The sequence below is a fragment of the Janibacter massiliensis genome, from assembly GCF_900289115.1.
In the GTDB taxonomy this organism is placed as follows: domain Bacteria; phylum Actinomycetota; class Actinomycetes; order Actinomycetales; family Dermatophilaceae; genus Janibacter_A; species Janibacter_A massiliensis.
Map to the genome: position 1 here is coordinate 396,450 of NZ_LT985196.1, position 56,345 is coordinate 452,794.

General features: G+C 72.8%; 54 protein-coding genes, 3 tRNA genes and 1 other RNA gene (1 of these 58 only partly in view). 23 read left to right on the top strand and 35 right to left on the bottom strand.

Annotated features, from left to right (window positions below; genetic code table 11):
* Positions 1-225 precede the first annotated feature (225 nt).
* Positions 226-564 (top strand): DUF485 domain-containing protein, encoded by a 339-nt coding sequence (locus DAA34_RS01975; protein WP_106817390.1) that lies wholly within the window; start codon positions 226-228, stop codon positions 562-564.
* Positions 564-2,228, top strand: a complete 1,665-nt coding sequence (locus tag DAA34_RS01980; RefSeq protein WP_106817391.1) for a solute symporter family protein — start codon at positions 564-566, stop codon at positions 2,226-2,228. Before DAA34_RS01975 ends, DAA34_RS01980 begins: the two co-directional genes overlap by 1 nt.
* Before the next feature lie 70 nt (positions 2,229-2,298).
* Here the strand turns inward: DAA34_RS01980 and DAA34_RS01985 are convergent, their stop codons facing one another.
* The 6 genes from DAA34_RS01985 to DAA34_RS02010 form a co-directional block, all read right to left on the bottom strand.
* On the bottom strand, positions 2,299-2,847 hold the full coding sequence (locus DAA34_RS01985; protein WP_158707555.1) for a hypothetical protein: 549 nt from the start codon (positions 2,845-2,847) through the stop codon (positions 2,299-2,301).
* A 70-nt stretch (positions 2,848-2,917) separates the two neighbouring features.
* A complete protein-coding gene (locus tag DAA34_RS01990) occupies positions 2,918-4,225 on the bottom strand; it encodes an ATP-grasp domain-containing protein (RefSeq protein ID WP_106817393.1) in 1,308 nt (435 codons plus the stop codon).
* Positions 4,226-4,332: 107 nt separating this feature from the next.
* The gene (locus DAA34_RS01995) at positions 4,333-4,959 is read right to left on the bottom strand and encodes a hypothetical protein (protein ID WP_106817394.1); all 627 of its coding nucleotides are present in this window, start codon (positions 4,957-4,959) and stop codon (positions 4,333-4,335) included.
* Positions 4,956-6,611 (bottom strand): substrate-binding and VWA domain-containing protein, encoded by a 1,656-nt coding sequence (locus DAA34_RS02000; RefSeq protein WP_106817395.1) that lies wholly within the window; start codon positions 6,609-6,611, stop codon positions 4,956-4,958. The genes DAA34_RS01995 and DAA34_RS02000 overlap by 4 nt, the downstream gene beginning before the upstream one ends.
* A complete protein-coding gene (locus DAA34_RS02005; RefSeq protein ID WP_106817396.1) occupies positions 6,604-7,923 on the bottom strand; it encodes a toxic anion resistance protein in 1,320 nt (439 codons plus the stop codon). The genes DAA34_RS02000 and DAA34_RS02005 overlap by 8 nt, the downstream gene beginning before the upstream one ends.
* 28 nt (positions 7,924-7,951) lie before the next feature.
* Positions 7,952-9,109 carry a hypothetical protein gene (locus tag DAA34_RS02010; protein ID WP_199847398.1) on the bottom strand — a complete coding sequence of 386 codons (1,158 nt, stop codon included), beginning with the start codon at positions 9,107-9,109 and terminating at the stop codon, positions 7,952-7,954.
* Positions 9,110-9,233: 124 nt separating this feature from the next.
* Between DAA34_RS02010 and DAA34_RS02015 the strand changes: the two genes are divergently transcribed.
* The 3 genes from DAA34_RS02015 (at position 9,234) to acs (ending at position 13,055) form a co-directional block, all read left to right on the top strand.
* Positions 9,234-10,364, top strand: coding sequence for a sensor histidine kinase (locus tag DAA34_RS02015; RefSeq protein ID WP_158707556.1), 1,131 nt, complete (start codon positions 9,234-9,236; stop codon positions 10,362-10,364).
* Positions 10,361-10,966: a response regulator transcription factor gene (locus DAA34_RS02020; protein WP_106817398.1), complete on the top strand. Its 606-nt coding sequence runs from the start codon at positions 10,361-10,363 to the stop codon at positions 10,964-10,966. Before DAA34_RS02015 ends, DAA34_RS02020 begins: the two co-directional genes overlap by 4 nt.
* A 136-nt stretch (positions 10,967-11,102) precedes the next feature.
* Positions 11,103-13,055, top strand: a complete 1,953-nt coding sequence (acs, locus tag DAA34_RS02025; protein WP_106817399.1) for an acetate--CoA ligase — start codon at positions 11,103-11,105, stop codon at positions 13,053-13,055.
* A gap of 19 nt (positions 13,056-13,074) precedes the next feature.
* Here the strand turns inward: acs and DAA34_RS02030 are convergent, their stop codons facing one another.
* Positions 13,075-13,866 carry a glycerophosphodiester phosphodiesterase family protein gene (locus DAA34_RS02030; protein ID WP_106817400.1) on the bottom strand — a complete coding sequence of 264 codons (792 nt, stop codon included), beginning with the start codon at positions 13,864-13,866 and terminating at the stop codon, positions 13,075-13,077.
* Positions 13,867-14,111: 245 nt separating this feature from the next.
* Between DAA34_RS02030 and nhaA the strand changes: the two genes are divergently transcribed.
* Both nhaA and DAA34_RS02040 read left to right on the top strand, forming a co-directional pair.
* A complete protein-coding gene (gene nhaA / locus DAA34_RS02035) occupies positions 14,112-15,485 on the top strand; it encodes a Na+/H+ antiporter NhaA (RefSeq protein ID WP_106817401.1) in 1,374 nt (457 codons plus the stop codon).
* A gap of 44 nt (positions 15,486-15,529) precedes the next feature.
* Positions 15,530-15,985: a phage holin family protein gene (locus DAA34_RS02040; protein ID WP_106817402.1), complete on the top strand. Its 456-nt coding sequence runs from the start codon at positions 15,530-15,532 to the stop codon at positions 15,983-15,985.
* 18 nt (positions 15,986-16,003) lie between these two features.
* On the opposite strand, the gene DAA34_RS02045 is transcribed toward DAA34_RS02040, so the two are convergent.
* From DAA34_RS02045 to nth, 3 genes are read right to left on the bottom strand one after another with little or no spacing between them, the layout of a single operon-like run.
* Positions 16,004-17,242, bottom strand: a complete 1,239-nt coding sequence (locus DAA34_RS02045) for a MarP family serine protease (protein WP_106817403.1) — start codon at positions 17,240-17,242, stop codon at positions 16,004-16,006.
* Between the two features lie 4 nt (positions 17,243-17,246).
* A complete protein-coding gene (locus DAA34_RS02050; protein WP_106817404.1) occupies positions 17,247-17,945 on the bottom strand; it encodes an NUDIX hydrolase in 699 nt (232 codons plus the stop codon).
* Positions 17,942-18,604 carry an endonuclease III gene (gene nth / locus DAA34_RS02055; RefSeq protein WP_234354241.1) on the bottom strand — a complete coding sequence of 221 codons (663 nt, stop codon included), beginning with the start codon at positions 18,602-18,604 and terminating at the stop codon, positions 17,942-17,944. Before nth ends, DAA34_RS02050 begins: the two co-directional genes overlap by 4 nt.
* Positions 18,605-18,788: 184 nt before the next feature.
* Here nth and DAA34_RS02060 point away from each other — a divergent pair, with 184 nt between their 5' ends.
* Positions 18,789-19,466 (top strand): Crp/Fnr family transcriptional regulator, encoded by a 678-nt coding sequence (locus DAA34_RS02060; RefSeq protein WP_106817405.1) that lies wholly within the window; start codon positions 18,789-18,791, stop codon positions 19,464-19,466.
* Positions 19,467-19,497: 31 nt separating this feature from the next.
* Here DAA34_RS02060 and DAA34_RS02065 read toward each other — a convergent pair whose 3' ends face one another.
* Genes DAA34_RS02065 through DAA34_RS02080 form a run of 4 tightly spaced genes read right to left on the bottom strand, consistent with a single transcriptional unit; the run spans position 19,498 to position 21,595 of the window.
* Positions 19,498-20,310 (bottom strand): MBL fold metallo-hydrolase, encoded by an 813-nt coding sequence (locus tag DAA34_RS02065; RefSeq protein WP_234354068.1) that lies wholly within the window; start codon positions 20,308-20,310, stop codon positions 19,498-19,500.
* Positions 20,307-20,978, bottom strand: coding sequence for an NUDIX hydrolase (locus tag DAA34_RS02070; protein WP_199847399.1), 672 nt, complete (start codon positions 20,976-20,978; stop codon positions 20,307-20,309). Before DAA34_RS02070 ends, DAA34_RS02065 begins: the two co-directional genes overlap by 4 nt.
* A gap of 4 nt (positions 20,979-20,982) precedes the next feature.
* The gene (locus DAA34_RS02075; RefSeq protein ID WP_106817406.1) at positions 20,983-21,441 is read right to left on the bottom strand and encodes a RidA family protein; all 459 of its coding nucleotides are present in this window, start codon (positions 21,439-21,441) and stop codon (positions 20,983-20,985) included.
* 1 nt (position 21,442) lies between these two features.
* Complete coding sequence (locus DAA34_RS02080; protein WP_106817407.1) at positions 21,443-21,595, bottom strand: DUF4177 domain-containing protein; 153 nt, start codon at positions 21,593-21,595, stop codon at positions 21,443-21,445.
* Between the two features lie 44 nt (positions 21,596-21,639).
* On the opposite strand from DAA34_RS02080, the gene DAA34_RS02085 reads away from it, so the two are divergent.
* Both DAA34_RS02085 and DAA34_RS02090 read left to right on the top strand, forming a co-directional pair.
* Positions 21,640-22,677: an ArsA-related P-loop ATPase gene (locus tag DAA34_RS02085; RefSeq protein ID WP_106817408.1), complete on the top strand. Its 1,038-nt coding sequence runs from the start codon at positions 21,640-21,642 to the stop codon at positions 22,675-22,677.
* The gene (locus DAA34_RS02090) at positions 22,674-23,867 is read left to right on the top strand and encodes an ArsA family ATPase (protein WP_106817409.1); all 1,194 of its coding nucleotides are present in this window, start codon (positions 22,674-22,676) and stop codon (positions 23,865-23,867) included. The genes DAA34_RS02085 and DAA34_RS02090 overlap by 4 nt, the downstream gene beginning before the upstream one ends.
* A 25-nt stretch (positions 23,868-23,892) precedes the next feature.
* Here the strand turns inward: DAA34_RS02090 and DAA34_RS02095 are convergent, their stop codons facing one another.
* Entirely contained in the window at positions 23,893-24,204 is a 312-nt protein-coding gene (locus DAA34_RS02095) for a WhiB family transcriptional regulator (RefSeq protein ID WP_106817410.1), read from the bottom strand.
* Positions 24,205-24,419: 215 nt separating this feature from the next.
* Between DAA34_RS02095 and DAA34_RS02100 the strand changes: the two genes are divergently transcribed.
* Positions 24,420-26,765 (top strand): transglycosylase domain-containing protein, encoded by a 2,346-nt coding sequence (locus tag DAA34_RS02100; RefSeq protein ID WP_158707557.1) that lies wholly within the window; start codon positions 24,420-24,422, stop codon positions 26,763-26,765.
* 66 nt (positions 26,766-26,831) lie between these two features.
* Here the strand turns inward: DAA34_RS02100 and DAA34_RS02105 are convergent, their stop codons facing one another.
* Both DAA34_RS02105 and DAA34_RS02110 read right to left on the bottom strand, forming a co-directional pair.
* On the bottom strand, positions 26,832-28,412 hold the full coding sequence (locus DAA34_RS02105; protein ID WP_234354069.1) for an acyl-CoA synthetase: 1,581 nt from the start codon (positions 28,410-28,412) through the stop codon (positions 26,832-26,834).
* A complete protein-coding gene (locus DAA34_RS02110) occupies positions 28,409-28,870 on the bottom strand; it encodes a GatB/YqeY domain-containing protein (RefSeq protein WP_106817412.1) in 462 nt (153 codons plus the stop codon). Before DAA34_RS02110 ends, DAA34_RS02105 begins: the two co-directional genes overlap by 4 nt.
* A gap of 82 nt (positions 28,871-28,952) precedes the next feature.
* Here DAA34_RS02110 and DAA34_RS02115 point away from each other — a divergent pair, with 82 nt between their 5' ends.
* The 3 genes from DAA34_RS02115 (at position 28,953) to DAA34_RS02125 (ending at position 31,567) form a co-directional block, all read left to right on the top strand.
* Positions 28,953-29,888: a metallophosphoesterase gene (locus DAA34_RS02115; RefSeq protein ID WP_407656994.1), complete on the top strand. Its 936-nt coding sequence runs from the start codon at positions 28,953-28,955 to the stop codon at positions 29,886-29,888.
* A 152-nt stretch (positions 29,889-30,040) separates the two neighbouring features.
* Entirely contained in the window at positions 30,041-31,408 is a 1,368-nt protein-coding gene (locus tag DAA34_RS12630; protein WP_106817414.1) for a lytic murein transglycosylase, read from the top strand.
* A gap of 82 nt (positions 31,409-31,490) precedes the next feature.
* Positions 31,491-31,567 (top strand) — tRNA-Pro (locus tag DAA34_RS02125).
* A 187-nt stretch (positions 31,568-31,754) separates the two neighbouring features.
* Here the strand turns inward: DAA34_RS02125 and DAA34_RS02130 are convergent.
* A complete protein-coding gene (locus DAA34_RS02130) occupies positions 31,755-32,522 on the bottom strand; it encodes a thioesterase family protein (protein ID WP_106817415.1) in 768 nt (255 codons plus the stop codon).
* A 74-nt stretch (positions 32,523-32,596) separates the two neighbouring features.
* Positions 32,597-32,824: a phosphorylase family protein gene (locus DAA34_RS02135; protein WP_106817416.1), complete on the bottom strand. Its 228-nt coding sequence runs from the start codon at positions 32,822-32,824 to the stop codon at positions 32,597-32,599.
* Positions 32,825-32,901: 77 nt separating this feature from the next.
* Between DAA34_RS02135 and DAA34_RS02140 the strand changes: the two genes are divergently transcribed.
* On the top strand, positions 32,902-33,669 hold the full coding sequence (locus DAA34_RS02140; protein WP_106817417.1) for an ABC transporter permease: 768 nt from the start codon (positions 32,902-32,904) through the stop codon (positions 33,667-33,669).
* 23 nt (positions 33,670-33,692) lie between these two features.
* Here the strand turns inward: DAA34_RS02140 and DAA34_RS02145 are convergent, their stop codons facing one another.
* The 8 genes from DAA34_RS02145 to DAA34_RS02180 all read right to left on the bottom strand — a co-directional run bounded on the left by DAA34_RS02145 (position 33,693) and on the right by DAA34_RS02180 (position 42,480).
* Positions 33,693-34,892, bottom strand: a complete 1,200-nt coding sequence (locus DAA34_RS02145) for a pyrophosphate--fructose-6-phosphate 1-phosphotransferase (protein WP_106819695.1) — start codon at positions 34,890-34,892, stop codon at positions 33,693-33,695.
* Positions 34,889-35,803: a LytR C-terminal domain-containing protein gene (locus tag DAA34_RS02150; RefSeq protein ID WP_106817418.1), complete on the bottom strand. Its 915-nt coding sequence runs from the start codon at positions 35,801-35,803 to the stop codon at positions 34,889-34,891. Before DAA34_RS02150 ends, DAA34_RS02145 begins: the two co-directional genes overlap by 4 nt.
* Positions 35,804-36,030: 227 nt before the next feature.
* A complete protein-coding gene (locus tag DAA34_RS02155) occupies positions 36,031-37,080 on the bottom strand; it encodes an aspartate-semialdehyde dehydrogenase (RefSeq protein ID WP_106817419.1) in 1,050 nt (349 codons plus the stop codon).
* Between the two features lie 6 nt (positions 37,081-37,086).
* On the bottom strand, positions 37,087-38,385 hold the full coding sequence (locus DAA34_RS02160; RefSeq protein WP_106817420.1) for an aspartate kinase: 1,299 nt from the start codon (positions 38,383-38,385) through the stop codon (positions 37,087-37,089).
* Between the two features lie 101 nt (positions 38,386-38,486).
* The gene (locus DAA34_RS02165) at positions 38,487-39,065 is read right to left on the bottom strand and encodes a DUF5063 domain-containing protein (protein WP_106817421.1); all 579 of its coding nucleotides are present in this window, start codon (positions 39,063-39,065) and stop codon (positions 38,487-38,489) included.
* Positions 39,055-39,657 carry a recombination mediator RecR gene (gene recR, locus DAA34_RS02170; protein ID WP_106817422.1) on the bottom strand — a complete coding sequence of 201 codons (603 nt, stop codon included), beginning with the start codon at positions 39,655-39,657 and terminating at the stop codon, positions 39,055-39,057. The genes DAA34_RS02165 and recR overlap by 11 nt, the downstream gene beginning before the upstream one ends.
* A 10-nt stretch (positions 39,658-39,667) precedes the next feature.
* Positions 39,668-41,839 (bottom strand): DNA polymerase III subunit gamma and tau, encoded by a 2,172-nt coding sequence (locus DAA34_RS02175; RefSeq protein ID WP_106817423.1) that lies wholly within the window; start codon positions 41,837-41,839, stop codon positions 39,668-39,670.
* Between the two features lie 62 nt (positions 41,840-41,901).
* Entirely contained in the window at positions 41,902-42,480 is a 579-nt protein-coding gene (locus DAA34_RS02180) for an NADPH-dependent FMN reductase (protein ID WP_106819698.1), read from the bottom strand.
* 67 nt (positions 42,481-42,547) lie between these two features.
* On the opposite strand from DAA34_RS02180, the gene DAA34_RS02185 reads away from it, so the two are divergent.
* A complete protein-coding gene (locus tag DAA34_RS02185; protein WP_158707558.1) occupies positions 42,548-43,120 on the top strand; it encodes a DsbA family oxidoreductase in 573 nt (190 codons plus the stop codon).
* Positions 43,121-43,429: 309 nt separating this feature from the next.
* Here the strand turns inward: DAA34_RS02185 and ffs are convergent.
* An RNA gene (gene ffs / locus DAA34_RS02190) (signal recognition particle sRNA small type) lies at positions 43,430-43,526 on the bottom strand.
* A gap of 24 nt (positions 43,527-43,550) precedes the next feature.
* Between ffs and DAA34_RS02195 the strand changes: the two genes are divergently transcribed.
* Positions 43,551-44,021: a DUF3817 domain-containing protein gene (locus DAA34_RS02195; protein WP_106817424.1), complete on the top strand. Its 471-nt coding sequence runs from the start codon at positions 43,551-43,553 to the stop codon at positions 44,019-44,021.
* A gap of 68 nt (positions 44,022-44,089) precedes the next feature.
* On the opposite strand, the gene DAA34_RS02200 is transcribed toward DAA34_RS02195, so the two are convergent.
* A tRNA-Ser gene (locus tag DAA34_RS02200) sits at positions 44,090-44,176 on the bottom strand.
* Positions 44,177-44,313: 137 nt separating this feature from the next.
* Here DAA34_RS02200 and DAA34_RS02205 point away from each other — a divergent pair.
* From DAA34_RS02205 to DAA34_RS02220, 4 genes are all read left to right on the top strand, one after another.
* Positions 44,314-46,197 carry a propionyl-CoA synthetase gene (locus DAA34_RS02205; protein WP_106817425.1) on the top strand — a complete coding sequence of 628 codons (1,884 nt, stop codon included), beginning with the start codon at positions 44,314-44,316 and terminating at the stop codon, positions 46,195-46,197.
* 66 nt (positions 46,198-46,263) lie between these two features.
* Entirely contained in the window at positions 46,264-47,202 is a 939-nt protein-coding gene (locus DAA34_RS02210) for an AEC family transporter (protein WP_106817426.1), read from the top strand.
* A gap of 165 nt (positions 47,203-47,367) precedes the next feature.
* Positions 47,368-48,273, top strand: coding sequence for a MerR family transcriptional regulator (locus DAA34_RS12585; RefSeq protein ID WP_158707559.1), 906 nt, complete (start codon positions 47,368-47,370; stop codon positions 48,271-48,273).
* 45 nt (positions 48,274-48,318) lie between these two features.
* Positions 48,319-49,554 (top strand): acetyl-CoA hydrolase/transferase family protein, encoded by a 1,236-nt coding sequence (locus DAA34_RS02220; protein ID WP_106817428.1) that lies wholly within the window; start codon positions 48,319-48,321, stop codon positions 49,552-49,554.
* Between the two features lie 3 nt (positions 49,555-49,557).
* Here DAA34_RS02220 and DAA34_RS02225 read toward each other — a convergent pair whose 3' ends face one another.
* The 4 genes from DAA34_RS02225 to DAA34_RS02245 all read right to left on the bottom strand — a co-directional run bounded on the left by DAA34_RS02225 (position 49,558) and on the right by DAA34_RS02245 (position 54,997).
* Positions 49,558-51,831 (bottom strand): hypothetical protein, encoded by a 2,274-nt coding sequence (locus DAA34_RS02225; RefSeq protein WP_106817429.1) that lies wholly within the window; start codon positions 51,829-51,831, stop codon positions 49,558-49,560.
* Positions 51,828-52,487 carry an ABC transporter ATP-binding protein gene (locus DAA34_RS02230; protein WP_106817430.1) on the bottom strand — a complete coding sequence of 220 codons (660 nt, stop codon included), beginning with the start codon at positions 52,485-52,487 and terminating at the stop codon, positions 51,828-51,830. Before DAA34_RS02230 ends, DAA34_RS02225 begins: the two co-directional genes overlap by 4 nt.
* 67 nt (positions 52,488-52,554) lie before the next feature.
* The gene (locus DAA34_RS02235) at positions 52,555-52,887 is read right to left on the bottom strand and encodes a hypothetical protein (RefSeq protein WP_199847400.1); all 333 of its coding nucleotides are present in this window, start codon (positions 52,885-52,887) and stop codon (positions 52,555-52,557) included.
* A gap of 541 nt (positions 52,888-53,428) precedes the next feature.
* The gene (locus tag DAA34_RS02245; protein ID WP_106817431.1) at positions 53,429-54,997 is read right to left on the bottom strand and encodes a helicase HerA-like domain-containing protein; all 1,569 of its coding nucleotides are present in this window, start codon (positions 54,995-54,997) and stop codon (positions 53,429-53,431) included.
* Between the two features lie 114 nt (positions 54,998-55,111).
* Here DAA34_RS02245 and DAA34_RS02250 point away from each other — a divergent pair, with 114 nt between their 5' ends.
* Positions 55,112-55,408: a type II toxin-antitoxin system VapB family antitoxin gene (locus DAA34_RS02250; RefSeq protein ID WP_106817432.1), complete on the top strand. Its 297-nt coding sequence runs from the start codon at positions 55,112-55,114 to the stop codon at positions 55,406-55,408.
* Positions 55,409-55,412: 4 nt separating this feature from the next.
* Positions 55,413-56,024: a LytR C-terminal domain-containing protein gene (locus DAA34_RS02255; RefSeq protein WP_158707560.1), complete on the top strand. Its 612-nt coding sequence runs from the start codon at positions 55,413-55,415 to the stop codon at positions 56,022-56,024.
* Positions 56,025-56,119: 95 nt separating this feature from the next.
* On the opposite strand, the gene DAA34_RS02260 is transcribed toward DAA34_RS02255, so the two are convergent.
* Both DAA34_RS02260 and DAA34_RS02265 read right to left on the bottom strand, forming a co-directional pair.
* Positions 56,120-56,209 (bottom strand) — tRNA-Ser (locus DAA34_RS02260).
* A 10-nt stretch (positions 56,210-56,219) separates the two neighbouring features.
* A protein-coding gene (locus DAA34_RS02265; RefSeq protein WP_106817434.1) for a nucleoside deaminase crosses the window boundary here: on the bottom strand, positions 56,220-56,345 show its end. 366 nt of this gene lie beyond the right edge of the window; the window shows 126 of its 492 coding nt (coding positions 367-492); the start codon falls outside the window, past its right edge; the stop codon is at positions 56,220-56,222.

Genomic DNA, 56,345 nt, shown 5'->3' on the forward strand with positions numbered 1-56,345 from the left:
TTCACTCATCCCGTCACCTGTACACCAGCTCCTCTTACCCACTTCATCCTGCCTTCGTTGTGTGCTAGCTGCGCGGTCTCTCATGTGTCACGCGTCTTCTTCTTTCGTGTTCGTTTTTAAGGAGACAGAGGTGTAATATAAGACTCTCTATTCGTCGGCAGCGTCAGATGTGTATAAGAGACAGGCCCTATAAAGAGACAGGCCCGATCCGGAGGTGAACCCCCAGTGAGCAACGGCGCCCACCCGACGACGAGCGAGACCTATCTCGCCGTCCAACGCTCGGAGGAGTTCGCCGACCTGCGGCGGCGCTTCCGCGGCTTCGTCTTCCCCACCACGGCCTTCTTCCTCGCGTGGTACTTCCTCTACGTCCTGCTGTCGATCTTCGCCCCCTCGCTCATGGGGACGAAGGTCGCCGGGAGCATCACCATCGGTCTCCTCATGGGCCTGGGCCAGTTCGTGACGACCTTCGCGATCACGTTCCTCTACGCCCGCTGGGCCGGCCGTGAGTTCGACCCGCGCGCCGACGCCATCGGTGCCCGCCTCGACGGCGGGGGGAGCCACTGATGACCGCGCTCGCCACCGCCAGCGGTGCCGGGGTCGGCAACCCGCTGCTGAACATCGGCATCTTCGCCGCCTTCGTCCTCGTCACGCTCGGCATCGTCATCAAGGTCGCCTCCGGCCAGAAGACCGCCGGCCAGATGTACACCGGCGGCGCCGCCTTCTCCGGCAAGCAGAACGGCGTCGCCATCGCCGGTGACTACCTCTCGGCTGCGAGCTTCCTCGGCATCGCCGGCGCCATCGCGCTCCAGGGCTACGACGGCTTCCTCTACTCGATCGGCTTCCTCGTCGCCTGGCTCGTCGCGCTCCTGCTCGTGGCCGAGCTCATGCGCAACACCGGCCGCTTCACGATGGCCGACGTCCTCTCGTACCGGCTCAAGCAGCGGCCGGTCCGCATGGCCGCGGCGACCTCGGCGTTGTCGGTGAGCTTCTTCTACCTGTTGGCGCAGATGGCCGGCGCCGGGGCGCTCGTCTCGCTCCTGCTCGGCGTCACCGGTGCGACGGCCCAGAACGTCGTCATCGCGGTCGTCGGGGCCGTCATGGTCGCCTACGTGATGATCGGCGGGATGAAGGGCACCACCTGGGTGCAGATCATCAAGGCCGTAATCCTCATCGCAGCGACGGCGATCATGACCATCTGGGTGCTCGCCCTCTTCAAGTTCAACCTGTCCGGGGTGTTCACCGAGGCCGTCACCATGACCAAGGGCTCGGCCGACCCGAAGACGGCGGCGGCGGCCGACAAGCTGCTCACGCCCGGCCTGAAGTACGGCAAGACGACGACGACGAAGATCGATTTCATCTCGCTGGCGATGGCGCTCGTCCTCGGCACCGCCGGCCTGCCGCACGTCCTCCAGCGGTTCTACACCGTCCCGACGAGCAAGGCCGCCCGCAAGTCGGTCGAGTGGGCGATCTGGCTCATCGGCGGGTTCTACCTGCTGACGCTCGTCATCGGCTTCGGCGCGGCCGCCCTCGTCGGCCCGGACGCGATCGCCAAGGCCCCGGGCAAGGCGAACGCCGCCGCTCCGCTGCTCGCCTACGAGCTCGGCGGCTCCCCGCTGCTCGGCATCGTCTCCGGCATCGCCTTCGCGACGATCCTCGCCGTCGTCGCCGGCCTGACGATCACGACGAGCGCGACCTTCGCCCACGACCTGTACAACCAGGTCTTCAAGCACGGCAAGGCCACGCCCGAGGAGGAGGTCAAGGTGGCCCGCTGGGCCGCGGTCGGCGGCGGCGTCATCGCGATCCTCGGCGGCATGCTCGCCAAGGACCAGAACATCGCCTTCCTCGTCGCCCTCGCGTTCGCCGTCGCGGCGAGCGCGAACCTCCCGACGATCCTCTACTCGCTGTTCTGGAAGCGGTTCAACACCCGCGGCGCGGTCTGGTCGATCTACGGCGGTCTGCTGTCGGCGGTCGGGCTGATCTTCTTCAGCCCCGTCGTCTCGGGCAAGGGCGTCGACCCGGCGACCGGCAAGACGCTCTCGATGCTCCCGGCGTCGATCGACTTCCACTGGTTCCCGCTCGACAACCCCGGGCTCGTCTCGATCCCGCTCGGGTTCTTCCTCGGGTGGCTCGGCACGGTGACGAGCAAGGAGTTCAACGAGGACAAGTACGCGGAGATGGAGGTCCGTTCCCTCACCGGTCACGGCGTGGCGGAGGCCATCGACCACTGACCCGTCCCCGCACGGCCGAGGGGCCCGTCACCGTCACCGGTGGCGGGCCCCTCGTCGCGCGCGTCGCGGGTCAGCAGGTGATCTCGAAGGAGACCTTCTTCGTCGCGCCGTCCATGCCCTGGACGGCGATGTCCGAGCCCTTCGCGGACTTCGGCTCGAGCTGCAGGCCCGCGGCGTCCTCGCTCGCGAGGACCGTGCTGCCGTCGGTGACGACGACCGAGACCTTGCCGTCCTTCTTGCCGATGAGCAGGCCGCTCTTGGAACCCTCCGACTCGGTGGCCGTGTAGGCGGCGGTGGTGGAGCTGGTCAGGCAGGACGCCTCGGACAGCGTGACCTTGGGGCCGCCGTCGATGCTCATCGAGCCCGAGCCCGACGCGATGGTGCTGTCGCCCGCGGCGACCTCGGTCGGGGACTCGGACGGGCCGGCGGTGGTGACCCCGCCCGAGGAGTCCGACGCGCTCGGGCTGGAGGCGTCCGGCGCGGACGAGGTCGTGGACTCGGGGGCGGAGCTGCTGGCGGAGCTGGACGACGGCGGGCTGTCGTTCCCCAGGCTCCCGCAGCCGGTGAGGATGATGACCGCCGCGACGACGGCGGAGGTACGCACTGGCATGCGGCGCATCGGATTCCCATCGATGGTCGGTGTCGAGGTCCCGTCGATCGTCCCAGAACGGGCCGATCCGCGCAGGCGGTCACTGCCAATGGTCGGGGTATTCCAGCCCTCGGGGCGGCTTCCGGTAGATGCGCGACCGGATCTCCCGCTCGCGGGCGACGACGTCCTCCTTCGTGTCACCGGTGAGCCACATCTGCAGGAGCATGACACCGGCTGCCGTCATGTCCGCCTCGACGAGGACGTCCTCCCGCTGGCGGGTGTGCCGGACGAGCACGCCCTCCGCCTGCTCGAGGTGGTCGACGTAGTCGTAGTCGAGGATCTCCTCGACCGGTCCGGTCGACGTCGCGGTGATGAGCGTGATGAGGGTGTAGCACCGCGTCTCGCCGTCGAGCCACACTTGCCACGGCGTCCGGCCCGGCAGCCGACGGCCGGTCCGGACGAGCTCGAGGTTGTCGCCGAAGAGGTTCGCCCCGAAGGAGTACGCGTAGTTGTAGTGGTAGCTGTGCGCTGCGCGCGGGTTGATCTCGGTGAGCGCGATCGTCCCGTCCGGGAGGATCCAGAACTCGAGGTTGAAGAACTGGTTGAGGTAGCCCAGGTCCCGCATCCGGCCCATGTAGTCCTCGACCCACGCCTCGATCTCGTGGGCCTTGTCGACCCCGACGGAGATCGGCGGGGTGATGTACCCCAGCGCCTCGTGCCCGCGGAAGTAGACCTCCTCGGTGAGCGCGTAGTGGACGATCTCGCCTTCGGCGGTGATGTACCCCTCGTAGCAGTACTCGACGCAGCGGGACATGTCGACGAGGTGCTCGCCGAGGAACGGCGGGACCACCGGCGGCATCGCGTCGGTCATGCCCTTCGTGTACGCGGCGTTCTGCGCGGCGATGAGCTGCTGGAGGTCGGTGTCGGCGCGGTAGGCGGCGAGCACCTGCCGTAGCCCGTCCTCGTCCTTGATCTTGTAGATCCCCCGTCCGAGGGACAGCGAGGTGTTCTTGAGCATGAACGGCCACTCGGCGATGGAGTCGATGATCTCGTCGTCGCTCTGGGCGAGCGGGTCGATGGCGACGAACCAGAACGCGTCGGCCTCGAGGGTGCGCATGAGGTACTTGTTCATGCAGTGCAGGAACGCCAGCCTGCGGGGGACCGCGTTGCCCAGGCGCTCGTTGATGAGGACGTGGTGGAAGGCGTCCTTCTGCGCGTACCCGGCGACCGCCTCCACGCCCTTGGCCCGGCAGTCGGCGGCGACCGCGTCCATCTCCTGCTCGCTCCAGCCGTCCGGGGTCAGGACGTGGACGTCATAGGTCTCCCGCAGCTCCTCGAGCGCGGTCGCCATGTAGGGCTGGGGGCCCAGAAAGCCGACCGCGACCTTCGAGCCGGGTACGTCGTCCATCGTTCCTCCTCGACCGGGCACCATCGGGCGGGCACCTCGGACCGATTCAATCCCGCCGCGGTGACGGGCGGGTGAACGGGCCGTCTCCGGCCGTGGCGGCTGCCCCGTCAGAGGTCGAGGCTGCTGCCCCGGAAGCGGTCCTGGAGGAACCGGCCCTGGTCGCGCAGCTTCTGCGCATCGCCGGCGTAGAGCGCCTCGGACACCGCCCCGAGCTTCTCCGCGAGGATCTCCAGCTGGCCGTTGAGCTCCTCGTGCGGGGTCTTCCCGGACGCCCCCTTGTGGCTCATCGCGTACCGCAGCGGCAGGTTGAGGTACGCCTCGAGCGACGTCGGGACGTAGTCGCGGATCGTCTGGCCGACGACGAAGAGGTCGTCCGGGGAGGTGGCCAGGCCCTCGGCGCGGTCGAGGATCTCCGTGAGGCTCGCCATCACCGCGTCGAGCCGGTCGCGGGTGTCGGGGGCGAGCCGCGAGCGCCACGCCGCGACCCGCGTCTGGAGCGACGCGAGCTCCTCCTTGAGCCGCGTCGCCTCGACCGCACCGAAGCCGCCGACCGTGAGCTTCGCCTTCTCCCGGGGCGCCAGGAGCGCCCCCGCGCCGTAGAGGCCGGCCACGACGACCGGCCACAGGTCGCCGGCGAGCCCCGTGGGGAGCGTCGCGGCGAGACCGGCGAGGCCGGCGGCGCTGCCGACGATGTTCTTCGTCGACCCGAGGTAGTGCAGGACGGGGTTCGTCACTGGTACCCGCGGATCTCGCGGAAGGCCGCGGTGAGGTCGCCCGATCCTGCGTCGAAGACCTTGCCGCCCGTCGCCTCGGTCAGGCCCTTGAGCTCGGCGGGGTCGGCGTCGCCGAAGCGGACGGCGAAGACAGGGATGGCCCGCTGCTCCGCCGGCCAGGAGTCGTACCGGCGGCGGAACTCCGCCAGCCCGATGCCCTGGGTGTTCTCGCCGTCGGTCATGACGACGATCGACGTGAACGTGTCGGGGTTGCGGCTCTTGAGCCCCGCCGCGATGTCGTACGCCTTCTCCGTGCTCGCGAAGATCGCCGTCCCGCCGCGGGCCGAGAGCGCGTTGCCGCTGTCCCGGATCCGGCGGCGGGCGTCGTCACCCTTCGCCCCCGGCGCGATGAGGTACTCCTGCGGCTCCATCGGGAACCCGGCGAACGGCAGGAGGACGACCCGTTCGCGGTCTCGGAAGGTGGTGAACCGGTCGGACCCCTGCTGCGACCCCTGACCGGTGAGCGCCCCGAGCGCGGACTTGAGCTGGTCGAGCCGGGGTCCCTCCATCGAACCGGAGACGTCGAGGACGTAGACGGTCTGGGTGGGGCGGCGCAGGTCCTGCAGGTAGCTCTCGATGAGGCCGTCAGCGACCTGCCGGGAGGCGGGGAACGGCTGCTCGAGCAGCACGCCCTTGCCGAACTTCGGGTCGAGCTTCACCGACGGGACGGCCGGCCGCCGCGAGGTGGTCTCCATGATCAGCTGCTGCGCCTCGGGGGTGCGCAGCCAGGCCGCGAGCTCGTCGTAGGCCGCCCGCTTCTCCGGCGCCGCGGACTTCAGGAGCGCGAACGGGTAGTCGGCGGTGACGACCCCGTCCTTGGGGCGGACGATCGTCAGGGGCTCGCTCAGCTGCCCGCCGTCGTTCAGCTCGAGAAGGACCGACTCGTAGTTCACGAGCCCGTCGACCGCGTCCGCGCCCGTGCGTCCCTGGGCCTTGACGTACGCCTCGGCGAGCCAGCCCGACGAGCCGGAGGTGAGCGTCTGGCCGCCGAAGAACGCGCGCAGCCCCGGGCGGGCCGAGGCCACCTTCGAGGAGTCCAGTGCCGACCCGCCGCCGGACAGGGCCGTCGCGACCCCGACGAGCGCGGAGAACCCGGAGTTGCTCGCCGAGGGGTCGGTCATCCCGAACCGGAACTTCTTCGCCTTGGCCGCGTCCGCGATCTGGCCCCACGTCGGGGCGCTCGCGTCCCAGCCGAGCTCCTTGGCCTTCGACTCCCGCACGCCGAGGACGACGGGCGAGGTCATCGTCCGCGTCGACGTCGCCACCGCGCCCTTCCCGCCGGGGAGGAGGTTGAGGTAGCGGTTGGAGGAGAACCAGATCGCGTCGGCCGAGGACTCGGCCCCACCGGACGCGACCTGCTCGGCGCCCTCGAGGGTGCCGGTGTACGTGAGCTCGACCCGGACGCCCGTCGCCTCGCGCGCCTTCTCGAGGACGGGGGCGAGGTCCTTGATCTCCGAGCCGGCGAGGACGCGCAGCACCTGCTCGTCGCCGGCGCCACCGCCGTCGGCCCCGTCGTCGCCGCTGCCCGAGCACGAGGACAGCAGGAGCGCGGGCAGGAGGAGCAGGGCGATCAGGACCGCCCGGGCGCCGGCGAGCCGCTGCGCCTCACGCATGGCCGATCGGCCCCTCGAGCCGCTCCTGCTGCTCCCGCGCCCGGCTGAGGTAGCTGTTCGCCTTGCCGAGCTCGCTCTCGAGGGTGGAGACCGTCGCGGCCATCGAGTCGACGGCCTGGACCTTGAAGGTGTCGATCGCGTCCATCGTCGCGTACACGTTGGCGAAGGACTGCTTGAGCGCGTCGAGGCTCACCGTGCTGCTCGCGGCCTGGGTGTGGATCTCGCCCGTCTGCTTCCGCAGCATCTCCGAGGTGCTGACGATGAGGTTGCTCGTCGTCGTGTTGAGCGCGGTGATCTGGTCGAGGACGAGCTTCTGGTTCGCCAGCGCCTGGGCGACGACGATCGCCGTGCGCAGGGCGGAGACGGTCGTCGTCGTCGCCCGCTCGACGCCGCGGATGAGCTCGGTGTTGTTCTTCCGCACGAGGTCGAGCGCGAGGTACCCCTGCGCCGAGACGGCCAGCTGCGTGAGCAGGTCCTGGTGCTTCTGGCGGATGACGAAGAGCAGGTCGGACGTCAGCTGGTCGGCCCGCTCCGGGTCGGTGAGACGGACGGTCTCGATGTGCTGGACGATCGCCGCGTCGAGGCTCGCCGCGAGGACCGCGTACTCCTGCATCCGCTGCATCGTCGCCCAGAGGTTGACCTTCTCCCCCTCGATCGCCGCGTTGTCCTTGCGGAGCTCCTCCTGCCCGCGCTGGAGGGTGACGATGATCTTCTCGAGGTGGGTCTGCGCGCTCGCGTACTTGGCGAAGTAGTCCTTGACGTTGTCCATGAACGGCAGCCGGGAGATGAACCCGCCGAGACCCCCCTGGTTGACCTGGCTCGGGTCGAGGTCCTCGATCGTGCGCCGGAGCTCGACGAGGCCGGTCGCCACTCGGGCCTGGCCGACGTCGCCGCCCCCGCCGCGGGCCTCCTGCAGCGCCCGGACGGGCCGCTCGAGCATCCGGTTCGCGACCTGGCTGGCGGCGCGGACGTCCCGGTCGCCCATGATCGCGATGTCGCGGACCTTCGCGTTGAACTCCGGCTGCCGGGGGTCCATCTCGGCGAGCTGGGTGACGAACGCCTGGGCCTTCTGGGCGAGCGCGTCGAGCTGCGCCGGCTCCAGCGGCACCATCGTCCCGGCCTGCTCCGGCGCGATGGCCGGCACGGGCGCCGGGGGGTGCAGGACGAGGTCGCTCGACGTCGTCGGAGCCTCCGAGGCGGCTGCCAGCGGGCTGCCGATGTCGAGCGACGAGGACGGGGCGGCGGTCGCGACGGGCGGCGCCGGGGTCGCCGGCGTCGTGGGCTGCGGGACGGGCTGCGGCTGGTCGGTCATGGTCTCCCCTGGTGACGTGACGGTGCGGTCAGTACTTCTTCTCGATGCCGACGATGAGGCCCTCGAGCCGCTCGTACGCCGGCGGCTCGATGACGTCGATGAGCTCGGGCGGGGCCTTGACGCCCTTGTCCTTGAGCACGGCTGCGAAGACGGCGCGGTCACGCGGGCGGAAGCCGTGGATGGCCGCGAGACGCTGCAGCTCGGGGTCCTCGGCCAGGAGCCGACCGAGCTCCTTGCCGGGCGCGCTGAACGAGACGACCGTGTGCTTGGAGGTGACGTCCGGCACCGGGTGCGCGAGGACCATGTCGTCGCCGATCGAGCCGTCCTTCGCCAGCTGCCGCTCGAGGAACTGCGCCTCGTAGCAGAGCACCATCGGGGTCTTGCCCATGCCGATGCTCAGGTAGTCCTCGAACGGCCCGTCCGAGCTGCTGTCGCTGTAGCCCTGGTCGAGGAAGAGCGGGGCGACCTGCGGCAGGACCTTCTGCTCCTGCGCCTTCGACCTGACGACGGCACCGTCGTTGGCGACGTAGGCGGCCAGCGCGAGGAACATGGCGGCGGAGTTCGACTTCCGGACGTCGCTCGTCGTCACGAGGACCGACTTCGACGCCGGGTAGGCCCCGTTGCCCTTGACCTCGTTCCACCGGGTGCGCTTGCCGACCGTCGCCAGGTAGCGGTCGACGTGGAAGACGACCTGGCCGTGCTTGCCCGTGGTGAAGATCCCGGTCGGGCGGAGGGCGTCGACGATGGGTGCGAAGGTCGCGACCGCCATCGGCGTGCTGAACGGGGTGACGGTCCCGTTCGTCGTGTGCTCCTTGCGGATGCGGTCGGCCGCGGGCGTGGAGCTGGGGAAGGCGAAGTCGTACTCCTCGAGCTTCGGCAGGCTCGCGATCTCCCGGGACCCGGCCGTGTCGATCCGAACCTCGTACCCGTGCTCGGCCAGGACGCGCTTGACCTCCGGGTCCTCGAAGTAGGGCTTCTTCTCCGAGCCCACGACGCCGGTGACGACCGTCAGGTCCCGCGGGCCTCCTCCTGCGGCGATCCCACCCCCGCCCCGACCCGTCCCGAGGACGACGGCGGCCACGACGCCGAGGAGCAGGGCCACGGCGAGCGCCACGCCCAGCCACTTCTTCATCGCACCGATCTCCCCACCGACCAGCCAGCGGCGCCGAGGTCCGACGCCCGTCATGCGAAGCGTAACCACCGCACCCGACAGCCACCCTGACGGATGTCATGGCCCACCCGCGACGGACGACCCCGGTCTCGGACCGGGAGGCTGGGCATCATGGGCGCGTGACGCAGCGAGGGTGGGGATGACGGCCGGACCGGCCCTGGTCCCGACCGACACCGCACGGGCGCGTCGGTCGCTGGAGCGTCGCAACGCCCTCATGGCCGCGGTGTGGCTCGTCTTCCTCCTCTTCCCCGTGGCCGGGGTGGCGACGAGCGACGCCTCTGCCGCGGCCCGCGCGGCCGGGATGGTGGGACTGGCCGTCTTCGCCGCACTCGACCTCCTCGTCACCGTCCGCCTGGGGCCGCCGGAGCGCTGGGGAACGGGCGACCGGGTGGCCCTGGGAGGGATCTGCGGGTGCTGCCTCGTCGCGATCGGTCTGGTCCCCCTCCTCGGCTCGGGCGTCACCGGCCTGCTGCCCTACGTCGTCTCGCTCACGGCCTACGCCCTCCCGCTGCGCCCGGCGATCGCGAGCCTCGTCGCCGCGGTCGCCGTCGCGGTCGGGGGACCGGCCCTGTTCGGGGACCTCGCCCAGTGGTGGCCCCTCGCGGTCATCGTCCTGGCCGTGGGCGGGCTCACCCTCGGTGGGCGCCTCGTCGAGAGCCGCGCGCAGGAGGTCCAGGAGGCGCGTGAGCAGGCGCGGATCGCCGACGAGCGGGACCGGATGGCCCGCGACGTCCACGACGTCCTCGGCCACACGCTCACCGTCATCGCCGTGAAGACCGAGCTCGCCCAGCGGCTCGTCGACCTCGACCCGGACCGGGCGCGCGCCGAGATCGCCGAGATCGGTGCCCTGTCCCGGCAGTCGCTCGCCGAGATCCGGTCCACCGTCTCCGGTCTGCGCGTCGCCCGGCTCACCGACGAGCTCGAGGCTGCCCGTCAGGCCCTCGCCGGCGCGAGCATCGACGCGCACCTGCCGCACGACGTGGAGGAGGTCGACCCGCGGCACCGGATCACCGTCGCGTGGGCCCTGCGGGAGGCCGTGACGAACGTCGTGCGCCACGCCCGGGCCCGCGAGTGCACCGTGACGTGGGGCCGGGCGACCCTCTGCGTCGAGGACGACGGCGTGGGAGCCGCGGGCGGGCGGTTCGGCAACGGCCTCACCGGCCTGCGGGAGCGCGTCACGGGGGCCGGTGGCACGCTCGAGGTGGGTCCCCGTCCGGACGGCACCGGAACGCGGGTCGAGGTCACCCTGCCGATCGGAGCGCAGTCATGATCCGGGTCCTTCTCGCAGACGACCAGGCGATGGTCCGCGGCGCCCTCGCCACCCTCCTCGACCTCGAACCCGACATCGAGGTCGTCGCGCAGGTCGGCCGAGGCGACGAGGTCGCGAACGCCGTCGCGACGACGCTCCCGGACGTCTGCCTCGTCGACATCGAGATGCCGGGGACGGACGGGATCGAGGCGACCCGGGCCGTCCGCGCCCGGTACCCCCAGGTGCACTGCCTCATCGTCACGACCTTCGGCCGTCCGGGGTACCTGCGCCGAGCGCTCGAGGCGGGCGCCAGCGGATTCGTCGTCAAGGACGCCCCCGCCGACGAGCTCGCCGACGCGGTCCGCCGGGTCGCCGCGGGCCTGCGGGTGGTCGACCCCGCCTTGGCAACGGCCTCCCTCGTCGAGGGCCGCAACCCCCTCACCCCTCGGGAGCAGGACGTGCTGCGCGAGGCGCTGTCCGGTGCGACGGTCGCCGACATCTCGCGCCGGGTGCACCTGTCCCCCGGCACCGTGCGCAACCACCTGTCGTCGGCGATCGGCAAGACGGGCACCGGCACCCGCGTCGAGGCGGCAGCCGTCGCCCGCGACCGCGGCTGGCTCTGACGGCAGGGGCGTCCGCTCGGCGCGCGGTGGTGCCGCTGGTCGGCCCGGCCATGGACGCACGGTTGTGCGCCACGTCACGTGACGACAGGGTGTACCGAGGCAGCACCCGCACGAGCACGCTCAACGAGGAGATCCCGTGTCCGAGACCGCACCCGTCCCCGATCTCGCCCCGTCGCCGCAGCTCGCGGCCGACGCGAACGGTCAGCCCGAGCTCTTCGAGGAGGCCACGGCCGACCTCGAGGGCTTCTGGGCCCGGCAGGCACGCGAGCGGCTCACGTGGGACACCGACTTCGAGCAGGTCCTCGACTGGAGCGAGGCCCCGTTCGCGAAGTGGTTCGTCGGCGGGCGGCTCAACGTCGCCCACAACTGCGTCGACCGGCACGTCGAGGCCGGCAACGGCGAGCGGGTGGCGATCCACTTCGAGGGGGAGCGCGGCGACACCCGGACCCTCACCTACGCCGACCTCCAGCGCGAGGTCGCGAAGGCCGCGAACGCGCTCACCGAGCTCGGCGTGCAGACCGGCGACCGGGTCGCGATCTACCTGCCGATGATCCCCGAGGCGATCGTCACGATGCTCGCGTGCGCGCGGCTCGGCGCACCCCACTCGGTCGTCTTCGGGGGGTTCTCCGCGGACGCGCTGAAGTCCCGGATCCTCGACGCGCAGGCCCGGGTCGTCGTCACCGCCGACGGGCAGTTCCGCAAGGGCACGTCGCTGCCGCTGAAGAAGGCCGTCGACGAGGCGATCGACCACATGGGGGCCGACTCGCCCGTCGACCACGTCCTCGTCGTGCGCCGCACGGAGGGCGAGGTCGCTTGGGACGACGCCCGCGACCAGTGGTGGCACGAGCTCGTCGACCGTCAGCCCGACACCCACGAGGCGCAGGCCCACGACAGCGAGCACCCGCTGTTCATCCTCTACACCTCGGGCACGACCGGGAAGCCGAAGGGTATCCTGCACACCTCCGGCGGGTACCTCACCCAGGTCGCGTACACGAACGCGATCGTCCACGACCTGCGCCCGGAGACCGACGTCTACTGGTGCACCGCGGACATCGGCTGGGTCACCGGCCACAGCTACCTCGTCTACGGCCCGCTCGCGAACGGCGCGACCCAGGTCGTCTACGAGGGCACCCCGGACAGCCCGCACCAGGGCCGCTGGTGGGAGATCGTCGAGAAGTACAAGGTCTCGATCCTCTACACCGCACCGACGGCCGTGCGCGCGTGCATGAAGTGGGGTGCGGACATCCCGGCGAGGTACGACCTGTCGAGCATCCGCATCCTCGGCAGCGTCGGCGAGCCGATCAACCCCGAGGCGTGGCGCTGGTACCGCGAGCACATCGGCGGCGGCAGCGCCCCGATCGTCGACACGTGGTGGCAGACGGAGACGGGCGCGATCATGATCAGCCCGCTGCCGGGCGTGACGACCCTCGAGCCCGGGTCAGCGCAGCGGCCCGTCCCCGGCATCAGCGCCGAGATCCTCGACGACGAGGGCAAGCCGTTCACCGAGCCCGAGAAGGTCGGCTACCTCGTCCTGACGAAGCCGTGGCCGTCGATGCTGCGGGGCATCTGGGGCGACCCGGACCGCTACCGGGAGACGTACTGGTCACGCTTCGGCCCCGAGTACTACTTCGCGGGCGACGGCGCGAAGTACGACGCGGACGGCAACATCTGGCTGCTCGGCCGGGTGGACGACGTGATGAACGTCAGCGGCCACCGGCTGTCGACGGCGGAGATCGAGTCCGCGCTCGTGTCGCACCCGGCGGTCGCGGAGGCCGCCGTCGTCGGCGCGAGCGACGAGATGACCGGCCAGGCCGTGTGCGCCTTCGTCATCCTGCGCGGCGCCGCCGTCCCCGCCGACGGGGACACCGACGCGGTCGTCCAGGAGCTCCGAGCCCACGTCGGGAAGGAGATCGGCCCGATCGCCAAGCCGCGGTCGATCATGGTCGTCACCGAGCTGCCGAAGACCCGCTCGGGGAAGATCATGCGTCGCCTGCTGCGCGACCTCGCCGAGGGCCGGGAGGTCGGCGACGCGACGACGCTCGCGGACAGCTCGGTCATGCAGACGATCCAGCAGGGCATGACGGGCTGACCGGGGCGACCGGGGCCCGTCAGCCGGGAACGGCGGCGGAGTCCCGGCCACCCATCGGGGTCCACACGCCGCGCTCGATCATCACCGCACGCAGGACGTCGGGGCGGTCCGTGATGATCCCGTCCACCCCGGCGTCGAGCAGGCGGTGCATGAGATCGGGCTCGTCGACGGTCCACACGACGACCCGCACCCCGAGCCGGTGGGCCCGCACGATGAGCCGGTCGGCGAAGATCGGCACCGCGCCGAGCTGGATCGGCACGTGCGCGAACTGGCCCGTCGCCACCCGCCGCGGCAGGAACGTCCGCACCTTCGACGCGCTGATGAGCGCGGTGAGCGAGCGCCAGCCGAGCGCGGTCCGCAGCCCCGGCGTCTGCTCCGCGAGCAGACCGAGCGCCCCGTCCGAGGCGCCGGCGACGCACACCCGCTCGGCGAGGTCCCGACGCTGGAGGAGCCGGGCCATCGGGGCGATCGCCGCGCGGTCCTTGAGGTCGACGGTGAAGCACGCGTCCGGCAGGGCCTCGAGCGCCTCGAGCAACGTCGGGATCGGCTCGGCCCCCTCGACCCGCACCTCGCGCAGCTGCTCGAGGGTCCGCGCGCCGACCCGGCCGGTCGCGTCCGTGCAGCGGTCGAGGGTGTCGTCGTGGAAGCACACGAGGTGCCCGTCGGCGGTGAGCTTGACGTCCGTCTCGAGGTACCCGAGCCCCATCCCGGCGGCCATCCGGAAGGCCGCGAGGGTGTTCTCGGGCGCCATCGCCGCGCCACCGCGGTGAGCGATGGCGAGCGGCCCCGGTCCCTGTCCGTAACGCGCCATACCCACCAGCGTGACGCGCACGCGGGGGTGGTCGACGCCATTCGTGGCCGGGACGACCCGCTGTTCACCGAGACTTCGCCCGGTTCACCCGGCGGCCACCTGAGCGCCACCGGCGGGCGGGCAGGCCGGGGGCGCGACGCGCGGCCGGTAGACTGCGACCAGCGCGCGACGGTCCCGCCGTCCCGCATGGTGTGCCGGGAAGCCTGGTCGGCGATCAAGCCCGTCGACCCCTCCGAGGAGCCATCGTGCCGTCCCCCGACACCCGCCCAGCACCGCCCTCGACCGGCGCCAGCCGGGTCTTCTCCCGCCCCAGCTGGCCCGAGGCGCGGTACGTCGCGGCCGCCCTGCGCACCGAGACGATCGGTGGTGCCCTCCTCCTGCTCGCCGCCGTCGCCGCGCTCGTCTGGGCGAACTCCCCGTGGCGCGAGTCCTACGCCGCGCTGCGCGACCTCGAGCTCGGGGTCGAGAGCCTCCACCTCCGCCTGAGCATCGGGCACTGGGCCGCCGACGGCCTGCTCGCGATCTTCTTCTTCGTCGCCGGGCTCGAGCTCAAGCGCGAGTTCCTCGTCGGCGACCTCCGCGAGGTGCGGCGGGCGGTCGTCCCCGTCGCCGCCGCCGTCTGCGGCGTCATCGTCCCGGCGCTGACCTACCTCGCCGTCGTCCACGGTCTCGGGGCGGGCGAGGCCGCTCGCGGCTGGGCCATCCCGACGGCGACGGACATCGCGTTCGCCCTCGCGGTGCTGGCGGTCATCGGCTCGCACCTGCCGAGCGCGCTCCGGTCGTTCCTCCTCACCCTCGCGGTCGTCGACGACCTCATCGCCATCACGATCATCGCGGTGTTCTACACCGACCACGTCGAGGTCCTCCCCCTGCTGCTCGCCCTGGTCCCCCTTGCCGCGTTCACCTTCCTCACGCAGCGCCGCATCACCCACTGGTGGCTCCTGGTCCCGATCGCGTTCCTCACCTGGGCCCTGGTCCACGCCTCGGGCATCCACGCCACCGTGGCCGGCGTCCTGCTCGGGCTCGCAGTCCCGGTCAAGCCGCGGACGCAGGTCCCCGCGGCGGCGACGATGAGCCGCAAGGCCGACGTCGCCCACCGTTTCGAGCACCTCGTCCGTCCCGTGTCCGCCGGGTTCGCCGTCCCGGCCTTCGCGTTCTTCGCATCGGGCGTGACGGTCGTCGGCGGCGGCCTGGGCGCGACGTTCGCGGACGAGGCCGCGATCGCCGTCGTCGTCGCCCTCGTCGGAGGCAAGCTCGTCGGCGTCCTCACCGGGACGTTCGTCGCCGCGAAGCTCACCCGCGCCACGCTCGACCCGTCCCTCGGGTGGTGGGACGTCGTCGGTGTCGCGCTCCTCACCGGGGTCGGGTTCACCGTCTCCCTCCTCGTCGGGGAGCTCGCGTTCGGCGCCGGGAGCGAGCGCGACGAGCACGTCAAGGTCGCGATCCTCACCGGATCGCTGCTCGCGGCATGCCTCGCGGCGGTCGTCCTGCGGGTCCGCAACCGCGTCCACCGGCGGATCCACGAGGAGGAGACCGCCGACGCCGACGCCGACGGGATCCCCGACGTCTACCAGGACGACACGGCCGTCCCGCCCGGCGCCCGCGCGGTCAGCGGATAGGCTGACGTGAACCTCAGCACCCGATCATTCGACGGAGCACCCCGATGAGCAGCGACCAGGACCGCACGCGCGGCGCCCACTCCTTCGACGCCGGCGCCCCCGCCGTCGAGACGCCCCGCACGCCGGAGCGGACGATCGGGCAGCTGGTCGCCGACGCGAGCGCCGACCTCAGCGCGATCATCCGCGGCGAGATCCAGCTCGCCAAGGCCGAGGTCACCAAGGGGCTGACGATCGGCGGCAAGGGCGTCGGCATGCTCGTCGGGGCCGGCCTCATGGGCCTGTTCGGCCTCATCTACCTGCTCCACGCGGCCGCGCGCGGCATCGGCGTCTTCCTCCCGGTCTGGGCGGGCTACCTCATCGTCGCGGCGGTCCTCTTCCTCGTCGCCGGCATCCTCGCCCTGCTCGGCATCAAGTCCCTGAAGAAGGCCAAGCCGGTCCCCGAGCGCGCCATCAAGAGCGCCAAGGACACGGTCGACGCGGTCAAGCACGCCGCCAACTGACGCCCCTGACCCGGTGGGTCAGCCCCAGTCGTCCTGCTGGCCCGGCAGGCACGGGCCGGTGCCCACGGCCGCGGCCCGGGGACCCAGACCGTCGACCATCGGGTAGACCCGGTCGAGCGTCATCGCGTACCCGGTCTCGCGGTCCTCGAGCGACCGGGCGAAGACGAGTCCCACGACCTCGCCGTACGCATTGAACAGCGGCCCGCCCGAGTTCCCCTCGTCGAGCCGGGAGCGCAGCACCAGCGTCCGGCGGGTCGGGCCGACCGAGCCGTAGATGTCGGTGCCGACGTCCTCGCTCACCTCGCGCACCCGCGCCGGGCGGACGGAGTACGGGCCGTCGAGCGGGTACCCTGCGACGGCGGCGTCGGCGCCGCGGACCGGCTCGAGCCCCTTCCGCAGCGGTTGCTGCCGCAGGCCCGCGACACGCACGACGGCGATGTCCTGCCGGGGATCGAAGGAGACGACCTCGGCCGGCCAGACCTGCCCCTCCCGGGTCGTCACCGTGACCCGTCGGCCGCCGGCGACGACGTGCGCGTTCGTCACGACGAACCCGGTGCGGGCCACGAAGCCCGACCCCTCGCTGCCGCCGGAGCACTCCCGCGACATCGACCGGACCTTGACGACGGCGCCGGAGACGGCGGAGATCCGCACGGCCCCCCGGATCCGCGGGTTGGGCGGGTCGACCGGCCGGATCCGCTCGAGCCCGACGCCGACCGCGACGGTCGCGATCCCCTCCCGGCTGACCCGGCGGTGCAGCGGCGCCGCCGCCACCCGCGCCCGGTCGGGGACGTACCGGTCGACGGCGTGCAGCACGCGGGAGTCGGCGATCTCCTGGGAGAGCGGGCCGAGCCCGACCCCGCGCAGGGGGAGGACGACGAGCCACATGAGCCCCAGGGTGAGCAGCCCCGAGACGGCTGCCCCCGGCAGGCGCCAGCGGTGGCCGCTGCCGTGCCTCGAGCGCCGGAAGAGCCGGCGCCGGGCGCTGCGGCCGACGGCCAGGCCCACCTGCTGCGCGAACGCGGCGCACAGGACGACGATGAGGAGCGGCAGGAGCCCGAGGGCGGTCGCTCCCCGCGCGGCGACGAGGTCGGTCCACGGCAGCTGACCGACGAGCAGGGTCCCGGCGATCGCCCCGGCGACGAGACCGACGAGCCCGAACACCGACGCGAGGAGCCCGCGCAGCCACCCGAGCGCGAGCTCGAGGAGCACGACGAGCACGAGGATCGCGTCGAGGATGGGGAACTCACCGCCGCCCATGAGCTCAGCCCCGACGCAGGTAGGGACGGAGCATCCGCAGCGGGAGCCGCCGTTCGCGGTCCTGGTCCCACGGGCGGGTCAGGCCGCCGAGGTCGAGGACCGTCGACAGCAGCTGGGCCGTGAACCCCCAGACGAAGAGGCCGTGCAGCTCGAACCCGGGCCCGCGGTACCCCCGCGGCGCGGTGACGGTGAACCTGTTGGCCGGGTCGAGGACCTCCTCGAGAGGGACCCGGACGACCCGCGCGACCTCCCCGGGGTCGACGACGCCGATGTCGTGGGGCTCGTGCCACCACCCCAGGACGGGGGTGACCGCGTTCTGGCTCGGGTGGAGATAGAGGGCGGGCAGCGTGTCGACGACCGTGACGGCCGCGGGGTCGATCCCGACCTCCTCCTGCGCCTCGCGCAGCGCCGCACCGACCTCGTCCACGTCCTCGGGGTCGATCTTCCCGCCGGGGAAGGAGACCTGCCCCGCATGGGCACGCAGCGTCGACGAGCGCTCGGTGAGGACGACCTCCTGGCCGTCGCCGAGCTCCCCGACGTCCCGACCGGGAGTGGCCCCGAAGGTGAGGAGCACCGCGGACCGGCGCGCGGGGTTCGGCGGCGGGGGGAAGCGCTCGAACCACTCGGGCAGGTCCGCGTCGAGGGTCGGTCGCACCGAGCGCAGCCACTGCGGCATCCCGTCGGACCCGGCCACCGAGCTCATGCGGCCGTCACCGGCCCGGGCTTGACGAGCTTCGCGGCCTTCTCGGGGTCGGTCTCTCCGACCCCGTACGAGGGGCACAGCCGGGCCACCGGGCAGGCCCCGCAGGCCGGACGCCGCGCATGACAGGTGCGCCGGCCGTGGAAGATGAGGACGTGGCTGAGGTCGGTCCACGCCCGGCGGGGGAACCGTGCGCCGATGGCGTGCTCGACCTTGACCGGGTCCTCCTCGGTCGTCCAGCCGAAGCGCCGCACGAGCCGGCCGACGTGCGTGTCGACGGTGATGCCGGGCACGCCGACGGCGTCGCCGAGGACGACGTTCGCCGTCTTGCGGCCCACCCCGGCGAGGGTGACCAGGTCGCTGAGCCGGCCGGGGACCTGCCCGTCGTACCGCTCGACGAGGTCCGCCGCGAGCGCGAGCACGTTGGCGGCCTTCGACCGGAAGAAGCCCGTGGGCCGCAGCACCTCCTCGAGCTCGGTACGGTCGGCCGCCGCGAGCGCCGCCGCATCGGGCCACCGTGCGAAGAGGGTGGGTGTCACCCGGTTCACGGTCACGTCGGTCGTCTGGGCGGACAGCACCGTGGCGACGAGGAGCTGGAAGGGGTTCTCGAAGTCGAGCTCGCACGCCGCGTCGGGATAGCGCTCGGCGAGGATGCGGTACATCCGCCGTGCCCGGCGGGTCAGCGCCACCGAGGACTCCCCCGTCGGTGTCGCGGCCGGAGGTGCCTGCGCATCGCTCAGCGGGGGGTCGGTCGTGGCCACGGCCCCACAGTAGGCGGCCCGTCGGACAACGACGCCCGTCCCCAGATCCCCGGACGGGCGTCCCGTTGTGGCTACCATCACCCCCGTGGACCTCGACGTCGTGCGCCGCTCCCCGCTGCTCAGCCCTCTGGACGAGCAGTCCGTCCATGACCTCGTCGGCCTCATGACGGCCTCCCGGATGGAGCGGGGCGACGTCCTCTTCCGCGAGGGCGAGCAGGGCGACCGGCTCTACGTCATCACCGAGGGCAAGATCAAGCTCGGCCGCACCAGCGTCGACGGCCGCGAGAACCTCCTGTCGATCCTCGGGCCCGGCGAGATGTTCGGCGAGCTCAGCCTGTTCGACCTCGGCCCCCGGACCGCCACCGCGACGGCGATCGCCGAGACCCAGCTCCTCGCGCTCGGCAACGACCAGCTCCACGACGTCATCGCCCGGCACCCGCGGGTGGCGATGGCCCTCATGGCCTTGCTCGCCGGCCGGCTGCGCCGGACGAACGAGAACCTCGCCGACCTCGTCTTCACCGACGTGCCCGGCCGCGTCGCCAAGGCGCTGCTGGAGCTGTCGAGCCGGTTCGGGCGCCCGGTCGAGGAAGGCGTCCTCGTCGCGCACGACCTCACCCAGGAGGAGCTGGCCCAGCTCGTCGGCGCCTCCCGCGAGACGGTGAACAAGGCCCTCGCCGACTTCGCCACCCGCGGCTGGATCCGGCTCGAGGCCCGGGCGGTCCTCCTCCTCGACGTCGAGCGCCTGCAGCGCCGCGCCCGCTGACCCCCGACCCGCTGCCTCGACCCGCCGGCCCTCAGGCCCCGCGCAGGTAGTCGAGCTGCGCCAGCACGGACAGCCGGGCCGCGGGCCACACCGCCCGGTCGACCTCCGCGTAGACCCGCTCCACGACGTCGTCGGCGCTGACGCACCCCGCCGCGAGCGCCTCCCGCACCTGCGCCAGCCGCTCCCGCCGGTGCGTTCGGTAGTACCCGACCATCGCGGCCGCGTCCGGGACGACCGGCCCGTGCCCGGGCAGGATCGTCACCGCACCGTCGGGCGGCTGGGTGAGGGCCGCGAGGCGGTCGAGGGAGTCGAGGTATGCGGCGAGCTCCCCGTCGGGGTGGGCGACGACCGAGGTGCCGCGGCCCAGGACGGTGTCGCCCGTGAGCAGCGCGCCGTCGCCTTCGACGACGAACGAGACGGAGTCGGCCGTGTGGCCGGGGGTCGTCACCGCACGCAGCTCCACGCCCGCGGCGCGCAGGACGTCGCCGTCGGCGAGGTCATCGGCCCCGCGGCCCACCGCCGAGACGGGGGCGCCGGTCATCGCGACGAACCGGTCGACGCCGCCGGCGTGGTCGAGGTGGCCGTGGGTGAGGACGATCCGCACGACCCGCGCATCCCTGCACGCCACGTGGTCGAGGACGGCCCGCAGGTGCGGCTCGTCGTCCTCGCCGGGGTCGACGACGATCGCCTCCGACCCGCCCGGGGCCATGAGGACCCACGTGTTCGTCCCGTCGAGGGTCATCGGGTTCGCGTTGCCCTCGAGCACGCAGAACGCGCGCTCGGTGGCCTGACCGCCGCGCCACTGCCCGAACGGCGCCGACGGCACGGGCGCGACGCTCGTCACGGCAGGACCGTCCGGACCACGGGGCCGTCCGGCCCGGCGACGAGGACCGGCTCGAGGCGCTCGACGCGGGGCCGGTCGGCGAGCACCGCGGCGACCGAGCCGAGCGCGTCGAGGGCGCCGAGCGCGTGCCGGGTCGGCTCGAGCAGCATCGCCTCGCCCGCGTCGGCCGCGGCGAGCAGGTCGGCGGGCCGGACCCAGCCGCCGAGCTCGGCCTCGGTCGTGCACGCGACCGCCTCCTGGCCCTCGGGCATCGCGGCGGCGTAGAACCACGTGTCGTACCGACGCACCTCGAAGTCGGGGGTGAGCCAGCGGGCGCGCGGGACGAGGGAGGACGGGTCGAGCCGCACGCCGCACTCCTCGGCCACCTCGCGGACGGCGGCGACCCGGGCGGCCGCGTCGGACGACCCGCGGTCGGCGAACCGCGCCGTCGCGTCGCGGTCGACCGCCTCGATGCCGCCACCGGGGAACACGTGGACCGACGGGGCGAACTCCATCTGCGGCACCCGGCGGAGGACGAACACCTCGAGAGCGTCCTCGACCTCCCGCAGCAGCATCACGGTCGCCGCCTCCCTGATGGCGACCGGCTCCCCCGGGGCCTCGAGCCAGGCGAGCGCGCGGTCCCGCACGGCCGCGACGCCGACGACGGGCACCTCCCACACCGGGCTCACGAGGTCACCGGACCCGGACCGTGACCTCGACCTCCACGGGTGCGCCGAGCGGGAGCGCGGCGACGCCGACGGCCGACCGGGCGTGCACGCCGGCCTCGCCGAAGACCTCGCGCAGCAGGTCGCTCGCCCCGTTGAGGACGGCCGGCTGCCCCGAGAAGCCCGGGGCGGAGGCGACGAACCCGGTGACCTTGACGACGGCCTCGACCCGGTCGAGGTCCCCGAGCACGGCGGCGATGGCCGCCAGCGCGTTGACCGCGCACGTCCGGGCGCACGCCGCGGCGTCCTCCGGGGTGACCTCGGCGCCGACGAGCCCGGTCGCCGTCAGCTCCCCGCCGACGAGGGGGAGCTGGCCCGAGGTGTGGACCCGGTCGCCGTCGAGCACCGCGGGCGCGTACGAGCCGACCGGCGCGGCGGGCGCCGGCAGCTCGATCCCGAGCTCGGCCAGCCGCTGCGCGACGCCCATGTCAGGCCTTGGGCCGCTTGAGGTAGGCCACCAGGTTGCCCTCGGCGCCCTGGAGGACCTGGACGAGCTCCCAGCCGTCCTCGCCCCACTGGTCGAGGATCTGCTTCGTCGCGTGCACGATGAGCGGAACGGTCGCGTACTCCCACGTCGTCATGGGTCCGACACTACTGGCCGGGCGGGCGCCCCTACGCTGGGACCGTGACCTCCGGCCGTGACTCCCGCGCGCGGCTGCACGTCGTCACGGGCAAGGGCGGGACCGGCAAGACGACGGTGTCCGGGGCGCTCGCGCTCGCGCTGACGATGGCCGGCCAGCGGGTGCTCCTCGTCGAGGTCGAGGGGCGTCAGGGGATCGCCGCACTGCTGGGGACTGCCGAGCTCGGGGCGCAGGAGCAGGTGCTCGCCACGACCGACACCGGTGGTCGGCTCTCGGGGCTCGCGGTCGATGCCCGGGCCTCCCTCGTGGAGTACCTCGCGACGAACTACCGGCTCGGCCGGACCGCCGGGGTGCTCGACCGCATCGGCGCGGTGGAGTTCGCGACGAGCATCGCGCCGGGCGTGCGTGACGTCCTGCTCACCGGCAAGGTGTACGAGGCCGCGCGCCGCACCGGTCGGCACGCGGGATCGGGTCCGAGCACCGAGTCGGTCTACGACGCGGTGGTCCTCGACGCGCCGCCGACGGGTCGGATCACGCCGTTCCTCGCCGTCAACCGAGAGGTCGGCCACCTCGCCACCCGCGGTCCGATCCGCGGCCAGGCCGAGACGATCACCCACTTCCTCCAGGACCGGCGCACGGTCGTCCACGTCGTCACCCTGCTCGAGGAGATGCCGGTGCGGGAGGCGATCGAGGCGGTGGCCGAGCTGACCGCTGCCGGCTTCCACGTCGGGTCGGTCGTCGTCAACCGCGAGCGCGACCCGATCGTCACGCCGGGCCACCTGCGCCGCGTGCGCGCGGGCACGGACGCGCTCGTCGCGTCGGTCGCCGCGGACCTCGACGCCGCGGGCGTCGCGACATCCTCCGAGCTCGTCACCGCGCTGCTCGCCGAGGCGGTCGACCACACCGCGCGGGTGGATCTTGAGAGCGAGCAGGCCGCGCTGCTCGAGGAGGTGGACGTCCCGGTCGTCCACCTGCCGGAGATTCCCGAGGGGCTCGACGCGCCCGACGGCGAGCTCGGCGGAGCCGGCCTCCGTCGACTCGTCGAGTCGCTGCCGACCGAGGTCACGGAGGCGGCGGGGTGAGCGGCGACGGCACGGGCATCGACGACCCGGCGCAGGTCCGCCCCCTCGACGTCGACGCCCTCGTCGCCGACCCGACGGTCGGGGTGATCGTGTGCTGCGGCGCGGGTGGGGTCGGGAAGACGACGACGGCCGCCGCGCTCGCGCTGCGGGCCGCGGAGGCCGGGCGCTCGGTCGTCGTGCTGACGATCGACCCGGCCCGGCGCCTGGCGCAGTCCCTCGGTCTCGAGGAGCTCGACAACACCCCCCGGCCCGTCGTCGGGATCGACGGCGCCGCGGGCGGGCGGCTCGACGCGATGATGCTCGACATGAAGCGGACCTTCGACGAGGTCGTCGAGGCCCACACGACCCCGGAGAAGGCGGCCCAGATCCTCGCCAACCCGTTCTACCTCGCGCTGTCGAGCTCGTTCGCCGGGACCCAGGAGTACATGGCGATGGAGAAGCTGGGGCAGCTGCGCGCCCGCAGCGACGAATGGGACCTCGTCGTCGTCGACACGCCGCCGTCCCGCGCGGCGCTGGACTTCCTCGACGCGCCGCGGCGGCTCGGCCGATTCCTCGACGGGCGGCTGGTCCGGCTCCTCACGAGCCCCGCGCGGGCGGGGGGTCGGGCCTCGCTCAAGGTCGTCGGTGCGGGGATGGCGGCCGCGACCGCCGTCATGGGCCGGGTCCTCGGCGGGGATCTGCTGCGGGACGTCCAGACCGTCGTCGCCGCGCTGGACACGATGTTCGGCGGCTTCCGTGAGCGCGCGGAGCGGACCTACGCGCTGCTCCAGGCCGAGTCGACCGCGTTCCTCGTCGTCGCCACCCCCGAGCGGGACGCTCTGGCCGAGGCGGGCGTCCTCGTCGACCGGCTGCGGGCGGATGCCATGCCGCTGGCGGGGGTGGTCGTCAACCGGGTGCAACCCCTGGCGCTGCCGGACGGCGGGCTCACGGACCTCGATCTGCCGGGCGACGTCGCCCTCGCCGCCGCCGGGCGGCTGCGGGCGGAACGACCGTCGCCGACCGCGGGGCTCACCGCCTCGTTGCTCGAGCTCCATGCGCGCGCCATGACGATCGCCGTGCGCCACGCCCGCGCGGTCGAGCGGTTCGTCGCCGTCCACGACGACGTCGACCTCGCGCTCGTCCCCACGGAGGCGACGGACGTCCACGACCTCGAGGGGCTCCGGCTGATCGGCGACCGCCTCGGCCGGTGACCGCCACCGCCCGTGGGAGACCGCCTCAGACGGTGGTCTCCTCCGCGTGGCGCGCCCGACGGAACAGGTCGGCCCAGGAGGTGACGTCCGGGCGTCGGCGCAGCAGGGCCCGGCGCTCGCGCTCGGTCATCCCGCCCCACACCCCGAACTCGGTGCGGGTGTCGAGCGCGTCAGCGAGGCACTCCGCGACGACGGGGCAGCCTCGGCACAGCAGCTTCGCCTCACGCTGGTCCTTGCCCTGGACGAAGAGGGCGTCGGGGTCGCTCGTGGCGCACCGCCCGAGCCGTCGCCAGTCTGTCACCCACCGAACTCGTGGCCCCCCGGCTGTGACGGTCATCCTGGCGCTACCCCCGTTCCCGATCAAGCCCACATCTTGAGCCGATCCGGCCCGTCCCGCGGGCCGCTCCGCTACCCTAGGTGTGACCCTGTGTCGTTCACATGTCCCGAACGGGCCCAGTGAGGCTGGTCCTTTCGGACTACGCAGGCGCGTCCGTCGCCCGGCCGCGCGGGCTCCGGGGGGCGATCTCAGGCTCCGTCGGTAACCTTCGCCCCATGCGTCGCTCCCACATGCCCCACCTCGCGAGCCTGCTCGCAGCCTTCGTCGCGATCTCCGTCGCGATGGGCCTGCTGTCGGCCGGGCTCGCACTGCCCCTGACGGGCGCGCTCGGCGCGGCCGCGAGCGGCACGGCCACGGCGTTCGAGGACCTCCCCGAGAACTTCACTCCGACCGCGCTCGCCCAGCAGAGCACGGTCGTCTCCCGCGACGGGAAGACGCTCGCGACCCCGTACGAGAGCAACCGCGTCATCGTCCCGCTGAAGAAGATCGCGCCGGTGATGCGCAAGGCGCAGATCGCGATCGAGGACAGCCGGTTCGAGGAGCACGGCGGCATCGACGTGCGCGGCACCGCCCGCGCCCTCGTCACCAACGCCGCCGGCGGCGGCGTCACCCAGGGCGGCTCGTCGATCACCCAGCAGTACGTGAAGATGATGCTCGTCGAGAAGGCCCTGCAGAAGGGCGACGAGAAGGGCGCCGCGCGGGCCAAGGAGAAGTCCTACGCCCGCAAGCTCCAGGAGATGAAGTACGCGCTCAACGTCGAGAAGACGATGAGCAAGAAGCAGATCCTGCAGGGCTACCTCAACCTCGCGTACTACGGCGACCAGACGTACGGCGTCGAGGCCGCCGCGCGGCACTACTACGACAAGCACGCGAGCGAGCTCAACCTCTCCGAGGCCGCGACGCTCGCCGGCGTCGTCCAGTCGCCCGGGTCGACCGACCCGAACAACAACCCCACGGCTGCGCAGAAGCGCCGCAACGTCGTCATCGACCGGATGCTCGCACTGAAGTGGATCACCGCCAAGGAGGCCAAGGCGGCGAAGAAGCCGAGCGTGAAGTCGCAGCTGCGGATCCGCGACAACGAGGGCGGCACGTGCGCGCGTTCGGTCGAGCCGTACGTCTGCGCGTACATCGAGGCGTACCTGAAGACGATGCCGGAGCTCGGCGACAACCCGCGGGAGCGCTGGCGGAACGTCACGACCGGCGGCCTGAAGATCGACACGACCTTCGACTACGGCGACATCCGCGAGGCGCGGAAGATGCTCCAGGCGAAGGTTCCCCCGGGTGACCCGAGCGGCGTCGGCGCGGCCGTCGCGACCGTCGAGCCAGGCACGGGCAAGATCCGGGTTCTCGCGCAGTCCTCGACGTTCAAGACGGGCATCAAGAAGAACAGCACGCGGTACACCGAGCAGGCGTGGACCCAGCCGGTGGCCTTCGGCGGCACGCGCGGGTGGCAGATCGGCTCGACGGCGAAGATGTACGCCCTCGCCGCCGCGATGGAGCGCGGTGACACCGCCAACGGGGGGCTGTACGTCCCGATGGCGAGCACGACGCAGGCGTGGTATCCGCCCGCGAGCCTCGCGGGCCATCCGTGCTTCGGCACCTTCCCTCAGGGGGTCCGGAACGACGAGCTCATCGGGGGCAGCTACCTCCCCTACCGCGTGGTGACCCCGAGGTCCGTGAACACGGCGTTCGTCCAGCTCGTCGCCAACCTCGGTTGCAAGGTCCACGACACGATGGGGAAGATGCACCTGCAGAACGGTGGACCTGCCCCCGGGGACACGAGTGGCCTCGCGTGGGACAAGGGTGCGGCGGCCGTCGCGCTCGGTGGCGACGACACCGATCCGCTCACGCTCGCCAACTCCTACGCGATCCTCGCGGCGGGCGGCACGTACTGCCCGCCGAATCCGATCGAGAAGATCACCGACTCCAACGGCAAGGCCCTCAAGCTCGAGCCGCCGAAGTGCGAACGCGTCCTCAAGTACTCGAGCGCGCAGAACGTCACCGAGCTGCTGAAGACGGTCATCACCGGGCCGCACGGCACCGGTGCGGCAGCTCGGCTCGCGGACGGGCGGGTGGCCGCGGGCAAGACGGGGACGACGAACGACCACAAGCAGTCGTGGTTCGTCGGGTACACCAACCAGCTCTCGACCGCGGTCTACGTCGGCACGCCGATCCAGCAGCACGAGATGAAGGGCCTCATCGGCGGCCAGTACTACGGCCCCGTCTTCGGTGGCACGATCGCCGCCCCGCTGTGGTCCCAGATCGTCGGCATGCAGAGCAGGGGGATGGAGAAGAAGGGCATCCCCCAGAGCGACGGCGGTTCGGACGGCGGCGGCTCGAAGAAGCCGTCCGGCGACCAGAAGAGCATCCCGAACGTCGCGGGTCAGCCCGAGGCGGTCGGCCTGCAGACCTTGCGGAACGCAGGCTTCACACCGGTCGTTGCGGGGCGCGTCCCCAGCCGGGCACCGGCCGGGATCATCAGTTACATCACCCCGACCGGCTCGGCCGCCCAGGGGGCCAGCATCCAGGTCTTCGTCTCCAACGGCACCCCTCCCCAGTGACGCCGACCCGCGTCTGACGTGACGCCCCCGATCGCACCGGTCGGGGGCGTCACCCGTTCCGGGGGGTCAGCCGCGGCGGACGAGCTTCCCGTTCGGCGTCCGGCGCAGGCTCTCGACGAGATCGACCCGGCGGGGCTGCTTGTAGCGGGCGAGGGTGGCGGCAGCGTAGGAGAGCACCGCATCGGGCAGGTCCTGCGGGCGCTCGACGCCCTCGGCGGGCACGATCCGCGCGACGAGGATGCTCACGCCGTCGCGGACCTCCTCCGCCGTGACGAGGACGTCCGCGACCCCGGGGACCTGCGCCAGGCAGTGCTCGACCTCGACCGGGGAGACCCGGAAGCCGCCGGCGTTGAGGATGTCGTCCGCCCGGCCGTGGAAGGTGACGTAGCCGTCCGTCTCGATCGTGACGAGGTCGCCACCGACGAACCAGTCCCCGCGGACGACGCGGTCCTGCTCGTCGGGGCGCCGGTGGTAGCCGAGCATGAGGCCGGGATCGGACCGGTGCAGGGCGAGCAGCCCGGGGGTACCGGGCGGCAGGGGGTCATCGCCGTCGTCGGGGTCCTGGGAGAGGACGGCAACGCACCGCCCTGGCTGGGCACGGCCGGGGCTGCCCGGATGGACGGGGGTGGCCGGCCCGGCGGAGACGAAGGTCGAGATCTCGCTCATGCCGAACGCCTCGTACAGCTCGAGCCCCGTCCGCTGCCGCCACGCGGTGAGCAGGTCGGGCGCGAGGGGTTCGCCCGCAGCCAGGCCGTGCCGGAGGGAGCCCAGGTCGAGGGGGCCGTCGGTTGCCTCGAGCCACTGGCGGTAGACGCCGGGCACGGCCGCGAAGAGGGTCGCGTCGTGGTCGCGGACGAGCCGGTCCCACGCGTCGCGGCGGCGGGGGCCGTCGAGGACGACGGCGCGCGCCCCGACGGCCCACGGGTCGGTGAGGCCGACGCCGAGGGTGTACGTCCAGCTGAGGGTGCCCGCGTGGAGCATGACGTCGTCCGGGCCGATGCCGAGCCAGCCGTCGCGCATCGGCCGCCGGCCCCAGGCGGAGCGGTGGGCGTGCAGCACGCCCTTGGGCCGGCCGGTCGTGCCGGAGGTGTAGACGAGGAAGGCCGGGTCGTCGGCCGCGGTGTCGACGTGGTCGGGGACGGCGGCGGGATTCCGGCGCGCGTCGGCGACCCACGCGTCGAGGTCGGCGGGCCGCACGACGTGGACGCCCGCTGGGACCTCGAGCTGGAGGTCGTCGGCGAGGACGACGGCCCGGGCCCCGCTGTCGGCGAGGACGAAGCCGGCCTCGTCGGGGGTGAGCATCGCCGAGGTCGGGACGGGGACGAGACCGGCGGACATCGCGCCGAGGTGGGCGATCGGGAAGGCGCTCGTGCCGTGGAGGCGCAGGAGCACACGCTCGCCACGGCCCAGACCGAGCGCGCGAAGCCCGGCACCGACGGCCCGGGCGGCGAGGTCGAGCTCGGCGAAGGTGTGGTGCTCGGCCTCGTCGGCGGGGGCGTCGACGTCATGGACGACGGTGAGGCCGACGGCGTCAGGACGGTTCGCGGCCGCGACGCCGAGGCAGTACCGCGCCATGGAGAACCGCTCCGGGACCGGCTCGCCGCCCCACCCCTCGACCCGCAGCCCTCGGGTTCCGGTCGAGGTCACCCTTGGAGGCGCGCCTTGACGAGCGGGGCGATCCGGCCACCGTCGGCGCGCCCGGCGACCTGCGCCTGGACGCCCTTCATGACCTGACCCATCTGCTGCATCCCGGAGGCTCCGGTCTCGGTGACGACCGCGTCGACGATCGCGGCGATCTCCTCGTCGGACAGCTGCGCGGGCAGGTAGGCCTCGAGGACGACGAGCTCGGCGGACTCCTTGGCCGCGAGATCCTCCCGACCAGCGCCCTGGTAGGCCTCGATCGCCTCGTTGCGCTTCTTCGCCTCCTTGGCGACGACCTTGAGGGTCTCGTCGTCGGAGAGCTCCTTCGCGGTGTCCCCGGCGACCTCGGCGTTCGTGATCGCGGCGAGCGCCATCCGCAGCGTCCCGGCGCGGACCTGGTCCCGCTCGCGCATCGCGGTGTGGAGGTCGTCCTGGATCGTCGCCTTGAGGGTCGTCTCGCTCATGCGCCCAGTCTCCCACCGGCGTCCAGCGGGCCGCTGCCGGAGCCGCCGCCCGCAGTCGGACGGGTCTGCAAGGATCGGACCCGTGACCCGCCGCCCCGCTCTCGCCGCCCTCGGCGCCGCCGTACTGACCGGCTCGGCCGCCATCGCGTGGGCGTCGCTGATCGAGCGCAACCTCTTCACGCTGCGCCACCACGAGCTGCCCGTGCTGGCGCCCGGCTCCTCGCCCGTCCGGGTGCTCCACCTCTCGGACCTGCACCTCGTGCCCGGTCAGGACAGGAAGGTCGGGTGGGTGCGGGATCTCGCGCGGCTGGAGCCGGACCTCGTCGTCAACACCGGCGACAACCTCGCCCATCTGCAGGCCGTCCCCACGGCGCTCTCGGCGATGGCCCCCCTGCTCGAGCGGCCGGGCGTCTTCGTCCTCGGGTCGAACGACTACTTCGGGCCGCACCTGAAGAATCCGGCGCTCTACCTGACCAGGCACCACCGCAAGGGTCTGGGTCGCGGGCCGGAGCTGCCGACGCAGGACCTCATCGACGGGTTCACGAGCGCGGGCTGGCGCGACCTCACCCACCGGCGGGAGCGGCTCGAGGTCGCCGGGCGGGCGTTCGAGCTCCTCGGCGTGGACGACCCGCACCTCGAACGCGACCGCTACGACCTCGTCGCGGGGCCCGCCGACCCGAGCGCCGACCTGGCGATCGGCGTCACCCACGCGCCGTACCAGCGGACGCTCAACGCCATGACCGCCGACGGCGCCGGTCTCGTCCTGGCCGGTCACACCCACGGCGGGCAGCTGTGCATCCCGGGGGACGGCGCGCTCGTGACGAACTGCGACCTCGACACGGGGCGGGTGTCCGGGGTGTCCCGGTGGTGGCCGGGCGCCGGGTCGGCCCCGAGCAGCCAGGCCCCCGGCGCCGCGGCATGGCTCCACGTCTGCGCCGGACTCGGCACGTCCCCGTACGCGCCCGTTCGCCTCGCCTGCCGCCCCGAGGCAGCGCTGCTCACCCTGACCGCGCGCTGACGACGCGCCCGGTCGCCGGGCACCCCGATCGGGCACGCCGCGTTCACCCACCGTCGATCCCGCATTCACCCGACGCTGCTCATATTCACGGTGACCGGTCGACCCTCCGTCCCGCCGACCCGGTACGCCGCTCCCCCCACTGCGAGGTTCTCGTGAAGTCGCACGCCGCCGTCCTCGGCGCCACCCTCGTCCTGGCGACCGGTGTATCCGCCGTTGCCCAGGGCACGGAGAGCCCAGCCGCGGTGCGGGAGGCCGGGCGAGCGGCCACCCTCACCGACCCGGCCGTGGTCGCCGCCTTCTCCGGCGCCCGGGAGTCGATGCGGCCGCCCGCCGACCTCACCGTCGGCGCCGAGGAGGCCGCACGCACCTCGACCCACCGGGCGATCTCGCTGCGGCCGGGCTCCGTGACCGGTGCGCTCGTGGTCGTCGAGGTCTCGACGTGGGGCCTTCCGCACGCGCCGACGACCGCACCCGACGCCGGTACCCTCGCCGCCACCCGCCGGGCCGTCGCCCGCGGCGCCGACGACGCCCGCAGCCACCTCATCCGCGCCTACCGCAGGGCCGCCGCAGGGGCCCCCGACGGCTGCCACATGCGGCCGGAGCTGCTCGCCGCGATCGGGCAGGTCGAGTCCGGGAACCTTGGCGGGCGCGGCATCGACAAGGCGCACCGGGCCACCCCGGGGGTCTACGGGCCGCCGCTGACCGGCGGGCAGTTCGCCGACATCCCCGACACCGACGGTGGTCGGCTCGACGGGGCGACGCGCTTCGACCGTGCCGTCGGGCCGATGCAGTTCATCCCCTCGACGTGGGAGAGCAGCGGTGTCGACGGCGACGGGGACGGGGACGCCGACCCGCAGAACGTCTACGACGCGGCCGCGAGCGCCGCCGGGTACCTGTGCGCTGACGGCCGGGACATGTCGGATGCGGGTAGCCGTCGAGCCGCGATCCTGTCGTACAACCAGTCCGACGAGTACGTGCGCACCGTGATCGGGTGGCAGACGTACTTCGCGACGTACGGCATCGAGGCGATCGGGCAGACCGCCGGCTACGTCCCGAACGCCTCAAGCGAGGTCGCAGACGAGTCGGAGGACTCGACCACCGGCCCGAAGACGTCGCCGACGCCGAGGCGGACGTCCTCGACGAAGGATCCGAAGCCGGACCGCGACCCCCAGCCCAGGTCGACCCGACCGTCGACGACGCCGTCCGACCCGCGCCCGACATCGACGGCGCCGGGCCCGACGAGCAGCGCGCCACGCCCGACGTCCACCGGTCCACGACCCAGCTCGAGCGCCCCGAGCCCCACCTCGAGCCCGCGGCCGACGTCGCCCCGCCCGACGAGCACGCCGAGCCCGTCGTCGACGTGTCCGCCCGTGACCGGCACGAGCTCGGCGCCGTCGCCGAGCGGCTGCCCGTCCGCGAGCACGACGAGCGCCGGTGCGCGATCGACGTCAGGGGCGGGATCGACGTCCGGGGCGGCCCAGCCGCAGCCGTCGGCCACGAGCACGGCGCCGCCGCGCTGATTCGATTTCGGGGAGGGAGCGCGGCTGCGTTATCCTTCCTTGTCGCTCGCACGGGCGATTGTCGCGGATCCGTTCGCGACACCGGGGTGTGGCGCAGCTTGGTAGCGCGCTTCGTTCGGGACGAAGAGGTCGCAGGTTCAAATCCTGTCACCCCGACCACTCGACTCAGGCCTCTGACCAGCAGGAACTGCGGTCAGGGGCCTTCGTCGTCCACGAGCGTCCTCAGCATGCGGTGGATACGGCGCGCGTCGGCTGCGGACTCGTGGACCACGCCGAGATGTCCGAAACTGCGCCCATCGGCGGCTGAGAAGCGCCGATCCGTGCATCTCGGTGACGAACGACCGGGTCAGCGAGGGCGGACCGTGAGGATCTGCGAGCTGACGCCGACCGGGCCGTGGACGTCGTGGACGGTGCTGTGCGTCAGGCCGATGCCGTCGTCCGCGAACGACACCCTCGTGTCCAGCCCGACCCACTCCCCCCGCGGCGCGGTGTGCAGGTGCGCGGTCAGGTCGAGGTTCGGGAACGCCACCCGCGACGGATCTGCCCGCGTGTTCATCCCGTTGGCGATGTCAAGGAGACCGACGAACCGCGCGAGCTCGGACACCTCGTCCCCCTCGACGAGCGGGTGCGCCGTCCGCGCCCAGACCCGCCCTCGACCCGCCCCGGTGTGGGTGCGCCGCACCTCGATCGAGCGGATGAACCCGCCGGGCCACTCGCTGCTCGCGTCCCAGGGCTCGGCCTCCTCGGGCCCGGGGATCGGCTCGTCCGGCGTACCGACGTCGACGCTCACCTCGTGGGTCGCCTGACGCCACACCCGCGCGACGACGGCATCACGTCCGTCCTGGGTCAGCCGCGCCTCGACCAGCTCGATCGTCCGCCCCGGCCGGACCACGGCGACTGCGACCTCGAAGGGCTGCATGCGGAGCACCCCGAGGATGTCGAACGACAGCCGCGTCACGCGGGCGGTGTCGGCACCCTCCTCGACGTACCGCTCGATCTCGTGGGTGAGGAGGCCGAAGGCCGGCGCGATGTGCTGCTCGGCCTCCGCCCACGCCCCGCTCACGTGCTCCGTCGGACGGAACACCCCCGCCCCGACCCGCTCGAAGTACGCCATACCCCGATTCTCCCCCAGGCCCTTGGGCCACCGGGGGCTGGGCCGCTCGCCGCGCCCTCCGCCGACGACGCCCCTCAGGTGTTCGCGGCGAGCCAGCCCGCGAGCGCCCGGGCGCTGCCGTCCACCGCTGCCGACCAGTCGTGGGCCGTCTCGTCGGCGTTGTCCGAGACGTGCTTGACCATCCGCAGGGGTACGCCCATCGCCCGGCACGCGTAGGCGATCGCGTACCCCTCCATGTCGACCAGGTGCGCCCGCTCGGCCAGCCGGGAGCGCACCGACGGGTCGCTGACGAGCAGGCTCATGACCCCATCCTCCCGCGAACGCTGCCCCGCGCCGGCGTCCGCGAGCGCGGCCGGAACCACGGTGGGAGGATCGGTGCGTGCCAGATCCCGGAAGCCTCGCCCCGCTCGCGGACCGCTGGCCGTTCGCCCTCGGGCTCGCCGTCCTCACCGTCGCCACGGTGGGGCTCCAGCGCTGGGCCGGTGTCGGCCTCACCCGCCCGACGGTCGTCTCGATCCTCCGCGCCACGGCGCAGCTCGCGATCGTCGCCGTCGCGCTCTCGGGGATCCTCGCGGTGCCGTGGACGGTCGCCCTCTTCCTGCTCCTCATGGTCTCCACGGCGTCGTGGACCTCGGCCCGGCGCCTCCACGAGCTGCACCGCGGCCGGCTGGCCGCACTGCTCGGCGTGCTCGCCGGAGCCGCCGTGACGATCGCGCTCGTCTTCGGTCTTCGGATGATGGACCCGACCGTGCGCAACCTCGTCTCCGTCGGCGGCATCGTCATCGGCAACTGCATGACGGCCGCGACCCTCAGCGGGCGGAACTTCCTCGCTCGCTCCCGCGACCACGCCGCGGAGATCGAGGGCTGGCTCTCCCTCGGCGCGACGCCGCAGCAGGCACACGCCGACGTCGGTCGTCACGCGCTGCGCGAGATGCGCCTGCCGAGCATCGACCAGACGAGCGCCACGGGCATCGTCACCCTGCCGGGTGCCTTCGTCGGCGCGATCATGGGTGGGGCGAGCCCGCTCGACGCCGCGGTCTTCCAGCTCGTCGTCCTCGCGGGGATCGCGCTCGCCGGCACGATCGTCGGGATCGTCGTCACCCGGGTCGCCGGAGGATCGCCGACGATCCCCGCCCCGGCCGACTGACGCGCGGCGGGATGGTGCTGGGGTCAGCCCTGGCCGATGGCGTGGCGGAGCTCGACGAACCAGTCGGCGGCGACGTCGAACGGCTTGCCGCCGGCGATCCGGGGAAACTCGATCGCGCGCAGCTCGTCGCCGCGCTCCTCGTCCTGGCCGACGACCCCGGAACCGCCCTCGAGCGCGACGTCGACGGCGAGGTCCGTGCACCGCCGGATGAGGGCGAGGTCCTCGTCGTTCGCGGCGGCCGAGCGGCTGAAGTAGCCGGACTTCTGGACCATCACCTTCTGCGCGCCGACCCGCTGGGCGAACTGCTCGCCGAACCACGCGCCCGGGTTGACCTTGTCGAGCATGACGTGGCCGAACGGGTCCCGCGGCACCTCGGTGCCCGCGGCCTCCATCGCCTCGACGATGTCTGCGACGCCCGCCCCCTCGGACAGGAAGACATTGACGCAGCCGATCTCGTCCATGACGGCCCGCAGCCGCTCCGCCTCGGCGTCGAGGTCGACGTGCAGCTCCGGCACGTACACGGCGTGGACGTCCCACCGGCGCGGGTCGTTGCCGATCCCCGGGACGAACTCCTGCTGCCCCACCCACTCGTGGTGGCGGAGGGCCGTCTGCGCCGCGAGCCAGCCGCAGTTGCGTCCCATGACCTCGTGGACGATGAGCATCCGGGGGTTGCTGGAGTGCTCGGCGAGGACGTTCCGGGCGAAGATCGCGCCCTGCTCGGCGGCGGTCCACGCGCCGAGGCTCTGGCGGATCGGCACGACGTCGTTGTCGATCGTCTTCGGCAGCCCGACGACCTGCAGCCCGTAGTCGTGCTCGGCGAGGTAGGCCGCGAGGTCGGCGGCCGTCGTGTTCGTGTCGTCGCCGCCGATGGTGTGCAGGACGTCGACCCCGTCACGGCGCAGCTGCTCGGCCGCGACCTGCAGCGGGTCGGCACCCTTCGGGACGAGGCCGCGCTTCTCGCAGTCGGCGCGGTTGGTCAGCTTGACGCGCGAGTTGCCGAGCGGGCTGCCGCCGAAGCGGTGGAGCCGGGCCGCGTCGCGCCGCACCTCGTCGGTGACCTCGATCGAGTCACCGGTGAGCAGTCCCGCGTAGCCGTCGCGGTAGCCGATGATCCTGACCTCGGGCGCCACCTGCGTGTACCGCTCGATCAGACCGCCAACCGCGGAGGACAGGCACGGGGCGAGGCCCCCGGCGGTCAGCATGGCGACGGTCTTCACGGTCATGACGGGGTGCATGGCCTCTCGACGTGGTCAATGACGGGCGGCGGGGGCACCGGCGTCGGGACCTGGCTGGACGGACGCAGCCCACGGTAGGTGCTCCCGATGACGACGTCGACCGAGGCGTCCTCGCGATCGGTCTCCTTCATGGTTGCGCCGGCGAAGTGCTGCTCGACCCGCTGGGCGGCCTCGAGGCCGGCAGCGCCGTACCGGATGACGACCCGGTCGTGGGGGTTGAAGCTGTTCTCGGGGTCCGGGCCGACCTCGTCGACGCGGAAGCCCCGGCTCTTGAGCTGGCGACCGACCTTCGCGCCGAGCCCGTCGATCCACGTCGTGTTGTAGACGTTGAGGTGCACCTTGTCGGGCATGGGCAGCGGGGGCGGGGGCGCGGGCGCGAGCCTGCGGTACCCGTAGCCGAGGAGGACCTGGACGCTCGTGCCGCTGCGGCCGTCGTCCCACAGCTCGGCGCCGGGCATCTGCTTCTGGACCAGGAGCGCCTGGTCGAGCCCCTCGGGACCGTGATAGATCGTCGCGACGCCCTTGACGTAGTCCTCCGGACGGGCGTTGCCGGCCTGGACGACGTGGAACCCGCGGCGGGCGAGGAGGGTGCCCGTCGTCGTCGCCTGCCCCTGGGTCTCGGTCGCGTTGAGGATGGTCAGGTCGAACGAGCCTCGCTCGGGCGCCCGGACCCGATCGGGGACGCAGGTCTCCTTCTCGGTGCCGATGATGCCCGCCTGGTACGCGCCGGCGACCGTGGCGGAGCCGAGGACGAGCGCGGGCAGCGTGACGAGCAGGGCGAGCTTGCGGTACCGGCGCTGACGCTGCTCCCGCACGAGGACGAGGGGGAGGTCCTCGTAGGGGACGGAGACGTAGAACGGCTCGGACTGCTCGTCCGTCCGCTCGTGCTGCTCGGCCATGCCTATCCCCTTTCGACGCACCGGTCCCCCATCATGCCTCACGAGTCACAAATTTCACATCAGCCACAGGCATTACAGACGGGTCACGAGTCGGTGGACGGCGGGTCGGCTCGTGCGCCGCGAGTCGACCCGTGGTCATCGGATCCGGTGACCACGAGTCGATGGGGTGGGCGCGAGGCGCGGCACGGCCCCCGGACCCTCGGACGAGCGGGGGTGACCGGAGCGGGTCAGGCGACGAGCAGCTCGGCGGTGCGCACGAGGGCGCCGGCGCCGCGCCGGAGGGAGTCCGCGCAGATGAACAGATCGAGCGTGTGCGGGTGCTGGGGGTCCTGCCGCACGCGCCCGACGAACCGCGGGTCGACCCCGACGGAGTCGATCGGCGTCGGGTACTCGCCGTCGGCGTCGAGGGCCACGATCTCCGGGGCCTCGACGAGGGCCTGCCGGGCCCGTTCGACGACGACCCGCCGCTGGAAGGTCGCGTGGACCGACAGCGAATGGTTCGTCACGACGGGCACCTGCACGAACGTCGCCATGACGGCGAGGTCCGGCAGGTCGAGGACCTTTCTCAGCTCGTCGGCGAACTTCCGCTCGAGCGTCGTCCACCCGTCCTCGCGCGTCGTGCCGACCACCGGGACGACGTTGAGCGCGAGCGGGGCGGGGAAGGGCGAGTCGTCGGGCAGGTCGGACAGCGCGCGCCGGACGTCCCCGGCCTGCAGGCCGATGTCCCGTCGTCCGGCGACGGCGTCCAGCTCGGCCCGTAGTCGCTCCATACCGACCGATCCCGGCGAGACGGACGCGATCAGCCCCGTGACGACGAGCTCGCGCAGCCGCCAACCCTGGTGCAGCACCCACGCCGTGTCGATCGCGGTGAGTGCGACCGGGCCGGGGATCGAGACGATCCCGCGCGGGTGGTCGTGGACCCGCTCGGGATTGACCTCGGGCAGGACGAGCGGGACGCCGTCCTCGAGCCGGTGCCCGCCGCTGGCGTCCACGACGATCGCCCCGGCGTCGACGGCGATCTGCGCCCAGCGCGTCGTCGCCTCGGCGGAGAGGTTGAACAGCGCGATGTCGACCCCGCGCAGCGACTCGGGCGTCAGGGTCTCGATCCGCTGCTCCCGCCCGCGGACGGTGTGCGTCCCCGTCGTCATCCCGTCGCAGAGCAGGCGGATCTCACCCCACCGGTCCTCGCGCATGGCGAGGATCTGCAGGATGGCCCGCGCGAAGCGGCCCTTGGCCCCGACCAGTGCGAGCGTCGGCCGGTCCCCCCTGGGCGGCACGAGGGATCAGCGCCCGGTTCCGCCGTAGACGACAGCCTCGCCCTCGGAGGAGTCGAGACCGAACGCCGTGTGGACGGCCTGCACGGCCTCGTCGAGCTGCTCGTCCCGGGTGACGACGGAGATCCGGATCTCGGAGGTGGAGATCATGTCGATGTTGACCCCGGCGTCGGCCAGGGCGCGGAAGAACGTCGCGGAGACGCCCGGGTTGGTCCGCATGCCGGCACCGACGAGGCTGAGCTTGCCGATCTGGTCGTCGTACTGGACCGAGCCGAAGCCGATCTCCTGCTGCACGGCGCTGAGCTCGCGCACCGCGGTCTGGCCGTCGGTCTTCGGCAGGGTGAACGAGATGTCCGTCAGACCCGTCTCGGTCGCCGACACGTTCTGCACGATCATGTCGATGTTGATCTCGGCGTCGGCGACGACCTTGAAGATCTGCGCCGCGCGGCCGGGGTTGTCCGGCACGCCGACGACGGTGATCTTGGCCTCGCTCCGGTCGTGCGCGACCCCGGCGATGATCGGCTCTTCCACGGGCTCTCCTTCGCTGTCGCCGGCGGCCCCGGCGGGGTGGTCGGTGGTCGGCACGACCCACGTGCCCTCCTTGTGCGAGAAGGAGGATCGGACGTGGATCGGCATGTCGTAGCGGCGGGCGTACTCGACGCACCGCAGGTGGAGGATCTTCGCGCCGCTCGCGGCCATCTCGAGCATCTCCTCGTGGGAGATGCGGTCGATCTTGCGGGCGGTCGGCACGATTCGCGGGTCCGCCGTGAAGATGCCGTCGACGTCGGTGTAGATCTCGCACACGTCGGCCTCGAGCGCGGCGGCGAGGGCGACGGCCGTGGTGTCGGAGCCGCCACGACCGAGCGTGGTGATCTCCTTCGTCGTCTGGCTCACCCCCTGGAAGCCGGCGACGATGACGACGTGCCCCTCGTCGAGCGCGCTCGTGATGCGGCCGGGGGTGACGTCGATGATCTTGGCCTTGCCGTGCGAGGTGTCCGTGATGACACCCGCCTGGCTGCCGGTGAACGAGCGGACCGTCGTCCCGAGGTTGGCGATCGCCATCGCGACGAGGGCCATCGAGATGCGTTCGCCCGCCGTGAGGAGCATGTCCATCTCGCGCGGCGGCGGGATGGGGCTGACCTGCTCGGCGAGGTCGAGCAGCTCGTCGGTGGTGTCCCCCATCGCGGAGACGACGACGCAGACGTCGTGACCCGCCTTCTTCGTCTCGACGATCCTCCGGGCGACGCGCTTGATGCTGTCGGCGTCGGCGAGGGAGGACCCGCCGTACTTCTGGACGACGAGGCTCACCGGGGCTCTCTCCCTGTGGTCGTGGCGGCGGTCGCGGCGTGCGACCTCGGGCCCGCCCAGCGTAGCGAGGGTGCCCGACGACGGCGTGGGCATCCGGCCGGTCAGGGGTGGAGAGCGTCGAACTCCGCGTCGGCGACCGTCTCGTCGTCGGCGTCGAGGCGGACGTGGGACAGCAGCCCGAGGACGACCCGCAGCCCGCTAGCCGCCCGCTCGCCCCAGTCGGAGAGGTAGGAGAACTGCCACCACCACAGTGCCTCGGTGGGCCGCCCGGCGTCGTGGTGGACCAGGCCGTGGGCCAGGGCCGCGGCGACGTGGGCGATGTCGTCCGAGACCGACCCCTCGGTCAGCTCGCGGGAGGTCACCGGGTCGACGAGGTCCACGTAGTCGTCGAGGCCCGCGAAGAGGTTGGCGATCCCCCGGCGGAGGGCCTCGGTGCTCGGCTCCGCCCCGGGGTCGGGCTCGAACCGGAGCGTCGGGACGACGTCCTGCATGGCACCGAGCCGCGCGCCCATCGTCAGGACCTGGGAGAGCGCGAGGAGGGCCAGCGGGAGGGCCGCGTCGGGAGCCTGTCCGGTCGCCAGACCGCGGGCGGTCTCGAGGAAGAGCCGCGCCTCGCGGGCGCAGTCGTCGGCGAGGAGGCGCAGCTCGTCGGCCTCGTGGGTGGGGTCGTCAGCTGCCACTGAGCACCGTCCTTCCTTCGAACGCCCGGCCGAGCGTCACCTCGTCGGCGTAGTCGAGGTCACCGCCGACGGGCAGGCCCGAGGCGAGCCGGCTGATCCGCAACCCCATGTCCTTCAGGGCACGGGAGAGGTAGGCGGCGGTCGCCTCGCCCTCGAGGTTGGGGTTGGTCGCGATGATGACCTCGGTGACGACGCCCGAGGCGAGGCGGCGCATGAGCTCGCGGATGCGCAGCTCGTCGGGCCCGACGCCCTCCATGGGATTGATCGCGCCGCCGAGCACGTGGTACCGCCCGCGGAACTCCCGGGTCCGCTCGATGGCGACGACGTCCTTCGGCTCCTCGACGACGCAGATCGCCGCGTCGTCGCGGCGCGGGTCGGCGCACATCCGGCAGGTGCTGTCCTGCGCGACGTTCCCGCAGATCTCGCAGAAGGTGACGCGCTCCTTCACCTGGACGAGGACGGTGGAGAGGCGCTGGACGTCCGCGGCGTCGGCCTGCAGGAGGTGGAACGCGATGCGCTGGGCGCTCTTCGGACCGATGCCCGGCAGCCGGCCGAGCTCGTCGATGAGGTCCTGGACCGCTCCTTCGTACATTGCGCCGAGCCTACGCGCCGGGGCCCGACGTCTCGGGGATCACCGTCGCACCGAGCATCCGCTCGACGAGTGCCTGGCCGTGGCGCGCGCTGTCGTCCTCGACGTCCTCGTCGTCGGGGCTCGGCTCGTCCGGCTCGTCGTCGGGCGGAACCGGTGCAGCAGCGGGTGGCGGGCCGGTAGCGGTCGTGGGGCCGGACGCAGCAGGCCGGTCGGGTCGCGCCGGCGGGGCGTCGCCCCAGGCCCACGCGGGGGCGCCGGAGCCGGGGGCGTCACCCCAGGTCGCGGCGGGCTCGGGCGAGGTCGACCCGCTGGCCCGCCCGGCGAGGTCGCTACGGCCCGCGGCGTCGCGGGGACCTGCGGACTCTCCGCCCGGTGCGGAGGGTCCGGGCGTGGCGGAGGGACCGGACGTGGCGGAGGGACCGGGCGCGGCGGAGGGCGCGGCCGGGGCCTGCGGTGGGGCGGGCGACGGGCGGGGGACCGATCCGTCGTGCGGCACCCCCTCGACCCGTGCGCCGACGCCGATCTCGCCGAGGAGCGCCTGCTGGACGATGTCGCGGTGGTTGCCCCCGCGGAAGGTCTGGGCCAGCGGCGCCGCGGTGAAGCCGAGGGTCACGACGTCGCCGTCGTAGGCGACGACCTGCGCGTGGTCGGACACGAGCGCCCATGTGACGCGACGGGCTCGTGCGACCCGCTCGAGGACCTGCGGCCACGCGCGGCGGATGGCCGCCACGTCGACACCGCCCGGCGCTGCGGGCGTCCCCGGTTCCGGGACCCGGGGGTGCTCCTGCACCGGCCCGGGCGTGCCCTCGTGCGCGGCCTCGACCGCCCCCGAGACGCCCGCGGCGGGGGACTCCGCGGGCTCCTCGTCCCACCCGTCGCGAACGGGCTCGGGATCGCGGACGGCCTGCGGCGCGGGACGCCGGGGGTCCGTCCGTGGCGGGTCGGGGACCTGGTCGGGAGTCCGGTCGGGCTGGTGGGGCGGCACCTGCGCCGGCACCGGTGCCGGCTGCGGGGTTGCGCCTCCGACCTCCAGCCGTCGCTCGATGCGGTCGAGCCGGGACCCGTACCCCTCCTCGCCGGACGCGCCGGGCAGCAGCACCCGCGCGGCGATGAGCTCGAGCTGGAGCCGCGGTGACGTCGCCCCCGTCATCTCGGTCAGCCCGGCGTTGACGACGTCCGCCGCCCGGGAGGGCGACGCCGCGCCGAACGCCGAGGCCTGGACCCGCAGCCGTTCGACCTGGTCCTCCGGGCGGCCACGCAGGATCGCGGACGCGTGGTCGGGGGCGGCCTGCACGACGATGAGGTCCCGCAGCCGCTCGAGGAGGTCCTCGACGAACCGCCGCGGGTCGAGGCCGGTCTCGATGACCCGGTCGATCTGCCGGAACACCCCGCCGGCGTCCCCCGCCGCGAACGCGTCGATCGTGGCGTCGAGCAGCTCCCCGTCGGTGAACCCGAGCAGCGCCGCCGCACCCGCGTAGGTCAGGCCCTCGTCCGTGCTGCCGGCGATGAGCTGGTCGAGCACGGACAGGGAGTCACGGACCGACCCCCCGCCCGCGCGGACGACGAACGACATGACCCCCGGCTCGGCCTTCACGCCCTCGGAGACGCACAGCTGCTCGAGGTACTCCGTGAGCCGGGCGGGCGGGACGAGGCGGAAGGGGTAGTGGTGCGTGCGGCTGCGGATCGTCCCGATGACCTTCTCGGGCTCGGTCGTCGCGAAGACGAACTTCACGTGATCCGGTGGTTCCTCGACGATCTTCAGCAGCGCGTTGAAGCCCTGCGGCGTGACCATGTGGGCCTCGTCGATGATGTACACCTTGTAGCGGCTCTGGGCCGGGCCGAAGGACGCCTTCTCCCGCAGGTCACGCGCGTCGTCGACCCCGCCGTGGCTCGCCGCGTCGATCTCGATGACGTCGACCGTCCCCGCACCGCCGCGCGCGAGCGCCACGCAGCTGTCGCACTCCCCGCACGGCTCGTCCGTCGGACCCTGCTCGCAGTTGAGGCACCGGGCGAGGATGCGGGCGCTCGTCGTCTTCCCGCAGCCGCGCGGCCCTGAGAAGAGGTACGCGTGGTTGACCCGCCCGGAGCGCAGCGCCTGCCGCAAGGGGTCCGTGACGTGCTCCTGGCCGATGACGTCGGCGAAGCGCTCGGGCCGGTAGCGGCGGTACAGGGCGGTGCTCACGGGTCATGACCCTAGCCGCGCGACCTGACAGCGGTGCGGGTCGCGCTCCGGACGGGGTGCGCTCAGGAGCGCAGCGCGCGGGTGGCCGCGGTGAGGCGGACGAGGGAGTTCAGGAGCGCGACGAGCTCCCCGCTGCGCCGCTCGCCGGGGGTGAAGCCGTCGTCGCCGAACTCGGTGAAGATGGACAGCGAGACCTGCTCACGCGTCGGGTGGAGGTGGACGTTCGCGGCGATCGTCCGCCAGTGCTCGATCGCCCGCACGCCGCCGTCTGCGCCGTAGCCGACGAGGGAGAGGCCCTTGTGGTTCCACTCCGGGTAGAGGACGTCGAGGGCGTTCTTCATCGCGGCCGGTACGCCGTGGTTGTACTCGGGGGTGACGAACACGAAGCCGTCGATCGAGTCGATCTTCTCGCTCCAGACCCGGGTCTTGGCGTTCTCGTACTCCCGGCCTGCGACGCTGGGTTTGGTCGGCTCGTTCAGCAGGTCCAGGTCGAACGTCTCAAGGTCGACGAGCTCGTACTCGACGGCCTCGCCGTCGTGCTCCGCGGGGCCCAGGCTCGTGGCGACCGCGTGGACCCACTGGCCGACGCCGGCACCGACGCGGCCGGGGCGGGTGCTTCCGATGACGATTCCGATCCTCATGGCGGCGCCAACCCGTCGCGGACGGGCCCCATTCCCCGGTCGGACGGCTCGTCCGTACCGTGGACGGGTGCGCATCGACCTGTGGACTGACCCCGCGAGCCCCGACTGCACGCAGGTGCCGGAGGTGCTCGGCGCCGCGCTGGCTCGGTTCGGTGCGACCGTCGAGGTGGTCGAGCACGCGTTCGAGGTGGACCGGCAGGCCCCGGTCGATCGGCGGAGCTTCGACGCCCAGCGGGTGATCGCGCTCGCGCGGCGCGAGGGTGGCCCGGAGCTCGAGGCCCGGGTGCGGGCGACGCTGGTTCGGGCCCACCACGACGACGGCGCGGCGCTGGGCGACCACGAGGTGCTCACCTCCCTGGCCGAGGGCGCCGGCCTGGACCGGGCGGTGGTCGAGGCGGTGCTGGCCTCCGACGACCTCGGGTACGAGGTCCGGGCGGACGAGGCGACCGCCCGGATGATCGGGGTCGAGAAGGTGCCGACGTTCGTCTTCGACCGCAAGTTCGCCCTCTCGGGGCCGCAACCGGTGGAGGCGCTGCTCGTCGGCCTGGCGACGGCGGCCGAGCAGGCCGACGTGGCCCCGACGCCGCGCGAGTCCGCCGGCTGCGGAGGCAACTGCGCCGCTTGCGCCTGCACCCCCTGACCGTCCCGCAATTGCGCGCGCAAGTGACATCCGCGCGTCATAGATCGCGCGCGGATGTCACCGATGGCGCGCAGATCTGGTCGACGCACGGCGTGGGTGGTCTCGGAAGGTCGAACCCGATCTCGACGATCTCTGCGGTCGAGGTGCCTTCGCCCCGACGTTGCTGACCCGAGCGGTTCGGACGACGCAGTCACGCCGACGGCGTCCGACGACAGACGCGCGGCATCTGGTGCATCTGCGCGTGAAATTTCGCGCGCAGATGTCACTTGCGCGCGCAAATGCCGAGGGGGCCGGGGCGGAGCGGGAGGACGCGAGGACCCCCCGTGCACCTGGAAGAGCTCACTTACCCTTGCTGCATTCCTGCCCTGGGGGAGTTGGGTGAGGTACCACCGCACGAGGGGTCTGCCCGGCAGTCTACGACAATGACGGCATGACGCTCCCCTCCCCGCGCACCGCCTTCCGAACCGTCGCCACCGCCGAGGCGGTCACGTGGTTCCTCCTCATCGTCGGCATGGTGCTCAAGTACGTCACCCGCACGACCGAGCTCGGGGTCCGCGTCTTCGGGATGCTCCACGGGATCGTCTTCATCTCCTACGTGCTCGTGACGATCGCCGTCGCGGTCGACCGGCGCTGGCCGATCGGGCGACTGGCCCTCGGCCTCTTCTCGGCGATCCCCCCGTTCATGACGGTCTGGTTCGAGCGCCACGCCGAGCGGTCGGACGACATCGAAGGCCCGTGGCGCCTGCGCGCCGGCGGCGAGCAGCCCACCACCCTCCCCGAGCGGGTGCTCGCCTGGCTCGTTCGCAACCCGGCCCTGGCCCTCGTCGCCCTCGTCGTCGCCGTCGCAGCCCTGACCGCGATCGCGCTCGTCGTCGGCCCGCCCGTCCCGCCCGGGCGCTGACCCCGGGCCGAGCCCGACAGGCACGACGACGGCCCCGGTCCGCGCGTGGACCGGGGCCGTCGTGACCGCGGAGGATATGGGATTTGAACCCATGAGGGGTTTCATCCCCAACACGATTTCCAATCGTGCGCACTAGGCCACTATGCGAATCCTCCAACGGAGGAGGATACCCGAACCCGCCCACCGGCTCGAAAACCGCTCGAGCGCTGCGCCCGAGGCCGCTCGTCGCGGCAACGCGCCGCTCGTCCGTCCGCGGGTGGCGACCGTCCTTGGCGCGCGGGACAATCACCGCATGAGCAACGGCGCTTATGCGAAGGCCCACGAGCAGTCCATCTCCGACCCGTCCGCGTTCTGGGGCGAGGCCGCCAAGGCCATCGACTGGATCACCCCGCCGACGACCGTCCTCGACGACTCGAACGCCCCGTTCTACCGGTGGTTCCCGGGCGGCACGCTCAACACGTGCTTCAACGCCGTCGACCGGCACGTGCGGGACGGCCGCGGCGACCAGGCCGCGATCCGCTACGACTCGCCGGTGACCGGCACGCGGCGCACCGTCACCTACGCCGAGCTGCTCAAGCAGGTCTCCCGGCTCGCCGGAGCGCTGCGCGGGCTGGGCGTCGAGAAGGGCGACCGCGTCGTCGTCTACATGCCCATGGTTCCCGAGGCGCTCGTCGCCATGCTCGCGTGCGCCCGGATCGGCGCGATCCACTCCGTCGTCTTCGGCGGCTTCGCCCCGGCCGAGCTCGCCGCCCGCCTCGAGGACGCCGAGCCGAAGGTCGTCCTGTCCGCCTCGTGCGGCATCGAGCCCAAGCGGGTCGTCGAGTACAAGCCGTTCCTCGACGCCGCGATCGAGCGCTCGAGCCATACCCCCGAGGCCGTCGTCGTCCTCCAGCGCGAGCAGGCGCGGGCCGAGCTCGGCGAGCGGGACCACGACTGGGAGGAGCTCGTCGCCGCCGCCGAGCCCGCCGACTGTGTCGAGGTCGCCGCGACCGACCCGCTGTACATCCTCTACACGTCGGGGACCACGGGCCGCCCGAAGGGCATCGTCCGAGACAACGGCGGCTACGCGGTCGCCCTCCGGTGGTCGATGGAGCACGTCTACGACGTCCGACCGGGCGAGACGATGTTCACCGCCTCCGACGTGGGGTGGGTCGTCGGCCACTCGTACATCGTCTACGCGCCCCTGTTCACGGGCGCGACGACCGTCGTGTACGAGGGCAAGCCGGTCGGCACCCCGGACGCGGGCGCCTTCTGGCGGGTCGTCGACGACTACGACGTCGTCGCCCTCTTCACCGCCCCGACCGCCTTCCGCGCGATCAAGAAGGAGGACGCCGACGCCGCGCTGCTGAAGGAGCACGACGTCTCCAGCCTGCGGACCCTCTTCCTCGCCGGCGAGCGGCTCGACCCCGACACCTACGAGTGGGCCAGCCGGATCCTCGGGGTGCCCGTCGTCGACAACTGGTGGCAGACGGAGACGGGGTGGCCGATCGCGTCGAACCTGCGCGGTCTCGACCCGATGCCGATCAAGCCCGGCTCCCCGTCGGTCGCCGTCCCGGGCTACGACGTCAAGGTCCTCGACGAGACCGGGCAGCCGTGCGCGCCGGGCCAGGAGGGCGCGATCGTCATCGGTCTGCCCATGCCGCCCGGGACGCTCCCCACCCTGTGGCGCGACGACCAGCGGTACGTCGACGGCTACCTGTCGGCGTTCGAGGGGTACTACCTCACGGGCGACGGCGGCATGGTGGACGAGGACGGGTACGTCTTCGTCATGGGGCGTACCGACGACGTCCTCAACGTCGCCGGGCACCGCCTGTCGACGGGTTCGATGGAGGCCGCGATCGCCGGGCACCCCGACGTCGCCGAGTGCGCGGTCATCGGCGTGCACGACGACTTCAAGGGCCAGCAGCCGCGCGCGTTCGTCGTGCTCAAGGCGGGGGTCGCCGAGGGTGAGGAGGAGCGGATCCGCGCCGAGCTCTTCACCCGCGTGCGCGACGAGGTCGGCGCCGTGGCGAGCCTGAAGCAGGTCGACGTCGTCCAGGCCCTGCCGAAGACCCGCTCGGGGAAGATCCTCCGCAAGACGATGCGCGAGATCGCCGACGGCAAGGACGCCGTGGTGCCCGGAACGATCGAGGACTCCTCGGTCCTCGACGAGCTGCGCGGCATCCTCCGCCCCTGATCGTCACGGGGCGCGTCGACCCGCCCCGCCCTACGTCCGCCGACCACCGCGCCCGATGATGGGCCGGTGGTCGGCGCGCTCCAGGGGTTCCTCACGATCGCGGCCGTCATCGGCTGCGGCTGGGTCCTGGCCGACCGCGGGGTGCTCGACCTCACGGCCCAGCGAGCGCTCGTCTCGGTCTCCTTCCTGCTGGCGACCCCGGCGCTCCTGCTGACGCTCATGGCCCGGACCCCGATCGGCCCGGCACTGACCCGCGGGTTGCTGGCGACGGCGCTCGCGGTCGCCGTCGTCGTCGTGCCCTACGTCGTCTGGGCGCTCGGCGTGGCGCGCCACGGGCTCGGCGAGACGGTCGTCGGGGCGCTGGCCGCGGGGTACGTCAACGCGGGCTACCTCGGTCTGCCCGTCGCGACGTACGTCCTCGGCGACGCGAGCCTCGTCGTCCCGACCCTGCTGCTCCAGGTGCTGATCCTGCAGCCGTTCGCGCTCGCCCTCCTCGACGTCGACGCTGCCCGCACCTCCGGCCGGGCGCGGTCGACGCGCGACCTGCTCCGGACGGCAGCGCTTCGGCCGGTGCGCAACCCGATCACCGTCGCGGCGCTCGCCGGGGCGCTGCTGTCGCTCACGGGGACCCAGCTGCCGGCGGTCGTCGCGGCGCCGGCCGGGCTCGTCGGCGCGGCGGCGGTCCCGACGATGCTCCTCGCCTACGGCGTGTCCCTGCGCCTGGGACCGCGGCTCACGGTGGGCGACCCGGAGGTCGTCCTCACGTCCGTGCTGAAGGCGCTCGTCCAGCCGCTCGCGGCGTTCCTCATCGCCCGGTTCGCGCTCGGCCTCGCCCCCGCGGTCGTGCTCGCCGTGACCGTCACCTCGGCGCTTCCCACGGCGCAGAACGTCTTCGCCCACGCCACCCGCTACCGGCGGGGGGAGACCGTGGCGCGCGACACCATCCTGCTGACGACGCTCGCCGCTGCCCCGGTGATCCTGCTCACCGCATCGGTCTTGGACTGACCGCGCGGCGGACGGTCCGCCATAATCACCCTTTCGGGTGTCGTCTACCCCGACGGGGAGGCGGCCGCTATCCTTCGATTGTGTCCAAGGTTTGACAAATGTCGGGTCGAGAGCACGGCCCCACCCCCGGGTGTCCCGTGCGTACCCGTGGCGAGGTGGTGTTCCGTGTACACGATTAAGCGCGCGTCCGAGATGACCGGGCTGACCGAGGGGACCCTCCGCGTCTGGGAGCGCCGGTACGGAATCGTCAAGCCGATGCGCTCCGAGGGCGGGTACCGGCTCTACGACGACGATGCAATCCGCACCATCTCGCTCGTGCACGGCCTGGTCCAGCAGGGCTGGTCCCCCAAGAACGCGAGCGCCGAGATCATCCGCCGCCGCGAGGACGGCCGCCACTTCCCGGTCGCGCCGCCGGAGGTCACGGCCACCCGTGAGATCGCCGAGGTCGACCTCCGCTTCCGTGGCCTCGTCGCCGCTGCTGCCGCCCTCGATCCCGTCGCCGCCGATCGCGAGCTCGACATCCACCTCGACCCCACCCGCTTCGAGGACGTCGCCGACAGCTGGCTCATGCCGGCGGTCCGCGCCCTCGGCACGGCGTGGTCCGACGGGCTGGTCACCATCGCCGGGGAGCACCTCGTCACCCGCGCGATCGCCCGGCGCCTGGCCACCGCCTACGACATCGCCGGCCGCAACGCGCAGTCCGGGGGCCGCCGCTTGGTCATCGGCCTGCCGCCCGGGCAGACCCACGAGATCGGCCTCATGGCGTTCGCGGTCCTCGCCCGGCGGGCCGGCATGAGCACGACGTACCTCGGCGCCGACCTGCCGAGCGGGGACTGGGCGATCGCTGCGAGCCGCCTCGTGCCGGACGCCATCGTCCTGTCGATCGCGCGGGAGGAGGACCTGCGCGGGCTCAACGCCGTCGCGACGACTGTGCGGGCGCACGCCCCGGGTGTCCGGATCGCCGTCGGTGGCCAGCAGCAGGATGACGCCCCCGAGCCGTGCATCCGTCTGGGGCACGAGCTCCTCCCAGCGGTCCACCGCCTCCAGGCCGTCCTCGACGGCGCCGACTGAGCACGGCCCCTCCGCGCGCCACCCCGGCGGTGGCAGAGTTGGGTCATGCGCATCGTCCCCCTGGCCGAGCTCGCGTCCCTCGTGCAGCAGGCCACCGCAGCGAGCCCCCAGCCCCGCATCGTCACCAGCGGCAACTTCGCCTCGCCGATCGAGACGCTCCAGGCGCTCGTCGGGCAGCTGGAGTCGTGCCGCCTCCACGCGCTCAACCCGCAGCCGGGGCTGCCGCTGCACGACGGCGTCGTTCCCGAGACGGCCTTCGTCGGCCCCGGGTTCCGGAAGAACCCCAGCCTGTCCTACGTCCCTGCCCGTCTCTCCCTCGTGCCGCGGCTGTTCGCCGGTCCGCTGCGCCCGGACGTCGTCGTCGTCCACACGACGGAGCCGCGGAACGGGAAGGTCTCGCTCGGCCTCGAGGTGAACATCCTCCCCGGCGCGATCGAGGCGGCGCGGGCGGCCGGTGCGCTCGTCGTCGCGCAGCTCAACCCGCGGATGCCGTGGACGTTCGGCGACGCGGAGGTCTCCGTCGAGGACATCGACCTCGGCGTCGAGGTGGACGCTCCCCTCGCGACGCACGTCGCGCCGGCCCCCGGGGACGATGCCGTCGAGATCGGATCGCGGGTGGCCGCCGAGGTCGGTGACGGCGCGACCCTGCAGGCCGGCATCGGCGAGGTGCCGGACGCGACCATCGCCCGGGTCGGCGACCGCCGCAACCTCCGCATCTGGACCGAGATGTTCAGCGACGGCGTCCTCGCCCTCGAGCGCGCCGGCGCCCTCGACCGTGGCGTGCCGATCACGACGAGCTTCATCTTCGGCAGCCAGGAGCTCTACGACTGGGTCGACGACAACCCGCGCATCCGGATGACGCGCACCGAGGTGACGAACGCCCCGTCGAGGATCGCGAAGCAACCGGCGATGACCTCGATCAACACCGCCCTGCAGGTCGACCTCTTCGACCAGGCGAACGCCTCGCGCATCCGCAACCGGATCTACTCCGGCTTCGGCGGGCAGACGGACTTCACCGTCGGCGCCATCCACTCCCCAGGCGGTCAGGCGTTCATGGCGCTGCGCTCGTGGCACCCGCGCGCGGACGTGAGCACGATCGTCCCGCTCATCTCCGAGCCGGTCACGTCGTTCCAGCACAGCGCCGTCGTCACCGAGCAGGGCGTCGCGTGGATGTGGGGGCACGACGAGAAGGCCCAGGCCCGCAACCTCATCGAGCAGGCCGCCCACCCGGACGTGCGCGAGGAGCTGTGGGAGGAAGCCCACGCGATGGGCAAGGCCTGACGGTCAGGCCCGGCGCTCCCGCGGCGCAAGGCCGCCCGCCGCGACCCGTGCGCCCACCACGGAGCCGACGAAGGACCCCACGAGGACTGCCGTGAGCGCCAGCCAGGGGAAGCCCACCACGCTCATCGACGGCAGGATCTGCCGCACCAGGAGCACTGACAGCCCTGTTCCGAGCACTCCCCCGGCCGTGGCCGCCGCCCCGATGATCGCACCCACCCGTACCGCGACCGAGCGAAGCCACGTCCGCCCCAGGCCCGCCGCGTTCATCGCGGCCATCAGGGGTCGAAGCGATCGCACCACGCCACGCATCCCAAGACCGGCCAGGAGTGCGACGAGAAGGCCGAACCCGGCCGCGGAGAGCTGGACGTCCACGGAGACCGGCAACGGTCCTCCCCTCCCCGTTGCCATGACGACGACCGGGTTCACGCCCACGCGCTCGGCCCACCCCGCCGCCGCACGATCCTGGCCCGGAGTGAGCCCCGTGTAGAGATAGACCGACTCCGCAGCGCGGGGCCGGCGCGCGGAGACGCGCACCTCGGCGATCCATCCCAGGTCCTCCGGGACCGAGATGGCGCCGGCCCGTTCGGTCGTCGTCAGGAGAACCCGGCCGCGATGCCGTAGCGCGCTCTCCTGCGTCGGCCCCAGTGGCCCGAAGATCCGACCGACATCGTCCGGCGTGGTCACGACCAGCACGGAGGCGCCGCGCCGCTCGTCCGAGACCAGCCATGTCCGGACGGGTCGCTGCTGGAGACCCACGTCCTTCCGGAACTCGGCGTGAAGATCAGCCCGGGGTGCCGTCTCGGGCGGGATCGCTCGGAACAGGGCCATCCCTGGTGGCATGCCCGTGCTCATGCGCTCGTTGAGGTGGGCCGTGAGAGCGGCAGCAACGCTGAACACGGACGCGACGACCGCCGTGAGCGTCGCCAGCGAGACGACCAAGGAGGCCAGGCCTCCCACCTGACCGCGAACGAGGCGCCGGGCCAAGAGGCCAGGACCGACGTCCCCGTCGCCGGGGACGACGACCAGGACGGCGGCCACCAAGAGCGCGGCGCTGGCGCTGGCGCACAGGACCACGATGAGGACCGCCGTGAAGGACGGGCCAAGCCCGGTGGCGCTCCAGGCAACGAGTCCCAGCAGCGCGGCCCCGGCGATGAGGGTTCTCGGCCGCGCGGGACGTCTCCGGGCGCGTCGCGGGCGAGGCATCCTCACGGCCATGGGGACGGCGAGGCCGAACGCCGTGACGACACCGAGGGTCAGGGGGGATCCCCACGCCTGCCACGGACCGATCGGAGCGGGGGAGAGCGAGCGGGACACGAGCCGCCAGAGGAGCGAGAGCACCTGCGCCCCGCCCCACGCGATCCCCAGGGTCACGCAGACCCCGCCCGCCGTGGCGACCGCCCCCGCATGCCGCAGCGCTGCGGCCGGGTACCCCAGACGGGTCAGCGGGGTCGTCGTCCGCCGGGTGAAACGCCCGAGAAGGGCGCCAGCCGCGAGCGACCCGACCGTCGTGGCGAGCAGGGCCGGAAGTCCCCGCTCGAGCCAGGGCTTGGCGCGGAACCCGGACAGGCTGTCGACGTACTCCTCGCGCACCTTCGAGGAGAACGGCGCCGCGCCGGCCGCGCGTTCCACCTCGGGGGCTGCCTGCATCGGCTCGCTTGCAGACCAGTACACGGTGCGGGCGGGGCTCGCGCCGGTGACACGCGCTTGATCGCGGCTGATCTCCCACCGGTTCCACGTGCCGGGTGCGCCATAGAGGGAGCGAGCGTCGGGTTGCCACACATCACGCAGCGTCCCGACCACCGTCAGATTCCACCGCCCGCGTGCCGCTCGGACCACGGTGCCGCGCGACAGGCCCAGACCCGGTGACGCGACGACCTCGCCGGGTCGGCGGGGCCATCGACCGCCATCGAGAACGAGCCGACCCTCCGTGCTCGGGTTGGGGTAGGGCTGCTCGACGTACATCGCAAACCACGCCCCGCCGTCGCCGGCCCACTGGACGTCGGAGGACAGGGCGTCGGCATCGATCCGTGCCGCGCCGACCGACGCCCGCAGCGGCGAGAAACGTTCTCCAGGGATGGGCGCCGTGGCCTCGGTCGACCCGTTCGACGAGCCGTAAGCCGCAACTGCTGACTGCTCGGGCGAGAGGTGACGCGCGGCGAGGATGAAGTAGCCCGTCCACCCCAGGAGTGCGGCTACGAGCAACGGAACGAGGGCGGCGCGGAACGTCCGCGCGCGACCGATCAGGGGGACGAGCTGTCGCGCGGCGGTGGCGTTCATGCGAGGACGCCGTCTCGGAGTGCCACCTGCCGGTGCGCGTACTCCCCGACCAGCAGGTCGTGGGTGCAGACCACGACGGCGGCTCCGGCCTCGGCGACCTCTCGGAGCAGCTCGAAGATCGACCGGCTGGTGGCCTCGTCCAAGGCGCCGGTGGGTTCGTCGGCCAAGACGATCCGCTTGCCACCGGCGAGAGCCCGGGCGATCCCGACCCGCTGCGCCTGGCCGCCAGAGATCTCCGACGGACGACGGTCGATCAGCTCGGCGATGCCGACCGACCCGAGGGCGTGCGCGGCGTGCCTACGGGCTGACTCGCCGTCCATCCCCCGCGCCCGAAGGACGACCTCGAGGTTCTCGCCGACCGTGAAGTCGGGCACGAGGTTGTGGTCCTGGAAGACCACGCCAACGTCCTGCAGCCGCAGCTCGGCCAGCTCGTCGGGCTCCGCGCCGACGACCTCGCGCCCGGCCATGCGGACTGTCCCGGAATCCGCCGGTTCCAAACCTGCGAGGATGTTGAGCAAGGTCGACTTCCCCGATCCGCTCGCGCCGGTGAGGCCGACGCACTCCCCCGCAGCGACGGTGAGGTCGGCCCCGGCCAGCACAGTCACCGTCTCGGCCGGCGTGACGAAGGCCTTGCGCAGGTCCCTTGCCTCGATCACCGGCGCCCCTTGTCTCGAGCTGTCGCCGGGCCGAGACTCGGCCCGGCGACATCGACGTGGGTTCCGGTCAGCATCCGCGCCCGAGCGCGAACGACGACATCTCGTCGTTGTCCAACCAGTTGAACTGGGCGTCGTTCTCCCACGGCTGCTCGTACCAGCACTTGCCCTGTCGGTTGCTGTCGTGCCAGAACGCCGCGCCCCAGCTGCTCCGGTTGCGCACGGAGCTCAGCGAGTCGTTGTTCACCGACGTGACGTTCCAGAACCCCGTCGTGCTGCGGGTGCCGATCAGCCCGCGGTAGTTCGAGTCGGCGTACAGGTACAGCGTTCCTGCGTCAGCTGCTGCGGGAACGGCGATGATGGAGGCGGCCGCAATCAGCCCCGCCCAGACGGACTTCCTCATGAGTGTCTCCCTCTACGTGGGAGGCCCTCTGCCCCCCTTCCTCTCCCCTCCCCCCCCTCCCCCCCCCCCCCCCCCCCCCCCCCCCCCCCCCCCCCCCCCCCCCCCCCCCCCCCCCCCCCCCCCCCCCCCCCCCCCCCCCCCCCCCCCCCCCCCCCCCCCCCCCCCCCCCCCCCCCCCCCCCCCCCCCCCCCCCCCCCCCCCCCCCCCCCCCCCCCCCCCCCCCCCCCCCCCCCCCCTNCTTCTACGACACGGTCATCGACGACTCGGCGGGCCCGACCCCCCCCGGCCGGGGGCGCCCCATGGTCGGGCCCCCCCCGCCCCTGGCCGTCCCCCCCGAACCCGGCCTGGGCGGGGCCGACCCCCCCCGCCTCCCCCCCCCCCCCCCCCCCCCGCCCCGGGCCCCCCCCCCCCCCCCCCCCCCCCCCCCAAAAAATACTAGCGCACACGCGCGCGCCGCACACGTGAATCCGGCGAGCCGGTGGAGTCGACAGGTTGTCCGGACAGGAGCACGCCTGCCGCACCCGACCCGCCGTGGGCAGCCTCAGCGGCGGCGGCGCTGGGCGGTCCCGAAGAGGCTGCGGGTGATCTCCCGGCCGATGACGGTGCCCGCCGAGCGCATCGCCGAGCGGAACGCGCTCGACTCGACGACCTGCTCGACGATCCCCTTGTCCGGCTCGGGCGCCCGCTGCGGGGCGGGAGCCGGCTGCGGCGCGGGCGTCGTGCCTGCGGGCACCTCCGGCGCGTCGGCGTCCTTGAGCCGCTGGGCGAGGATCTCGTAGGCGGACTCCCGGTCGACCGCCTCCGCGTAGCGTCCCGCGAGCGTCGAACCCGCGACGAGCTGGTCGAGGGTGCCCTGGTCGGCGGGGGCCATCCGGGACTGCGGCGCACGGAGCATCGTCCACGCGACGGGGGTCGGGGTGCCGCGCTCGGACAGGACGGTGACGACCGCCTCGCCGGTGCCGAGCTCGGTGAGCAGCTTCTCGAGGTCGTACTCGGTGTTCGGGTAGGTCTTCACCGTCTGCTTGATCGCCTTCGCGTCGTCGGGGGTGAAGGCGCGCAGCGCGTGCTGGACCCGGTTGCCGAGCTGGGCCAGCACGTCCGCGGGCACGTCCTTCGGCGACTGGGTGACGAAGAAGACGCCGACGCCCTTGGAGCGGATGAGCCGGACCGTCTGCTCGATGGCGTTCTCGAACGCCTTGCTGGCGTCCTCGAAGAGCAGGTGCGCCTCGTCGAGGAAGAAGACGAGCTTCGGCTTGTCGGGGTCCCCGACCTCGGGCAGGTCGTGGAAGAGGTCGGCGAGCAGCCACATGAGGAACGTCGAGAACAGCGCAGGACGGTCCTGGACGCCGGGGAGCTCGAGGCACGTGATGATCCCGCGGCCGTCGGCGTCCGTGCGCAGCAGGTCGGCCGTGTCGAACTCGGGCTCGCCGAAGAAGACGTCCGCCCCCTGGTCCTCGAACGCGACGAGCTGGCGCAGGATGACTCCGGCCGTCGCCTTGCTCAGACCGCCGAGCCCGGCCAGGTCAGCCTTGCCCTCGGGCGAGGTGAGATGGGTCAGGAGGGAGCGGAGGTCCTTGAGGTCGAGAAGGGCGAGGCCCTTCTCGTCGGCGAAGTGGAAGACCAGCCCCAGGCTCGACTCCTGCGTGTCGTTGAGCCCGAGGACCTTGCTCAGCAGCGTCGGGCCGAAGGACGTGACCGTCGCCCGCACGGGGGTGCCCGTGCCCTTGCCGCCGAGGGTGAGCAGCTCGACCGGGTTGCCCGTCGGCGTCCACTGCTGGCCCACCTTCCCCGCGCGGTCGGTGATCCGGTCGTTCGGCTCGCCCGGCACCGCCAAGCCGGACAGGTCGCCCTTGACGTCCGCGAGGAAGACCGGCACGCCCTGGGCGCTCAGCTGCTCGGCCATGAGCTGGAGGGTCTTCGTCTTGCCCGTCCCGGTGGCGCCGGCGACGAGCCCGTGCCGGTTGAGGACGGACAGCGGGACCCGCACGGGCGTGTCGGCGTGGGGCTGGCCGTCGACGACGGCCGCACCGAGGTCGAGCGCGGTGCCCTCGAAGGTGTAACCCGCGCGGATCGTCTCGAGGAGGTCAGGGGTGCTCTTCGGCTCGCTCACGCTCGCGACCCTAACCGCCGTGACCGCCCCGCGACGGAGACGTTGCCAAGAGGTGACGTCCTCGACCGCCCGGGCGCAGGTGCCTCACAGGCGGGCCCGCCTATGGTGGACAGCGTGATCTTCAAGGCGGTGGGTGACTCGCGCCCGTACCCGGACCACGGTCTGCGGACGGCGCGCGACTGGTCGACCATCCCGCCGCGCATGGTTCGGCTCGACGAGCTCATCACGACGAAGTCGACGCTCGACCTGCACAACCTCCTCGCCGAGGACTCGACGTTCTACGGCGACCTCTTCCCCCACGTCGTCGTGTGGCGGGGCCGGTCGTTCCTCGAGGACGGCCTGCACCGTGCGCTGCGGGCCGCGCTGCACGGCCGGCCGGCGGTACACGCCCGCGTCCTCGTCGTCGAGTGACGCCGTGAGCGACCGGCGGGAGCACGACGACACGTTCGAGGAGCCGGACGAGCACGGGGCCGAGGCGGCCGACGACGCGCTCACCCGCCCGCAGCCCACGGCGTCGCGGGGTGCGACCGCCCGCGCGGCGCGCGAGGACGGGGTGATCACCGCTGGCCGCTCGGCCCGCGAGCGCCGGCGCCGGGTCCTCACGACGTTCCTCGTCGTCGTCCTCGGGGCCTTCTTCGTCTTCTGGTACGCGTACTCGTACGTCCGCGACGACGGCCGCGAGGTGAGCTCGGGCGGGTGCACGCCGGGGCTGGAGCCGTCGAAGATCAGCGTCAACGTCTACAACGCGAGCACCCGCGAAGGTGCGGCAGCGAAGACCGCCGACCAGCTGCGGGCCCGAGGGTTCGTCGTGCTGCGCGCCGTGAACGAGCCGACCGGGCGCAAGTACGGGGGGAAGGCGCTCCTGCGCTACGGGCAGGCGGGCCAGCGCGGGGCGTACACCCTCTCCCGGCACGTCGTCGGCGTGGAGCGGGACCCCGGCGCGCGCTCGGACGCCTCGGTCGACCTCCTCATCGGACAGTCGTTCCGCGGGCTGAAGACCCCGCCACCGGCGCAGACCTGCAACTGACGCCGCTCGGCGGGCGTGGGCGCCGGGGACACGGACCACGAAGCCCCCGGACCGACGTGGGTCCGGGGGCTTCGTCGTGCCCTGGAGCAGGGCGCTGGCGGTGGCGGAGGGATTTGAACCCTCGGTGGGCGTAAACCCACAAACGCTTTCGAGGCGTTCTCCTTAGGCCGCTCGGACACGCCACCGCGGGGGATACTACAGCCCCGGCGCGTCCGCCCCGAACCCGGCGTCGCGCCGGGTGGCGAAGAACGACAGCAGCGGGGCGGCGCACTCGTGCTCGAGGACACCCCCGACGACCTCCGGCCGGTGCGTGACCCGCCG

Coding starts and splice junctions, on each gene's coding strand:
- DAA34_RS02150 (WP_106817418.1), bottom strand. CDS start 35,803: ATGGCCGAGCAGCACGAGCGGACGGACGAGCAGTCCGAGCCGTTCTAC.
- DAA34_RS02100 (WP_158707557.1), top strand. CDS start 24,420: ATGCGTCGCTCCCACATGCCCCACCTCGCGAGCCTGCTCGCAGCCTTC.
- DAA34_RS02050 (WP_106817404.1), bottom strand. CDS start 17,945: ATGAGCTCGGTGGCCGGGTCCGACGGGATGCCGCAGTGGCTGCGCTCG.
- DAA34_RS02110 (WP_106817412.1), bottom strand. CDS start 28,870: ATGAGCGAGACGACCCTCAAGGCGACGATCCAGGACGACCTCCACACC.
- DAA34_RS01985 (WP_158707555.1), bottom strand. CDS start 2,847: ATGCGCCGCATGCCAGTGCGTACCTCCGCCGTCGTCGCGGCGGTCATC.
- recR (WP_106817422.1), bottom strand. CDS start 39,657: ATGTACGAAGGAGCGGTCCAGGACCTCATCGACGAGCTCGGCCGGCTG.
- DAA34_RS01990 (WP_106817393.1), bottom strand. CDS start 4,225: ATGGACGACGTACCCGGCTCGAAGGTCGCGGTCGGCTTTCTGGGCCCC.
- DAA34_RS02205 (WP_106817425.1), top strand. CDS start 44,314: ATGAGCAACGGCGCTTATGCGAAGGCCCACGAGCAGTCCATCTCCGAC.
- DAA34_RS02010 (WP_199847398.1), bottom strand. CDS start 9,109: ATGACGGGCGTCGGACCTCGGCGCCGCTGGCTGGTCGGTGGGGAGATC.
- DAA34_RS02015 (WP_158707556.1), top strand. CDS start 9,234: ATGACGGCCGGACCGGCCCTGGTCCCGACCGACACCGCACGGGCGCGT.
- DAA34_RS02220 (WP_106817428.1), top strand. CDS start 48,319: ATGCGCATCGTCCCCCTGGCCGAGCTCGCGTCCCTCGTGCAGCAGGCC.
- DAA34_RS02095 (WP_106817410.1), bottom strand. CDS start 24,204: ATGACCGTCACAGCCGGGGGGCCACGAGTTCGGTGGGTGACAGACTGG.
- DAA34_RS02235 (WP_199847400.1), bottom strand. CDS start 52,887: ATGAGGAAGTCCGTCTGGGCGGGGCTGATTGCGGCCGCCTCCATCATC.
- DAA34_RS02195 (WP_106817424.1), top strand. CDS start 43,551: ATGACGCTCCCCTCCCCGCGCACCGCCTTCCGAACCGTCGCCACCGCC.
- DAA34_RS02225 (WP_106817429.1), bottom strand. CDS start 51,831: ATGAACGCCACCGCCGCGCGACAGCTCGTCCCCCTGATCGGTCGCGCG.
- DAA34_RS02135 (WP_106817416.1), bottom strand. CDS start 32,824: ATGAGCCTGCTCGTCAGCGACCCGTCGGTGCGCTCCCGGCTGGCCGAG.
- DAA34_RS02000 (WP_106817395.1), bottom strand. CDS start 6,611: ATGCGTGAGGCGCAGCGGCTCGCCGGCGCCCGGGCGGTCCTGATCGCC.
- DAA34_RS02080 (WP_106817407.1), bottom strand. CDS start 21,595: ATGACGACGTGGGAGTACGCGACCGTTCCGCTCATCGTGCACGCGACG.
- DAA34_RS02045 (WP_106817403.1), bottom strand. CDS start 17,242: ATGGGCGGCGGTGAGTTCCCCATCCTCGACGCGATCCTCGTGCTCGTC.
- DAA34_RS01980 (WP_106817391.1), top strand. CDS start 564: ATGACCGCGCTCGCCACCGCCAGCGGTGCCGGGGTCGGCAACCCGCTG.
- DAA34_RS02020 (WP_106817398.1), top strand. CDS start 10,361: ATGATCCGGGTCCTTCTCGCAGACGACCAGGCGATGGTCCGCGGCGCC.
- DAA34_RS02145 (WP_106819695.1), bottom strand. CDS start 34,892: ATGACCGTGAAGACCGTCGCCATGCTGACCGCCGGGGGCCTCGCCCCG.
- DAA34_RS02040 (WP_106817402.1), top strand. CDS start 15,530: ATGAGCAGCGACCAGGACCGCACGCGCGGCGCCCACTCCTTCGACGCC.
- DAA34_RS02030 (WP_106817400.1), bottom strand. CDS start 13,866: ATGGCGCGTTACGGACAGGGACCGGGGCCGCTCGCCATCGCTCACCGC.
- DAA34_RS02130 (WP_106817415.1), bottom strand. CDS start 32,522: ATGGCGTACTTCGAGCGGGTCGGGGCGGGGGTGTTCCGTCCGACGGAG.
- DAA34_RS02075 (WP_106817406.1), bottom strand. CDS start 21,441: ATGGGCGTCGCGCAGCGGCTGGCCGAGCTCGGGATCGAGCTGCCGGCG.
- nth (WP_234354241.1), bottom strand. CDS start 18,604: ATGTACCGCATCCTCGCCGAGCGCTATCCCGACGCGGCGTGCGAGCTC.
- DAA34_RS02180 (WP_106819698.1), bottom strand. CDS start 42,480: ATGAGGATCGGAATCGTCATCGGAAGCACCCGCCCCGGCCGCGTCGGT.
- DAA34_RS02005 (WP_106817396.1), bottom strand. CDS start 7,923: ATGACCGACCAGCCGCAGCCCGTCCCGCAGCCCACGACGCCGGCGACC.